The sequence below is a fragment of the Haloglomus halophilum genome, assembly GCF_024298885.1.
Lineage (GTDB): Archaea > Halobacteriota > Halobacteria > Halobacteriales > Haloarculaceae > Haloglomus > Haloglomus halophilum.
In genome coordinates this window covers 2586097-2643322 of the sequence record NZ_CP101166.1, presented here as the reverse complement: position 1 = coordinate 2643322, position 57226 = coordinate 2586097, and the positions used below count along the sequence as shown (strand labels likewise).

Below are 57226 nucleotides of genomic sequence, written 5' to 3'. Positions count from 1 at the left end.
GTCAGTATGTTCTCGATGAGGTCCGATGATACGCCATCAGCTCCCGTACTTCGCCACGCCGGCGCCGACGAGCAGGAGCGCCGCGCCGCCGAGAAGCGGGACCCGGACGCCGTCGCGGCCGGGGTCACCGCACGAGGACTCCTCGCTGACCGCGACCACGTAGTCGGTGCCCTCGTAGGGGACGACGAGCGCCTCGGTGAACACGCCACGCTGGACGAGCGCCTGGCGGGCGCCCCGGACCTGGTCGAAGACCCGCTGCTGGTCGTCCGTGAGGTTCGCGTACGCGACCCGGGTGAGGTTCGTGGGCGGGTCCTCGACGGGCGTCACCGAGAGGCCGGCGACCGTCCGGCAGTTCTGGGCGTCGACGTAGGTGGCCGCGCCGGCGCTCATCGCGACGAGGCCGACGATGAGCACCGCCACACCCAGATACGAGGTCCGCATCCACCCGAACTAGCGGGGACGCCGCTATGGGTCTTGCGTCGCGTCGGTCCGGCTACACGCGCTCGGCGACCCCGGCCAGCAGCAGCGTGCCGCCGGCGAGGAGCGACCCGACGATGAGTCCGTACGGCGGCGGCGGGTCGACGACGACCGGAACCACCTCGTAGGTCGTGTTCCGGTAGCGGACGAACATGGCGTCGGGACCGGATCTGTGGCACCCGGTCCGGGCCCGGTTGAACGCCCGCTGGTCGGCCTCGCTGAGGTTCCGGTAGTCGGTCACCGTCGCGAACTCCCCGGGGTCAGCCTCCAGAACGTCGACGTGGTCCACGTTCCGACAGCCCGTCTCCTGGACGTACGTGGTCGTGCCGGCGAGGAGCAGGAGGCCCCCGAGCGCGATGGCGACGAGCGCGAGGTCGCGCACGACGGCAGTCATCGGACGTCCGACATAATCTTTCTCCCGGACCTTCCGGCACCGCTACCGTTTTGCCCGAGCCCTCCGTCGCCCGGCCTATGAAGGCAGTCTATTACGAGGAGCACGGCGACACCGACGTCATCCAGTACGACGAGCTGCCGGACCCCGAGGTCGGCCGCGACGAGTGTCTGGTCGAGATGAAGGCGGGGGGCCTGAACCACCTCGACGTCTGGACCCGGCGCGGGATGCCGAGCCCCGGCGAGTTCCCACACATCCCCGGGAGCGACGGCGCGGGCGTCGTCCAGGAGGTTGGCGAGGACGTGACCCGGTTCGAGGCGGGCGACCGTGTGGCCGTCGCGCCCGCCACCTCCTGTGGCACGTGCGAGTTCTGTCGGGACGGCGACCGCTCGCTGTGTGAGAACTTCATGCTCATCGGCGAGCACACGACCGGCGTCCACTCCGAGTACAGCGCGCTCGCCGAGGACAACCTCGTCCCCATCCCGGACGACGTGAGCTTCGTCCGGGCGGCGGCCGCGCCGCTCGTCTTCCAGACCGCGTGGCGGATGCTCACCACGCGCGCCGAGGTCACGCAGGGCGAGAACGTCCTCGTCCACGGTGCCTCCGGTGGTGTGGGCCACGCCGCCGTCCAGATCGCCGCCAACGCCGGCGCCGAGGTGTGGGCCACCGCGTCCAGCGACGCGAAACTGGAGCTGGCCGCCGAGTGTGGCGCCGACCACCTCATCAACTACGACGAGGAGGATTTCGTCCACGCCATCAAGAGCGACACTGACGGCCGCGGTGCGGACGTGGTCGTCGACCACATCGGCGCGGCGACGTGGCAGGACTCCATCAAGGCCTGCACACAGGGCGCACGCCTCGTCACCTGCGGCGCGACGACCGGCCCGAACCCGGAGACGGACATCACGCAGATATTCTGGAAGCAACTGGACATCATGGGCTCCACGATGGGGACGCCCGGCGAGATGGACGATGTCCTCTCGCTGGTGTGGGACGGCACGCTCACACCGTACGTCCGCGACGTGCTGCCGATGAGCGAGACCGACCGTGCCCACGAGATGCTGCAGGACCGCGAGGGCTTCGGCAGCGTGGTCGTGGTGCCCGACGACGAGTACGAGGCGGGCGCGTACGAGGACGTGACCGGGAACGTCTGAGCGGTCGTCGGTCGACGTGTGGGTCGTCCGGCGGGAGGAGCGTACGGGGCTACCAGTTCCGCGTCGGAAGCAGGTCGATCGCGGTGACCGTCCGCAGTTCCTCGTCGTGGGGGACGACGACCGCTACGTCTCGACCGTAGTCGGCGATGAGCTCCCGACACGCACCACAGGGCGGAACGACCTCGAACTCACGGGATTCCTGGGGGAGCGGGTGGCGCACGGCAGCGATCGCGTCGAAGTCGCACACACCGGCCCCGATCGCGCTCCCCAGCGCGACCGGCTCCGCACACATACTGGTTCGCCCGACGTTCGACGGCATACTGACCCCGGTGAAGGTCCGGCCGTCGGCGGCCCGGACGGCGGCACCCACCATGTGCGCTCCGTCCCACCGGTCCGGGTCGAAGGCGGTCTTCGTGGCCGCCTCGGCCCGTTCGATCAACCGTCGGTCGTCATCGGATAACTCGGCGGTCGTGGGAGATATCATACGAGGCATGCCCGAGAGACGCTGAAATGTCTTCTGCCTCGTCCAGCCCCGTCACAGCCCGACCGCGACCGCAACCCTCCTTGCGCCACCTCCCGAACCGACGGCCATGCGACGACGGGCAGCGCTCCGGGCGCTCGGCGCGGCGGCACTCGGCACGACGACAGCCCTGAGCGGGTGCCTCAGCACGCTCGGCGTCACGCAGACGGGCCTGGTCCGCGCGAAGTACGTCATCGTCGAGACCGAGAACGGCCGCGGCCGCATCGCCTACGACGCCATCGGCGAGGCCCGGACCATCGCCCGTGGCCACCAGAACGACTTCCAGCAGGACGGGCCGCTCATCGTCTCCCAGCCGCTCGGCGAGGCGCTGAACAGCCAGTACGCGGCCGTCGACTACCTCGTCCAGCACGACTGCGCACCCGATGCCGAGGGGGCGGGCGGCTGCGGGGAGGCGAACCTCACCCGTGGGGACTTCAACAGCGTCCGGCTCGGCGACACCGCCGAACTGTTCTACCGGAAGGGGAACATCGCACGCGTCCTGAGCGTCTCCCGCGGCGACCGGACCCCGACCGACGTGCGGACGGCGAGTCCGACCGCCCGGAGCAACGCGACGAGCAACTGACGCCGGCTGGCTCAGCGCTCCTCCAGCGGCGGATGCTCGTCGAGCGCGGTAGCCAGCAGGTCCCGGGCCTCGCGTGCCGCGGCGAGGTCGCGCTCGACCGCGCCGCTCCGCAGGCGCTCGCGCTCGCGTTCGCCCAGTTCCGCGCGCGCGACGGCGGTCGTCTGCAGGCGGTCGTACTCGGCATCGTGGGTCAGCTCCCGGACCACCCGGAGCGCCGCGACCACGTCCTCCGGGGCGAACCGGCGGACGACCGATTCGGCGGCGTCGGCCCACCATCGGAGGTCGGTCGCCGCCGGCGGGGGCCAACCCACCGTCAGCGGCTCGGCGTCGAGCCGGTCGAGGTAGGTCTCGTTGGCGGCTACACACCGCTGGAACGCCGCCGGGTCGTCGACGTAGTGGCCCAGTTTCGAGTTCGAGTAGCCCGCGTACTCCAGCAGTTTCGTCACCGACTCCTCGCCCACCTCGTGGTCGTGGACGTACTCCAGCAGTCGAGTCGGCGGCCGGCGCGCGTCGAGCAGCGGTTCGGCGGCGGCCGCCGCGAGGACATCGAGCGTCTCGCGTGCCGGCGCGTCCCGCCGGAGGTCGGTGAACGCCTCGCGGACGGCGTCGTCGTACGTCTCGATGGGGTCACGGAGCCGCTCGACCGGCGCGCTCAGGTCCGCCTCGCCCCACTCGAGCGTCTGTTCGAGGTCCGCGATGCGCGTCTCGACGGTCTCCAGCCGCTGTGCGACCGCGTACCGGGCGTCGCTGTAGCGCTGGCGGGCCTCCTGCCAGTCCTCGTACAGTTGCGCCAGGTCGCGGGCGGGCTGGAGGTCCTCTCGCGCCTGCGCAAAGTGCTTCTCCTTCAGGCGAGAGCGCTGGAACGTCTCGTCGGCGGCCTCGAACGCGTCGCGGGCGGGCAGGTCCTCGGGCAGGTCCGCGACGAACTCGACGAAGGTGTCCTGGAACTCCACGTACCCCTTGAAGTCGTCGTAGTCGGTGGCGCGGTCCTCGTAGCGCTCGAACAGCCGGTCGACCTGCTCGCAGGCCCCCGTGACGCGGTCGAGCGCGTCGACGCCGTACTCGTCGACGCGCTCGCGGAGGCGCACGAACTCCGTGTCGGCCGCGTCGAGTTCCGCGATGAGGGACTCGACACGCTCGTCACCGTCCGCGGCCGTGGTTCCCGACGTGGTGTCGGACATCAGTCCTCGTCGTCCCCGTCGCCATCGCTCTCGTCGTACACGCTGTCCGGGTCGAAGACGCGCTCGCCGACCTGTTCGCCGTCGAGGGTCCGGTAGAAACAGCTCTCGAAGCCGGTGTGGCAGGCGCCACCCTCCTGCTCGACGCGGTAGAGGAGCGCGTCACCGTCACAGTCCACCCGGACCTCCCGGACGCGCTGGACGTGGCCGCTGGAGCCGCCCTTCTTCCAGAGCTCGTCGCGCGACCGGGAGTGGTAGTGGGCGTAGCCCGTCTCACGGGTGGCAGCCAGTGCCTCCTCGTCGACGTAGGCCAGCATCAGCACTGCGCCGCTCTCGGCGTCCTGGGCGACGGCGGGAACCAGCCCGTCGTCGCCGAACTCGAGGTCGACGGCGAGGTCGGTCGCCACGGACTCGGTCTCGCTCATGCCCGGAGCGAGGCCCGTCCCGAGGATAGGTCTTTTCGTGGGCGCGGGGTGGGGCCGACCGGAGGCGAACGCTTCGGCTCACCCCAGCCCGAGCAGCAGGAACAGCACGTCCCCGACGATCAGCGAGACGACCAGCCCGGCGAACATCGGGACGACGAACGGGATGCCCGGCGACACCCACACCCGCTCGCATTCGGCGTCGGCGAGGAGGTCCAGCGCCTCGCGGATGTCGGCCGCCGTCGCGCCGTAGGCGTAGCCCACGTCGTCGAGGAACGTCGCCGCGCCCCACTCGTCCACGCGGCGGACGGCCGGTTTCGTGGGCTCGTCCGTCGTCGGGACGCGGGGCACGGGCGGGACCTCGGTCGGCTGGTCCCCGTCGGCCGGCTGGCCCCCATCGGTCACCGGCTCACCCTCCGCGACGGAGCCGCTGGTCGGGTCGCCACGCGCCTCGGGGGCCGGAACCGAGTCCGGCGTGCGGAACGCCGCCGGCTCCGCCCGGACCGCCGACAGCGTCGTCCCGCGCCAGCGGAGGTACATCCGGAGCGTATCGAGGTCCAGCCCCCCGCGGTCGAACCCGTCGGGCGTCTCCAGCAGCCGGCCGTACGTCTCCCCGAGCGCACCCACGCGGACCGGCCGGCCGATGAACATCGGGAGCGCGAACCGGCCCTGTACGGCGTTCCCGGCCGCCAGCACGAGCGGGTAGGCCAGCCCCGCCAGCACCGTATTCGTGAGGATGGTGAGCGAGAACACGCCCAGCGTCGCGCGATGGTCGGGCACGGTCCCAAGCCCGAGCGGGAGCGCGTAGTCTGGATACGCCGGGAAACACAGCGAGAGCGACATGATGGCCTTCGCATCCGCGCCGCCGAACGCGCCCAGCCGCCAGAACAGGTAGCCCAGCGCCCCCACCAGCCCCAGCGAGATGCCCGTCCGGAACAGCAGCCGCTCGCCGGAGAACGAGGTCAGCCCGACCCGCGAGAAGTCGAGCAACAGCGCCACGACCCCGATGACGACCAGCGGCGCCCACAGGCGCCCGTCGACCCGCCGGGTCCGGATGTCGCGGTAGGCGGCGAACCCGAACGCCGGCACGAGCAGCAGCCGCAGCAGGTCCGCCACGGTCCCGTAGTCGGTCCGCGGCGGCACCAGCTGGAGGAGTTCGGACCCGAACACTGGCCGACGGTGGCCCCGGCACCGGATTAAGTATGGCGCCTCGTTCGTGACGTGAGTCGGGCGAGGCGAGGGCCCAGACTGCGACGGTGATGGCAACCACGATGAATCCAGCCGGAATGCCTTCCCGTTCAGTTGGTACGTGCTTGCCCGTCAGTCGGACGGGCGCGCGCTGGCGGCTGTGCCGGCGGCCAGCCGCCTCTACACGTGCGAGGGCCGAGGAGCACAGCGACCGGAGCGAAGCGGAGGGAGCGAGCACCGCAGGCGGATGGGGAGGTGTGAGGCCCACGGAGCAGACTGACGAACGAGAGACCTGGCGGAATCGAAGGGCGAGGGCTTCGCAGCTGGTTCCATCGCCGCCGTCACCGGCAAACGGGAGAGTACGATGGCTTCGGAGACCCGAATTGAAATCCAAACCAGGAAACAAGCACATAATAGAGTATCCTGGTTCCCAAATTTTTACATATTCGACAAAGCCGACCATTACCAAGTGTATCGTCATCACCCAAACGGCTAACCCGGCCGCAGAACACCCACCCTCCATGTACCGCGTCATCGGGGAACGCCCCCTCGCGGACACCTCGCTCGACGAGAGCGACGTCCGCGCCCTCCTCCGCGACGTGATCCGCGCCCGCGTCTTCGACGAGCGCGCCCTCTCGCTCCAGCGCCGGGGCTGGATGTCCGGCTACCCACCCTACCGGGGGCAGGAGGGCTCGCAGGTGGCAGCCGCCCACGCCATGCGCGAGGTCGACTGGCTGTTCCCGACCTACCGGACGAACGCGATGGCGCTCGCCCGCGGGGTCCCCATGAGCGACGTGCTCCTGTTCCGGCGCGGCTATCCGGAGTTCGTCTCCGACCACGAGGTGCGGCTCTTCCCGCAGGCCGTCCCCATCGCCACGCAACTGCCCCACGCCGTCGGCTTCGGGATGGCCATCGACTACCGGAACGCCGTGGCCCCCGACCCGCCGCCGGACATCCCGGGGGACACGAGCGAGCGCGACGGCGCGGTCGCCGCCGGGCTCGTGGATCCCACCGACGGCCCGACCGACGAGGCCGTCGTCGCGTACCTGGGCGACGGGGCGACCTCCGAGGGCGACACCCACGAGGCGATGAACTTCGCCGGCGTGTTCGGCACCCCGGTGCTGTTCCTCTGCGAGAACAACGGCTGGGCCATCTCGACGCCGCGCGAGCGACAGACCGCGGCCGACAGCATCGCGGAACGGGCCGAGGCGTACGGCTTCGAGGGCCGACAGGTCGACGGGACGGACCCGCTGGCGGTCCACGAGGTCGTGACGGAGGCGCTCGCGAGCGTGCGGGACGGCGAGCCGATGCTGGTCGAGTCGCTCGTCCACCGACACGGTCCCCACACGACGAGCGACGACCCCTCGCGGTACGAGGACCGCGCCGAGGTGGCCGCGTGGCGCAAGCGCGACCCCCTCGACCGGCTCGCCGCGTTCGCCCGCGAACAGGACATCGCGGACGAGGCGTTCGTCGAGTCGGAGCACGACCGGGCCGAACGCGAGGCCGACGAGGCCGTGGCGACCGCCGAGGCGACCGCACCGCCCGCGGTCGCGGACCTGTTCGACCACTCGTACGCCGACCTCCCGCCTCGGGTCCGAGAACAGCGCGCGTGGCTCCGCGAGCGTGCCGACGAAGTCGAGCCCGGCGGGCCGGCGTGGGAGTGAGCCACCCGTGTCACGGCACACCGTCCCACCGACAGTTACACTTCGGGGCCCGCCGTATCGGAGGTGAATGGGAGTGCCGAACGACCGTATCACGGCGCTGCTTGATGGTGAGACCGTCGAGCGACGCCGGGAGGCGGCGTCCCAGCTGGTGGCGACAGCGACGGAGACCCCCGGCATCATGGCCCCGGCCATCGACCGGATCGTCGGTGCGCTGACCGACCGCGACGACCGGGTCCGAACGGCGGCCGCACGTATCTGTTTCGAGGTCGGCACCCACGACCCGACCGTTGTCGAGCCGCTGCTGGACGACCTGCTGCAGGGGCTGACCGACCCCGTGGCCAGTGTCCGCGCGAACGTCGCCCGGCCCGTCGCGGCGGTCATCGTCCGGGACCCGGCGGCCCACCACTCGACGGCGGCCACGCTCCGGGACCGGCTCGACGACGAGTCCGAGAGCGTCCGCCACAGCGTCGCGTGGGCGCTGGAGTGGCTCGCGACCCGCCACCCGGCGGTCGTTCCGGCGGCCCGGTTGACCGACCTCCTCACGGACGAGCACCCACCGGTCCGCAAGCACGCCGCGCGGCTCTGTGCCCTCCTCCCGCAGGCGGACGGGACGCGACACGAGCGACTGGTCGGCCTGCTGAGCGACGAGTCAATCCCCGTCCGCCGGGCCGCCTGCCTCGCCCTCGGCGCGGCCGGGCGACTCGACACGGGGGCGGGCTCGCGGTCGGTGCTTGCACAGGTCTCCCGGACGGACCTGAACGATGGGGTCCGGCGGGCGGCCCGCCGCGCGGTCCGGGAGTCCGTCTACGAGTCGACCACAGCGGTGGCGGACCCCGCATCCGACGCGAGCGCGCTGGCGGCCGTGCTGGTCACCGGCGAGCGCGCGCTCGGGCGCTGGGTCCGCGTCGACGACCCGAACGTCACCGTCCGGGGCGGCCGGTTCCGTGGGACCGTAGAGGCCGTCGACTCGCTGAAAGGCGTCATCACCCTCCGGAACGAGCCAGTCGGTTACACGCTGGAACTCCGTCGCAGCAGCGACGGCTGGACCGGGACCTACGAGGGTGCCGAACGGACCGGGAGGCTGGACCTCCGCCCGACCACCGCCCGGAAGCTGGACACCGCCCGGACGCCGCTGCGCTACGCGGTCGAAGGGGACCGCCTCGGGTTCGAGGTTGAGGGGACACCTCACTCCATCGAGGTGACCGACCGCGACACCGAGACCGGACGGCTCCGGGGCGAGAACTGGATGCAGGGCTACACCGTCGAGTTCCGCCCGGAGACGACCGGCCCGGTGCGGGCGCTGTTCGAGCGTGGCCGGGCCTTCGAGGCGACGGACATCGCGCTGCTGACGGAGGACGGGAGCGACCTCAAGGAGTAGGAACGGAACCGGAGGTCAGTCGGAGGCCATCGCCTCGCCGGCGGCCGGGCTCTCGGCACGGCGCTCGTCCGGCTCCAGCATCGTCCGCGCAGCGGCGGTCAGCTTGTTCATCACGGCGCGTCCGTCGCGTTCGCGGACCACGACCTCGTCCTCCTCCAGCCGCTGGACGTGGTGCGTGACCGTGCTCGGGTCCTTCCCGAGTTCGTCGGCGAGGTCGCTGACCGAGGCGGCACCGAGGCGTGCGAGCGCATCGATGACCGCCGCCGTCGAGTCGTCGTTCATCGCGGCCGCCAGTTCGACACCCTCCGTGTGCGCGGGGTAGAACCGGCGCTTGCCGCGGACCTTCGCCCCGCTGACCAGGTCCTCGCGCTCCAGCACGCGGATGTGGTGCCGGGCCGTCGACAGCGGGATGTCGGCCCGCTCTGCGATCTCCGAGAGGTACGTCCCCGGCGAGTCCTCGACGACCTCGAACATCGCCTCGCGGGCGTCGTGTTCGAGCGGGTCCGAATCGTCGTACCGGGAGTAGCGGAACGGCGCCAGCATCCGGACGAGACGGTCCAGATAGCTGGAGCCAGGCATCGCCGCCGCGGTGGTCCGGGCGGTCGTCTCGAGGCTCCCCGTCATGCCCGAGAGCGCACCCGACTGGCGGGCGGCCACGGCCGCGGCGGCCCCGAGAAGCCCGACCATCGCGCCCGCTCCGCCCGGGCCGCCGGGGATGTCCTCCGGCGAGATGGGGGCGTCGAACCCGACAGCGTTCCGCCGCGTCGCGCCCGTGTCACCGCCCCCGTCCGTGTCGGCATCGGCGGCTCGTGGCTCGATTGCCGCCGTGTCGTCGTCGACCGGGGCGACCGGGTCACGGGGCTCGGTCGACTCCACCCGCGCGGCCTCGGCCGTCGCGTCGGTGGTCCCGCTCGTCCCCACGGTGAACCGGTCGCCGGTGTCGCTCAGGGCGTCGGAGACCGTCGTGAGGGTCGTCGCAACTCCGTCCGTCGTCCCGCCGGTGGCAGTCAGCCGGAGGATCGGGTCGTCGCTGGCGGTCAGCTCGATGAGCTCGACCTCGTAGGTGGTTCCGCTCGTGGAGGAGGTCGCATCCACGTCCACGAGGTCGGTCTCGCTGACCGTCCCACTGTCGAGGGATGCCGTCGTCGAGTCGGACACCAGCGTCGGCAGCGACTGCCGGAGCAACGTGTCGTCGCCCTCGCTGGGGAGTATCTCCTCGTCGGAATCGTCCTCGGAGCCGAACGAGTCCGACGAGTCGGATTCCTCGGACTCATCGTCCGACCCCAACGAATCCGATGAGCCCGAATCGGACGAGGACGTGTCCGAGGAGGAGTCGCCGCCACTGGTCGTCGTGTCACCGCTCGTGTCGGTGCCGGAGCCCGACCCCGAATCCGAGTCCGAGTCGGAGCCCGAATCCGACCCCGAGTCGGAGTCAGAAAGCAAGCTATCCCCGGATTCCGAGTCGGAATCCGACGACAGGCCATCGGAGCCGTTGGTATCGCTATCGGACGAACCGGAGAGCCCATCGCCGAAACCGTCCCCACTCGAGCCGTCGTCGTGGGGACCGACGGCTACGGCAGCCGGCGCCACGAGCGACAGCCCGAGCAGGAGGGTGACGAGGACCACCAGTCCACGTCGTGTACGTGCGTAGTTCATTGCACCACCGGGGGACCGCTGGCAGTTGTCACCGATACCCGACAGAACAGGATAGGTGTTTGGGTGCGCATGTACGGGTGTTTATGTTATTTATACGCATCTCGGCGGAACCGGCGTCGAGCCGGGCCGGAACCGGACACCTGTCGGCGATGGGACCGCCCGAATAGCAAGTCGGGGGAGCGGGAGCGAGATATCGGACAGGACCGTCGTGCCGGTCGTTTCCAGCCAGCATGTTTCGGCGAGGCTCGCCGGTTCCGAGTGGACCGTCCGGTCAGAGCGGCGACCCGGTCCCCACGGCGGCGACGTACTCCGTGCTGGAGGTCCCGGAGACCGGGACGAAGCCGGTGGTGTCGGTCCGGCCCGAGGACTCCTTGACCTCCGTCGGCCCGAGGGAGTACTGGTTGCTCGCAGCCGGGTCGCTCGGCGCCTCGACGAAGAAGGAGAACTCCGCCGTCTTCCCCTTCGTGGTCGCCCCGTTCACCATCCCCGTGTCGAAGGAGACCTCCGTCTCGCTCTCCTTCGTCACGCCCTCGTTCGTGCCGACGACCGTCCAGCCGTCGGGCAGTTGCTCGCGGGCGGCGTCCACGTTGTGACTGAGCGTCTCGATGGTGACGGTGACCTGGTTCGTCCCGCCGGCCGTGAACACCTGCCCGTCGTCCTGGCGGGACCCGGTCGCCGAGAGCGTGACCGGCTCGTCACCGAGCGGCGCGAGATTGATTTGCTCGTACGTCGGGACGTTGCCCGGTTCGGCGAACGTCTCGATGGTCCGGACAGCATCGACCAGTCCCGCACCGGCGTTGTACGGCGTGTACGCCGGCTCGGCGTTCGGGTTGGCGCCCCCCTCGATGAGCCGGATGACCTCCTCGGGGTCGGGGTACTCGCCGCCGTTGTTCCGGTAGTAGGCCTCGATGACCTGTGCGGTCACCCCGGCGGTGACCGGACACGACATCGACGTGCCCGAGAGCGCCGAGTAGAAGACGCCGGTGTCGGCGGGCGTCGCGCCGTAGCTGGCCTCCAGCGCCTTCAGCGCGGAGGCACCCATCGTCGAGACGACGGCGCTGCCGGGCGCGATGACGCTCGGCCGGTAGACACCGTACGGACCGGTCGGCGGGTCCGCGGACTGCTTGCGCTCGACGATGTCGATGGTCCCGGTCGCCTGCACGGCGGCGTACGGGATGATCTCGAAGAAGTACGTCGCATCGGGGTCGACCTGCGCGGACAGCACCTCGGGGTTGTTGAGCGAGGCCGCGGAGCTCTCGACCGGGCCGTCCTCGCTGCCCTTCCGGAGGTTGATGTCGAGGTCCTGGCCCGGCGGGTTCCAGGAGATGGTCGCCTCGATGGAGCCGACGCCGTCGTTCTTCGGCGTGTACTCCACGTACGTCGGCGAGCCGACCTTCGCGCCGTCGGCGGCGACACTCGCGTCGGCCCCGGGACCGGCCGTGAACGAGAGCGAGTCGGGCTGCTTCTCGTCGGCGAACGCCTCGGCGGAGCTGCTCTCGCGGTTGAACTCGTTGACGTTGGCCAGCGCGTCCCGTCGGTCCTCACCGGTGAAGCCGCCCTCGCCGTTCGGGAACTGGTTCCAGCGGGCGCCCTCGCTCTCGGGGTTCTGCTGGCCGTAGTTCGCCGTCCGACCGCGCGAGGAGAAGCTCGTCGGCTTCGTCGTCGCGTCGATGCCCTCGCCCTGGCCGTCGTGGCTGGCGGCGATACAGAGGATGTGGGGCGCGGTCTTCGCGCCACCCAGCGTGTTCGTGCCCGGGCCGCTGTTGCCGGCCGAGGAGACGACCGTGATGCCGGCGTCGAACGCCCGCCACGTCGCGCGCTCCTGGCCGCCGGCGGGGTTGAAGTCGTTCCCGCCGGAGGAGCCGTAGGAGTTCGACGTGATGTGGAGCTCCTCGCCGAGGCCGCCCTCCTCGACGGGCGCCGTGAGCGTGCCGAGGATGTGGTTGTACGCGGCGACCGCGTTGAGGATGAACAGCCCTGCACCCGTGGAGTAGACCGTCAGGTCGGCGTCGGGGGCCATCCCCTCGTGTTCGGGGTTCCGGTTCCCCTCGCCGACGACCGACCCGGAGCAGTGGGTGCCGTGGCCGATGTCGTCCGTGTCGGCAGGGCCGACGTCCGTCCAGGCCGTGTCCGCGCTCAGCGGGTCCTGGAACTGGTAGTTGTGTCGCAGGCGGTCCTGGAGGTCGGGGTGGTAGGCGTCGACCCCGCTGTCGATGACGGCGACATGGACCCCGTCGCCCGTGTAGCCCAGGTCGAAGCGCTCCTGGGCCTCGCCGGCCGTCGTGGCGACCTGTGCGTCACCGTTGTGGTAGTCGATACGGCGGTTGGCCTCGACGTACTGGACCCGGTCGAGACTGGCGATGGCTCGAAGCGCCGTCCCCGTCGCCCGCGTGTAGACGATATCGAGGGCCTCCATCTCGTAGGTCCCGTCGGGGAGGTCGAACCGGTCGAGGGCGTCGTAACTGGCACCGGGCTCGAACACGACCAGTGCCCCCTGCAGGTCGTCGCTCTCCGCGTCGATACCGTCACCGAGAGCGGCGTGCACGGTGTCGGCGGCCGCTCCCGTCGTCGAGAACAGGGCACCACCCGCAGCGGCACCCGCACCCTTCAGCACAGTCCGCCGGTTTGCGTCCATACCCCATCACTACGGAGGCGACCCTAAACGGATTGAGACAAACCCGTCCAAAGGTAACTCTGTAACTCCCCCGAACGACAGATTCCAGCAGATATTGGCACACAATAGCACGCCCATTCGCGAGGAACCACCGATATCTTTGGAACAGCCGGTCAGGCAGGAACGGAGTGGTCGGTCAGGCCCAGTCGCCGTCGGCCGCCCGCCCGACCGCCGCGTCGGCATCGACGAAGCCCGCGCCGGTCTGGTGCGGTTCGTGGCCGGCGTCGGCGGCGGTCGCCTCGATGGTCCGGATGACATCGAGCGGGTCGGCGTCACCGCCCGCCGCATCGAGCATCAGCGCCGCGATGCCGGAGACGGCCGGGCAGGCCATCGACGTGCCGGAGATGGCGGCGTAGAAGGCGTCGGCGTCGGGCGCCGTCGCCTGAAGCGCGTCACCCGGCGACATCGTGCTGTTGACCAGATTGCCCGGGGCGGCGATCCCCGGCCGGTAGAGGCCCGTCCCGTTCGCGAGCGCGGTCGAGCGGTCGTGGGCGCCGTCCGGGCGGCCCCGCGAGGAGAAATCCGTCACGTTCCGGTCGTCGTCGGTGGCGGCCACGCCGAGGACCCACGGTGCCTTCGCGTAGTCGTTGAGCGTGTTCACCGACGGACCGTCGTTACCCGCGGCGAACACGGTGAGCAGGCCGTGGTCGTAGGTGGCGGTCTCGGTCGCCACGTTGAGCGGCGTCGTCGGGTCGAAGTCCTCGCCCGAGGCCGCGCCGTAGGAGTTCGACACCACGTCCACCGACCCGGCGTGCGTCGCGAGGAGGTGGTCGTACGCGGCGGTGGACTTGAGGACGGTGACGGCCGCGCCCGTCGAGTAGCCCGTCAGCGTCACGCCGGGGGCCATCCCGCCGTCCACGTCGCCCTGGCCGGCGACGGTGCCCGAGCAGTGGGTCCCGTGGCCGAGTTCGTCCGTGTCGAGGTCGTGTGCGGGCGCCCACAGCGTCGGCGACCCGAGCGGGTTGCCCGACCACTGGTAGTTGCGCTCGACGACGAGGTCCGGGTGGGTGGCGGCGACGCCGCTGTCGATGACCGCGACGTGCACGCCGGACCCGTCGACGGCCTCGTTCGAGCGGGCGGCGTTCGTGCCGGTCACCTGGGCCACGTCCTCGTTGAAGTACTCGAGGGTCCGGTTCGCGGCGACGTAGCGGACGCCGTCCAGCGTCGCCACCTCGCGTAGCACCGGCCCCGGCGCGGTGAGATACACCAGCGGGAGGACGTCGTAGGCCCGCGTCTCGGCGTCGGCGTCGAGGCCGGCGATGCGGTCGGCCACGGCTGCGACCCCGGCCGCGGGGTCGACGACCGCGATGGCCTCCTCGCTGGCCGCCGCGAGGTCCAGTTCGTCGTCGAGCGGGAGCGACTCGGTCGCGGTCGCGGCGCCTGCACCCAGTGCCACGGCGCCGGCCGCACCCGCGCCCTTCAGGAAGGTCCGCCTGCCGGTATCTGCCATTGCCCGACCGTGGGGGGAACATGGCGTAGCCGTGTTGCAGTCGATTACCGGTCGTTTATCCAGTGGACCCGGTCGACGACACCCGATTCTGCCGTTGAACGCCCGTTCAGACGTTCTCGCCCTGATAGTCGCCGTCGTACGCGCCGGTGTGTTCGGCCTCGGCGAGCACGAGCTGGGCGACCCGGGCGCCCGTCTCGATGTCGATATCGTGGCCGACCTGCAGGAGGCCCTCGCCCTTCCCCTCGTACCCGGCGTCCCAGACCGCCGTGTTCAGCATACAGGAGTTGCGCAGGAGCGACGAGCGCGGGTAGAGGAAGCCGACGTGGCCCTCGGGGATCTCGATGATCTCGGCGTACCGGACGACGTAGTTGCCGGGCGTGAGCCGGTACCCCTCGCGGTCGGGCTCGTCCTGGTCCTCGTGTTCGTAGCCCGCCTCGCCCGCGAGCGGCTCGCCGATGGGTTCGTTCACCTGCTCGTAGCGCGCGCCGACGGACTTCCCGTCGGTGGTGATGCGCCCGGGCTCGCGCTGGCGGAACACCGCCTCCAGCGTGAGGTCCACGCCGTTGGGCTGTACCTGCTCCTCGCTGGTCGGGGTGATGTGCTCGGCGACGAAGGCACCGCTGCGGAACATGGCGGGGAGCGCTCGTCGTGTGGGCTTAGGGATTCGGGTTCTGGCGGATGGGTGGTAGTAGGGTGGCTTCACGACGGGACCGACAGCCACGATGAGAACCAGCTGAAAGCCCCCGCCCGCTCGACCGGCCGCGACTCGCTGCGGTCCTCGGCCTCACTTCGTTCGGCCTGTGGTCCTTGCGTCGTCGGGGCCGAGTCGAGGCGGGTCCCCGGCGAAGTAAGCACCGCAGGGCGTCGCAGGCGCCCGAGGAGCACAACGAGTCGCGGACCCCCGAGCGAGCGGGGGCTTTCGATGGAATCGACCAGAGCACGGAGAGGATATCTATAAACACCAACATATAGACGTAATCCGAAGCGTAGATTCCAGAATACGCCCACAATACCAGAAGATGCGATTCTTCGGGCGGGAACGATGCGACCCACGAACGGAGCCCCTTTGTCCCCGCCTCCACTCTCTCCGGCAAATGGACGTCTCGGAGGGGACAATCACGGTCGAGGTGCCCGAACAGCCCGAGCAGGGCGCGGGCGACGCCGTCTTCTACAACCCGGAGCAGGAGCTGAACCGGGACCTGACGGTGGCGGTGCTGCGGGCCTACCGCGAGCGCGCCGAGGCGGAAGGCGTCGACGGGCCGCCGCCACGCTCGTATCTGGACGCGACCGCCGCCTCGGGCATCCGGGGGGTCCGTGCGGCCGCAGCAGGGTTCGAGGCGACGTGCTGTGACGTGGACCCCGAGGCCGTCGACCTGGCCCGCGAGAACTTCGCGCGCAACGACCTCGACGGCGAGGCGGTCCACCGGGACGCGAACGCGCTGATGCACGAGGAGCGCTTCGACGTGGTCGACCTGGACCCGTTCGGGACGCCCATCCCGTTCGCCGACGCCGCCTTCCGGTCGGCCCGCACGCTCTGCTGTGTGACGGCCACCGATACGGCGCCGCTCTGTGGTGCCCACTTCCAGTCGGGCGTCCGGTCGTACGGTGCCGTCCCGCGGAACACGGATTTCCACGCCGAGATGGGACTGCGGATCCTGCTGTCGGCCCTCGTGCGGACGGCCGCGCGCTACGACGTGGCGGCCGAGCCCGTCCTCTCGCACTCGGCGCCCCACTACGCCCGGACGTATCTCGAACTCACCTCGGGCGCGCAGGCAGCGGACAGCCTGCTGGAGGAACTGGGCCACGTGGACTGGTGCCCGGACTGCTTCTGGAGGACCGCACGGCGTGGGCTCATCCACGACCCCGTCACGGAGTGTCCGGACTGCGAGCGCCCGACCAAACCGGCCGGACCGCTCTGGCTGGGGCGAACCCACGAACCCGACTTCCTCGCTCGTGTCCGCACGCACGTCGACGAGAACGAGATGGGCGCGTCCCGCGCCGTCGGGCGGACGCTGGACCACCTCGACAGCGAGCTCGACGAGCCGACCCACTACGACCAGCACCGGCTGTTCGGGAACTGGAGCGCCCCGGCCATCGGGATGGACGAGTTCATCGAGGAGCTCCACGAGGCCGGCTTCGAGGCCTCGCGGACCCACTACGGCGGGACGACGTTCAAGACGGACGCCGACGTGGCGGAGATGGCCGCCCTGTTCGCCTGAGCGGGCGGGCACCCGGCTGTGACGGGCCGGAGGCCACGGAACCTTTGTACGGCAGGGCCGAACCCGGGCGCAGTGGCAACCACCGACCTCTCGACCGCTGCCCGTGAGCACGTCAGCGAGGCCGTCGACGTCACCCGGAAGGTGGTCGAGCGGGCGCGCAACGAGCGCGTCACCTTCCTGGCGGCAGCCGTCGCCTACTTCGTGGCCGTCTCGCTGCTCCCGCTCGCGGTGGTGGTGGTCATCACCGCCTCGCTTCTCGGCGGGACGGACCTCGCACTGGTCATCATCGGGCAGGTGACCGCCCTGTTCGGCCCCCGGGTCGACGAGCTGCTCTACCGGGTGCTCACCGAGGAGGCCACGGGCGTCCAGGTGACGCTCGTGGGGCTTCCCGTCGTCCTGTGGGGGGCGCTCCGGACGTTCCGGGGGCTCGACGCCGCATTCGAGGAGGTGTACGGCGCCGAGGAGCGCGACTCGCTGCCCGAGGCACTGGTCGATGCTGCCGTCGTCTTCACGACCGTCACCCTCGGCGCCGGGCTGATGGTCCTCGTCGGGTTCGTCGTGAGCGCGACGACGCCCATCGGCACCATCCTCGAACCGCTGGCGCTGTTCGCGGGCCTCGTAGTCGTCTTCTTCCCGATGTACTACCTGTTCCCCAACGTCGACCCGGAGCCGGCGGAGGTCCTGCCGGGGACGCTGTTCACCGCGGCGACGTGGACGCTGTTCCAGGTCGGCTTCCAGTCGGTGCTGGCCGACATCAGCGGGGCATCGAACGTGGGCGTCTCCAGCGCGGGGGCATTCGGCGCCGTCTTGCTCATCCTGACGTGGCTCTACGGCGGGAGCCTCCTGCTGCTGGTCGGGGCGACACTCAACGCCGTCATGGCCGAGCGAGTCGCGGTCGAGGTCGAGGACGACCTGTTCCCCGAGTACGGCTGACCGACCGTGACAGGGCCACAACTCCCGGTGACCGCCCGACGGAACCCGTCCCGACACCAGCCGCCGGTTCCACCCGTTTTATGTGACCGTCTGCCGAACGCCGGGCCATGAACCAGCGGGCGTCGCGACTGGCAGACGTGACCCGGACGACCGTCCGGGCGGTCCGGTCGGACCAGGTCACGTTCATCGCGGCCAGTCTCTCCTACTACGCGTTCATCTCGCTGATTCCGCTGTTGTTGCTGGCCACCGTCGCGGCGAGCGTGTTCGGTGGCGAGCAGCTCGCCGCCGACCTCGCAGACCAGGCCGCCACCGCGTTCGGCGACCAGGCCGGGGACGCCGTCCGGGGCGCGCTCACCTCCGCCGCCGGCCAGGGCGGCGCCACCCTCGTCGGCCTGGCGGTGCTACTGTGGTCCGGACTGAAGCTGTTCCGGGGCATGGATGTCGCCTTCTCGACGGTGTACGGGGCACCGCTCCCGGCGGGTATCATCGAGCAGCTCCGCGATGCGGTCATCACGCTCGTCGCGGTCGGCCTCGGTATCGCCGGGACGGTGGTTCTGGGGTTCCTCATCGCGCAGGTCGACATCCCCGCGCTGGGCATCGACCTCGCGAACGTCATCGGCACGCTCCTGCTCGTCGTGGGGCTGGCGGCGGCCTTCTTCCCGCTCTACTACTTCCTCCCGGCGGGGAACGTCACCCCACGCGAGGCACTCCCGGGGGCCGTGTTCGCCGCCATCGGCTGGACCGCCCTCCAGACGGGGTTCCGGGTCTACGCCGCGGGCGCCGGCACCAGCGCCTACGGCGTCCTCGGGGCCGCACTCCTCCTCGTGACGTTCCTCTACTTCGGCGCCCTCATCCTCCTCGTCGGCGTGGTCCTGAACGCGGCCAACGCGGGGCGGCTGGCGGAGGACGACATCGAGACCGAGATGGAGAGCATCGACAGCGAGAAGCGGGACTCAGACATGACCGAACGAGACACCGAGCTGGACCTGGACATCGACACCGAGGAACTGGACGACGAGGAACTCCGACGAGCGGTCGAGGGGCTCCGCGAGGACCTCGCGGACTTCGAGGAGCGCATCGACGACCGGACCGTCCACCGCGAGGAGATCACGGACGAACTCAAGCGGTACGTCCGCGGGCAGGTCCGCAAGGGGAAAGCCCGTGGCTGGGGCCCCTACCTCGTCCTGCTGTACGGGACCGCGATGACGCTGGGCGCGTTCTACTTCCTCGGCGACATCGCCGCCGTCCTCGCCATGTTCGTCATCTGGCTCTCCACGCTGGGGCTCTACACCCTGATGCTGCTGGTCGGCGCCGGCGTCGGCGCCGCCCGGGCACCGGGGCGCATGAAGGACCGCATCGACGAGTTCCGCTCCTGACCGGATGGTTCCCGGTCGTGACGCGCTCCGTCGGGTCGCCGCCGTGCTCGCGACCCGCGGTGTCGGCCTCGAATCGCTGTTCACCGGCCTCCCCCTCGCGCTGCTGGTCGGCTTCGCCGCCCTGACCCAACTCGGCGACGTGTGGTTCTACTTCCTCACGCTCGCGAGTGCCTACTGGGTCGGTGACACCGTCGCCGGCAGCGACCGCCGGCACGCCGCCTTCCTGCTCGGCTGTGCGCTGACCGCGCTGGCGCTCTCGACGACGCTCAAGGGCTACTTCGTGCTCCCGCGCCCGCCAGGCGCGGGCGTGGCCGTCGGTGCCGACCGGCTCCCCGGCATCCTGCGGGCGTTCTACGTCGATGCCGCGACGGCCGACGGGACCGGGTTCCCCTCCGGGCACGCGCTCGGCGCGGCCCTCGTCTGGGGCGGCGCCGCGCTCACACTGGAGACCGACCGCCGGACGCGGCTCGCGGTCGGGTCGGCAGTCGTGCTGCTGGTGGGCCTCTCGCGCGTCGCGCTCGGCGTCCACTACCTCGTGGACGTGTTCGCGGGCTGGGCTATCGGTGGCGCCGCGCTCGCCGTCCTGCTCCGCGTCGGCGGTGACCGGAACCCGGGACGCGTCTTCTCGCTGGCCGCGCTGGTCGCGCTCGCCGGCGCCATCACCAACTTCGACGCCACGCACCTGACCGCGCTCGGGGCCACGCTCGGGGCGCGCGTCTCGTGGGGGGCGGCCGGCCAGGACGCACTCCGGGTCACCACGAGTCGCCGGACGGGGCTCATCCTCACGGCCGTCGGACTCCCGGTGCTCGGGGGTCCCTTCTTCTACCTCTACGCGGTCGAGCCCGGCCCCACCATCGCGTTCGCCGCCAGCGCGGTCATCATCGCCGGCGTGCTGGTGTTGCCGCTGGTGGGGGACGTGGTCGAGGAACGCGTATAATCTGGACGGAGCAGAAACAAGTGCAGAATCCCACCATTACCACTCAGATACTCGGTAGAACTCTAGAACAGATTCAGAACGAGGAGTGCTGCCGCTGACAATCAGGGCAGTGCGTACGCGCGCCGGAGGCGCGCGTTTTGGTTCGAGAGACGCCTCGGCGTCTCTCGTCATCAGGGGAGAACTTCGCTCTCCCGCAGCCCGTCAGAGATCGAAGAGTTCCGAGGACGGCGAAGCCGCCGAACTCGAGCAGGAAAACGCTCTACTCGAAGTCCAGGTCGAACTGCTCGTGCTCGATGACCGTGTTGAGCACGACGCTGGTGTTGGACTCCTTGATGTCCGGGTCGATGAGCAGCTCCTTGATGCCCTCGTTCATGTGGTCCGTATCGGTGAACTTCCCGATGGCGACGATGTCGTGGTCACCCGTGACCTCGTACACCGAGACCATCTGCCGGTGGTCCTGCAGGCGGTCGGTGATGTCGGGGAGGGCGTCCCCCTCGACCTTGAGCTGGATGATGGCGGTGACGTCGTAGCCGAGTTCGCCGTAGTCGACGACGGGTGTGTAGCCGCGGATGATGCCCTGTTCCTCGAGATCCGAGAGGTGGTTCGAGACGGTCGTGACGGAGACATCGAGGTCCTCGGCGAGGCTGCGGAGCGATGCGCGCCCGTCGTTGAGCAGGGCGTTGATGAGGCGGCGGTCCAGGTTCTCGTAGGTCATACGTTCCCTATCGGGAGAGGGGATTTAGAACTTTATGAACACCCACTTTTTCGCGGAAACGCCTGACGCTCACCTCGAACGACGGGAGCGACCCGGGCGTTGAACTTCGGACAGTTATCCGAGCTGTATCGGACCAAATCTATTCATTCATCCAATAATAGCAGGTATTGCCTCTAGTTCGACGGAGAGAAACTCGCCCAGAGCGCCAGTATTTTATCCAAGGGAGTGTTGGAACCCGGTGACGACGAAAATGACGAACGATAACCTCTCTGCGGAGGCGGAACAGGTGATCGAGGAGATCGAGGAGAAGAACGTCGACTTCCTCCGGCTCCAGTTCACGGACATCCTGGGGACGGTCAAGAACGTCTCCGTCCCGGCCGACCAGGCCGAGAAGGCGTTCACCGAAGGAATCTACTTCGACGGCTCCTCCATCGAGGGGTTCGTGCGCATCCAGGAGTCGGACATGCGGCTCAAGCCCGACCCGGAGACGTTCGCCGTCCTCCCGTGGCGGAACACCGACGAGCACGCCTCCGCGCGGCTCATCTGTGACGTCATCAACACCTCGACGGGCGAACCGTTCGAGGGGGACCCGCGCTACGTGCTGAAGCAGGCCCTCGAGCGGGCCGACGAGCTCGGCTACACGGTCAATGCCGCGCCCGAGCCGGAGTTCTTCCTCTTCGAGGAGGACGAGGACGGCCGCGCGACGACGAAGACCAACGACGCCGGCGGCTACTTCGACCTCGCACCGAAGGACCTCGCCTCGGATGTCCGCCGTGACATCATCTACGGCCTGGAGGACATGGGCTTCGACATCGAGGCCTCCCACCACGAGGTCGCCCAGGGCCAGCACGAGATCAACTTCGAGTACGACGACGCGCTCACCACGGCCGACAACGTCGGCACCTTCCGGACGGTCGTCCGCGCCATCGCGGCCCAGCACGACCTCCACGCGACGTTCATGCCCAAGCCCATCCCGCGCATCAACGGCTCCGGCATGCACACCCACTTCTCGCTGTTCCAGGACGGCGAGAACGCGTTCCACGACGAGGACGACGAGTTCAACCTGAGCGAGACGGCAAAGCAGTTCACCGCCGGTATCCTCGAGCACGCGCCCGCGCTCGCGGCCGTGACGAATCCGACGGTGAACAGCTACAAGCGACTCGTCCCCGGCTACGAGGCACCCGTCTACGTGGCGTGGTCCGATCGGAACCGCTCGGCACTCATCCGCAAGCCCGCCGCGCGCGTCCCGGCAGCCAGCCGCATCGAGGCCCGCTTCCCCGACCCGTCGTGTAACCCCTACCTCGCGTTCGCCGTCCTCATCCACGCCGGTCTCGACGGCATCGAGCGCGGCCTGGAGTGCGACGACCCCGTCCGCGAGAACATCTACGACTTCGACGAGGCAAAGCGCGAGGAGTACGGCATCGAGACGCTGCCGACCAACCTCGGCGAGGCCATCGAGGCGCTCGAAGACGACGAGGAGATCCTCTCCGCGCTCGGCCCACACATCGGCGAGAAGTTCGTCGAGGCCAAGAACGAGGAGTTCCAGGACTACCTGGTCGACGTCTCACAGTGGGAGCTCGACCGGTACCTCGAGACCTTCTGAACGAGCTTTTTTCCGACTCGGGTACCGCTCGTCGCAAAAAACGTTCAGAAAAAAGGCCGCTGGCTCCCTGCGGTCGCCAGCGGAGAAACCGCGCTCCCTGCGGTCGCGCGGTATGCAGTAACTGTCTCTGGAGAGGCCTGCGTCGCTACGCCGCTTCCTCCTCGCTGCCCGCGTTGATGAGCTGCTGGAGCTGCTCCATCCGCCGGTTCAGGTCGACCGCCGGGTCCGTCGAGCCCTGGGTCTGGAGCCGGTCGACGGTCAGGATCGGGTCGACGCCAGCGTCGATGACGACATCCAGCAGTTCCTCGATATCCCGGCGGTTCAGGGCCAGCGAGTCCAGCAGGCCGATGGCGATGGCCATCGGCACGGCCACGTCGGGGTCCTGCGGGAACTCCTCGCCGAGCTGCTCGAAGTCGCCACCACCCTCGTCGGCGGGGTGGAGCCGGAGACAGCGCGAGCAGAGGCCGGCGTGTTCGGTCTCGGCCGGGAGATGGCCACGGTACTCCTCGGACACGTCGAACGTCACGACGGCCGCGTTACAGACGGGGCAGCGCATACCCACCCTTCACGGGCAGGGGTAAAAACCAGTGTGGGTAGCCGGACGTCCAGGGGGCGGTCAGTCGTCGGCGGCGAGCGGCTCCTCGGCCTCGGATTCGGCCTCCTCCTCGGCGCGTTCGGCGGCTTCCTCCTCCTCCTTCTTCGCCTTGATCTTCTTCATCCGGAAGATCTCCTCGCGCTCCTGCTCCTCGAGCTTCTGCTCGATGTACTCCTGGTTCTCGTAGAGCTGGGGGAGGAGCGTGAACTCCAGGGCGTTGACACGGCGCTTGGTGGTCTCGATCTCGGTGAGCATCTTCTTCATCGCCGTCTCCACCTCGGCCGCGAGGATGATGGTCTCCAGCAGCTCCTCGTAGGCCTCGGCGGCCTCGTCGATGCGCGCGGAGGTGCCGACGACGCCGTAGCCACGTTCATCGAGGGACTTCTTCACCTTCGAGGACTCGATCTGCGGGACGACCACGCCCATGATGTTCTTCGACTGGGTCGTGATCTCCGGGTGCTCCTTGAGCGCGGCCGCGGCACCGCGCACGGAGACATCTCCCTCCATCGCGCGCGCCATGTTGATGGCGCGCTGGGCCCGCTCGTAGCGGTCGTCCATCTGATCGCGGACGTCCTGGGCCTGGTCGAGGATGTCCATGAACTCCATGATGAGGCCGTCGCGCTTCTTCTCGAGGGTGTCGTGGCCCCGCTCGGAGAGCTCGATGCGCTCCTCGATAGCCATGAGGTTCTTCCGAGTCGGCTTGACGTCCTTGGCCATTACCGGGTCGTTCCGGGCGGAGCGGCTTAACGCTTTACGAAGGGTGGCGCGCCCCTCAGCCGTCGTCGCCGCCGTCTGCATCCCCGTCGTCGGGGCCGACACCGGTGGACGTGCGGACCTCGACGGCACCGTCACCGAGTTCGACGACGGCGTCGAAGAGGCCCGTCAGCGCCGCGAGGTCCTGGTCCTCCAGCGCGACCGGGTCGACGTGGAAGTGCCCCACGACGCCAGCCGCGTGGAGCCGCTCGACGAGCGGGTGGAGCAGCCGGTAGGCCTCCTCGACCTCCGCGTACTGCAACAGCGCCGTCAGCGAGTCGAAACAGAGTGTCGACGGGCCGTCCGGAAGCGCCGCGATGGCCTCCCCGACGGTGATCTCCAGCCCCGTGAGGTCGTCCGGGTTCTCGACCCGCCGGACGACCGTTCCTGACGCCTCGGTCGCCTCGGTCGTGCCGAGGGCGTCACCGACGGTCACCACCGTCACCAACCGAGGGGAGTTACGGTGGCCTCGGAGCCGGTCGAGCCACTCGGCAGCCGTTCCCCGGTAGGTGACCGCGACGACGCCCGTCGGGCCACCGGCCAGCGAGAGCGTCGTGCAGGCGTTCTCCCGGTCGTCGTGGAGACCCGGGGCACGGACCAGCACTGCCGACGCCCCGGAGACGGCTGACGGAACGCCGGCGAGGTCGGAGAGCTCACGCATTCGAGACTACTAACGATACCGTTCCGGAGAGCATCAAGCCTGCGGTGGGGGTGACGCTACGTTCAGTCGGCCGCCGGAACCGGGTCGATACCGACCTGCTCGGCGATGGCCTCGAACTCGTCGGTGAAGGCCTCGGTCAACTCCGTCGGGTCGTCGATGAGTCCGGCGTCCGAGGCGATACCGACCCGGACATCGCCGTCGTAGCTGTAGATACTGATGCCGAGTCCGACACCCTGCGAGGTCGGCACCCAGAACATCATGTCGCTCACCTCGGCCCCGGCGAAGTGGAACGTGTCGGTCGGCCCCGGCACGTTCGTGATGACCGACGATGCCCGGTTCTGGAACCGCCACATCGCCAGGTCCTGGAACGGCATCGGCAGGTTCCCGACCGTCCGCAGCAGTGTCAGCATCAGCCACGCCTGCGTTCCCTGCCGGAGCGCCCCCGTCCGCTCGCCGATGGCGTCGATACGGCCCTGCACGCTGTCGATGCCGACCGGGAGCTGGAGGAAGCCCAGCCCGAAGGCGTTGCCGAGCTGCTCGTCGCGCCGGTCGAGCGGCTTCAGGTTGACCGGGATGGCCGTCCGGTGCTCGGCGTCCGGGTCGACGTGCCCGTCGTGTGCCTCCATGTAGCGCCGAAGCGCCCCGGTCGTCGTCGCGAGCAGGACATCGTTGATAGTACCGTCGAACGCCCGGCCCACGCGTTTGGCCCGGTCGACATCGATGGGCGCGGTCCAGGCGGCCCGTTTCTTCAGCCCCAGGTCGCCGCTGACCGCGGTCTCGGGCTCCTCCGGGAGGAACATCGACTCCGTACCGATCTTCGCAGCGCGCGCGCCCCGAACGAGGAGGCTCGGCGCCTTCGAGAGCGACGCCAGCACCCCCGGCCCGTCGTCCGCGTCGGCGTCCGGGGCCGAGGTCGAAGCCGACGGGCTGCCCGGCGACGTGGCGTCCTCGTCGGCGGCGTGGTCCGGGGGGGACGGGACCCCCCCGACGGGGAGCTCGATCTCGCTCGGGTCATCCGCCAGCCCGAGCAGGACGTACATCATGGCGAAGCCGTCACCCAGCGCGTGGTGGATACGCATCACCAGCGCGTTGCCGTCGCCCGCCCCCTCGATGAGGTACCCCTGCCACAGCGGCTTGTCGTGGTCGACCGGCTGGCTCAGCAGGTCACCCACGAACGACTGGAACTCGGCCTTGTCCTGTGGCTCCGGGAGCGCGACGTGGTGGAGGTGGCAGTCGATATCGAACTGCTCGTCGACCACCCACGTCGGGCGACGGAACGGCGTGTCCTCGTTGACGACCCGCTGACGGAATCGCCTGAACGGGAGCAGCCGCTCCTTCAGCTGCTGTCGTACCGCCCCGTACGAGACGGGGTCGTCGAAGTGGAGCATCCCCGTGATCGTCATCAGGTTCGTCCGGTCGCCCATCCGGAGCCAGCTGTTGTCCGCCCCCGAGAGCACCTCCCGGTCCGGCGGCTCCTCCGTCACGCCGACCACCCACTGCCGTACGCACGCACCGTCGTCGCCGGTCCCGTCGCTGTCATGTGGTCACGAACAGGATGCCCTGGTAAATGAAACCCGTCGCTGGTGTCGCGGCTGGGCACACCCGCGAGCACAGCTCACAGTCCAGCGCGAGCGGAGAAGGTGATGGAGAACCGGGAGCCGAGCGGTGTCGTCAGTCGGCGGCGACTTCCTCTTCCTCGCCGGCCTCGGTCTCCACGTCCTCGTGGTAGTACTGCTCGATGAGCTCCTCGTCGATGCGGTTGAGCTCGGGCTTCGGGAACATCGAGAGCAGTTCCCAGCCCAGGTCGAGCGTCTCATCGATGTCGCGGTCGGTGCGGAAGCCCTGCTGGACGAACTCCTGCTCGAAGCGGTCCGCGAAGTCCAGATAGAGGTTGTCCCGCTCGGAGAGGGCCTCGCGGCCGACGATGTTCACGAGGTCGCGCAGGTCCTCACCCTCGGCGTACGCGGCGTACATCTGGTCGGAGACGTCGGCGTGGTCCTCGCGGGTGAGGCCCTCGCCGATACCGTCGTCCATCAGCCGCGAGAGGCTGGGCAGCACGTCGATGGGCGGCTTGATGCCCTGACTGTTGAGGTCGCGGTCGACGTAGATCTGCCCCTCCGTGATGTAGCCGGTCAGGTCCGGGATCGGGTGCGTGTCGTCGTCGCCGGGCATCGTGAGGATGGGAATCTGGGTGACAGAGCCCTCGACACCCTCGAGGCGGCCGGCGCGCTCGTACAGCGTCGCGAGGTCGGTGTACATGTAGCCGGGGTAGCCACGGCGACCGGGCACCTCCTCGCGGGCGGCTCCGATCTCACGGAGCGCCTCGCAGTAGTTGGTCATGTCCGTCAGGATGACGAGCACGTGATACCCCTTCTCGAAGGCGAGGTACTCGGCCGTCGTCAGCGCCAGCCGCGGCGTGACCGTCCGCTCGACGGCAGGGTCGTCCGCGAGGTTCATGAAGACGACCGACCGCTCCAGCGCACCGGTGCGCTCGAAGTCGTCCATGAACTCGTTGGCCTCCTCCTGGGTGATACCCATCGCGCCGAAGATGACGGCGAACTCCGAGTCGTCACCCTCCTCGACGTCCTCCGGGACGGTCGCCTGGCGGGCGACCTGCAGGGCCAGTTCGTTGTGGGGGAGCCCCGAGGCCGAGAAGATGGGGAGCTTCTGCCCCCGGACGAGGGTGTTCATGCCGTCGATGGCGGAGACGCCGGTCTGGATGAACTCCTCGGGGTACTCCCGGGCAGTCGGGTTGATCGCCGCGCCGACGATCTCCCGGCGCTCCTCGGGCTCGATGGCCGGCCCGTCGTCGATGGGCTCACCGGAGCCGCTCAGCACACGGCCGAGCAGGTCCTCCGTGAGCGGCATCTTCAGCGTCTCACCCAGGAACCGCACCGAGGAGTTCTTGTCGATACCTGAGGTCCCCTCGAACACCTGGATGGCGACGAACTCGCTCGTCGACTCCAGCACCTGTCCCCGCCGGACCTCGCCGTTCGGTGTCTCGATCTCGACGATCTCGTCGTACCCGACGGGCTCGTCGACCTCGGCGAACACCAGCGGACCGCTGATCTCCGTGATGGTCTTGTACTCTTTCTGCATCGTCAGTACTTCTCCTGCAGTTCGGTCTCGATCTGTTCCTCGACCTCGTCGATGAAGTCGTGGTAGTCCTCGGCGACGCCCATCCGGTTGAGGCGGGGGGCGGCGTCGATGTCGATGATCTCCTCGATGGGGACGCCCGCGTCGAGCGCCTTGAACGCCTCGTCGTTGAACGTCTTGATGGCGCCCAGCATCCGGAACGTCTTCTCCGGTTCGCAGTAGGTGTCGACGTCGTGGAAGGCGTTCTGCTGGAGGTAGGCCTCACGCAGGTAGCGTGCGACCTCCAGCGTGAGCTGCTGGTCCTCCGGCAGCGCGTCCTTCCCGACGAGCTGGACGATCTCCTGCAGCTCGTCCTCCTCGTCGAGGGTGTCGACGGCCCACTGTCGCCGGTCGGGCCAGTCCTCGTCGACGTTGTCCTTGAACCACGGGTCGAGCTGGTCCTGGTACAGCGAGTAGGACTCGTTCCAGTTGATGGAGGGGAAGTGCCGACGCTCCGCGAGGTCGGCGTCCAGCGCCCAGAACGTCTTCACGATACGCAGCGTGTTCTGGGTGACCGGCTCCGAGAAGTCGCCACCGGGCGGGCTGACCGCGCCGATGACCGAGATGGAGCCCTCCGTCTCGTTGAGGTTCTGGAACTTGCCGGCGCGCTCGTAGAACTCGCTGAGGCGCGCGGCCAGGTACGCCGGGTAGCCCTCCTCACCGGGCATCTCCTCCAGCCGGGAGGAGATCTCGCGCATGGCCTCGGCCCACCGGGAGGTGGAGTCGGCCATCAGCGCCACGTCGTACCCCATGTCGCGGTAGTACTCCGCGATGGTGATGCCGGTGTAGACGCAGGATTCCCGCGCCGCGACCGGCATGTTCGACGTGTTCGCGATGAGGCAGGTCCGGGACATGAGCGGGTTGCCCGTGATGGGGTCCTCCAGCTCGGGGAAGTCCTCGATGACCTCCGTCATCTCGTTGCCGCGCTCGCCACAGCCGACGTAGACGACGATGTCCGCGTCGGCCCACTTCGCGAGCTGGTGCTGGGTGACGGTCTTCCCGGAACCGAACGGGCCCGGGATGGCCGCCGTCCCACCCTTCGCGATGGGGAACAGGCCGTCGAGGATGCGCTGCCCCGAAACGAGGGGCGTCGTCGGCGTCTCCTTCTTCGCGGAGGGGCGGGGCTCCCGGACGGGCCACTCCTGGTGCATCGAGATCTCGGCGCCGGTGTCGAGCTCGACGACCGTGTCCTCGACGGTGTGCTCGCCGCCGTTGACCTCGACGACCTCACCGGAGTTGTCCTCGTCACCGCGCTCGGGCGGGACCAGGACCTTGTGCTCGATCTGGACCGTCTCCTGGACGGTGCCCAGGATGTCGCCGGGGGTCACCTCGTCGCCGACCTCGACGGTCGGCTCGAAGGTCCATTCGGCCTCCAGATCGATACCGGGCGCGTCGACGCCACGGTCGAGGAAGGCACCCATCTGCTCCTCGAGGACGTCGAGCGGGCGCTGGACACCGTCGTAGATGGAGTCCAGCATCCCCGGTCCGAGGTCCACGGTGAGGGGCTCGCCGGTGTTCTCGACCGGCTCGCCGGGGGCCACGGCGGACGTCTCCTCGTACACCTGGATGGTGGTCCGGTTGCCCTCGATCTCGATGACCTCACCCATCAGGCCCTCGTCGCCGACGTAGACGACGTCGTTCATCCGCGCGTCCAGGTCCGTCGCCACGACGACCGGGCCACTTACGCTGTCGATGACCCCGTCCGTATCCGGGGTCGTGTCTGTCGCTTGGCTCATGTGTTAGTCCTCCATCAGGTCGATGCCGATCGCGCGCTTGATCTGCTCGCGGAGCGCTCCGCCGCTGGAGTCCCCGCCGAGCGTCACGAGCACGGGCTCGACACTCGTTTCGACGTTGCGTCGGACGGTCCGCGAGAGGTGGTCGAGGTCGTCGTCGTGCATCACGACGATGCCGACGTCGTCGTCCTCGAACAGCTCCGTGACCGCCTCGTCGAGTCGGTCCGCCTTCTCCTCGTCCGGCACGTTCGCGAAGCGCCGGACGCCCGCGAGCCGGAAGCCCGTCGTGAAGTCGGGACTCCCGACCACGCCGATCTCCTGGCTCATAGTACCACCAGTTCCTCGTTGATCTCCTCCTCGCTCAGTCCGGCCTCCCGACCGCGCGCGATGGCGCGGATGTTGTCGATCTCGCGCTCCTTCGCGAGCACGTAGCCGAGCACCGGGCAGACCGAGAGCGGGTAGCGGCTCGATAGCTGCTTCGAGTACTCCAGCAGCGCCGCGTCGAGCGCGTTCTCGAACCCGATGAGGCTCTCGGCCCGCTCGAGGGCGTCGAGGGCCTCGTCGAGGTCGTCGCCGTACGGCGACTCTCGAACACGGGCCGCGAGTTCGTCGGGGTTCTTCGCCAGCTGGCGGAGGTCGCCCTCGCCGAACAGGCGGCCGCCGTCGATGAAGTAGTCCGCCGGGTCGATGTCCGCGCCGGAGTAGGCCAGCCGGAACGCGTTCCGCAGGTTCCGGAAGTCGATCTCCGCGCGCAGGAACTCGATGTACAGCTCCGTCGCACGCCCCGGCTCCTCCGGGAGGTCGTCGAGCAGGTGGCCGTAGAACGCGCGGTCAATGGCGTTCTCCAGTGGCACCAGCTCGCCGCTCTCCTCGTACACCTCGAGCGCCAGCTCGAGCGGCCCGTGGAACATCGTCCCACGGGTCGCCTCGACGGCCTCCTCCATCGAGCCGGCGTCGAGCAGGCGGGTCAGCCGCTCCTCGCCGAACTCGCCGGCCCGGATGAAGTCGTCCTCGACCGACGACCGGTCGGCATCCGAGTAGATGCCACGCAGCGTGGTCTTGACGTTCCAGGCGTCGAACTTCCGGAGGTAGCGGGCGACGTAATCGTACAGCTTCCCGTCCGCCCACCGGAGCAGGTCGTCGAAGTTGTTCGCCAGGTTCCGGTTGAGGGCGTACTCGATGAGGTCGACTCCGCTGTGGCGCGACCCCAGCGCGTTCATCTCCGTCTCGTACTCGGACTCCTCCATGAAGCGGGCGATCTCGCCCGTCCCCATCCGCGTCAGCTTGCGGTAGTCGTCCTCGTCGAACAGCCGAGCACGGCGGGACCGCACCCGCGCGGTGACGTACTCGTAGTTCGAGCCGCCCTGGGTTCGCGTACTCATCGCTCCTCGAACAGGCGCTCGGAGATGGCCCGGAGGTTGTCCTCCCAGACCTCGTCGAGCACCGAATCGAACGTATTGTTCACACGGACGCGGGAGCCCTCGCTCTCGACCACGACGCCGCCGAGGCAGTCGACCGGGTCGCCGACCTCGAAGCCGTCGTAGTCGTCGCAGATCGTCTCCAGCAGGTCGGCGTCGTCCTCACGACCCCGGACGCGGACGGTGTCGGCGTCCTCGAACTCGGGTGCGGCGGCCTCCAGCAGGGTCCGGGTGAGCCCCTCGCGGCGCTCGCCCTCCAGCCCGGCGACCTCCTCCTCGACGTCCTCGCGGACGTCCTGGAGCAGTTCGCGGCGGGCCTCGAGTCGCTCCTGCTTGGCCTCCAGCTTCGCGCTGGAGAGGGCCTGCTCGCGCTCCTGTTCGATGGTCCGCTCGACCTCCTGCTCGGCGTCGGCCTCGATCTGCTCGGCGTCGGCCTCCGCCTCGTCGACGATCTGCTCGGCTCGCTCCTCGCCCTCCGCGCGGATCTCCTCCGCGCGCGTGCGCGCTTCGTCTCGAATGTCCTCTACGACCGTATCAAGGCTCATGAATCGAAAAGTGGGGGGAGCGTTTAGACGACGAAGATGACGACCAGCGCGAGGATCACGAGCGTCTCCGGCAGCACTGTGAGGATGAGCCCGCGACCGAACATGTCGTCGTCCTCGGCGATAGCGCCGACGGCGGCGGCACCGATACCGCGCTCCGCGTAGCCCGCACCGAAGGCGGCGAGCCCGACTGCGAGGGCGGCCGCGGCGGTCGGCGGGATGGCCGGGGCAGGGTTGGTCTGCAGTACGAACGTGACAAGCGCCGTGATGAGTTCCAGCATTGTTTGAGGTTCCTCCGTGGGTAGTCGCTTCCGAACAGGCGGCTATCGGGACAGCCAGCCAATAAAACTTCTCAAACCCACCCGCGGTCTTGCGCACGGTAGCGTGCCTCACGGGCGTGAATCCTCCCGTCGCCGCGGGAACCGGTCGACGGCGGCGCTATCGGTCGATTTCTGTGATTAGGCCCGACACATCCACGGAATATCGAACTCCGGAGTCGTAGCTGCCGGGTTCGGCGCGGAGTCTCAGGGTTCGAAGAATGTCCGCCGGAGAACCGTGGAAGTCGAGACCGGGTCGTCAGTCGTCGCCCGCGAACCGGGTCTCGTAGCCGAACGGCTCGTACTCGTCGCCACCGCCCTCGTAGAACTTCCCGAAGAACTCGACGTACTCGAGACGCACGGCCTGCAGGCCGGCGCTCGTCACGCCGAGCGCGAGCACCAGCAGGTGCCCGAGGACGAGGATGACGATGCCGCCCAGCGCGGCGCCGATACCGCCGTGGACGAGCCCGCCGAACATGACCTCCGTGACCTCGTGGCCGTGGTAGGTCCCCTGTTCGAGGTAGTACTGCGGCGAGTGGTCGATGCCGAAGTGCCACGCCGGCCCACTCTCGGTCTCGGTGACCCACACGCCGAAGAACAGGAGGTTGACGACGAACGCCATCCCCGCCTTCGCGAGCAGGACCGCCGCGAGCCGCGTGTACGAGAGGACGTTGACGAGCACGTTGAGGAACTCGACGCCCTCGATGGGCTCACCCGCGACGAGCAGGACGAGTCCCACGCCGAACACCACCAGTCCCGCGAGGCCGATCTCCGGCGAGAAGCCGGCGAAGCCGAGCGGGAACGGGTGGCCGTTGAAGACGCTGTCGGCGCCGTAGATGAGGTCCGGCGCGGAGCCGCTCGCGCCGGCGAAGATCCACGTCCACAGGCCGAACATCATCATGAGCCAGGAGCCGGACTCCAGCATGGCGTCCTTGAACCCGTGCGAGAGGTTCTCGTAGAAGTCGAAGATCCACCCGATAGTCAGGTGGAGGATGCCGGCCAGCAGGCTCAGGACGAGCCAGCCGAGCGCGTAGTCGCTGTACTCGGGGATGAGCCCCTTGTGGATGGGCGGGCTACCGCCCCAGACGATCTCTCCGAGCTGGTGCAGCCCGAAGAACTCGCCGTACAGCACGCCGAATATCGCGGTGAAGAAGCCAGCCAGCACGCCGACACCGCCCAGCGACCGGATGATGTCCGAGTCGAACTGGGTCATCAGCGCACCGCCGAGCAGCATGTACAGGATACCGTACCCGAGGTCACCGATCATGAACCCGTAGAAGACGGGGAACGTCAGGAACAGGATGACCGACGGGTCGAGCTCGCTGTACTTCGGCCGGTTGATGACCTCGACCAGCGCCTCGAACGGCTTCACCGGGCCGGGGTTGTCCTGGATGACCGGCGGGGTGGAGTGGCTCATCGCCACGTCCGGGCCCGCGCCGTCGGTCGCCACGTCCGCCTCCGCAATGCGGCCCAGGTCGCGGCCACCGTCGGATGCGACCTCACCGCCATCGGCGGCCGCCGGCTCGCCGACACCACCGGCGGCGCCGCCGGCCACGTTCTCGGAGTCGGTCGGGTGGCCCTCGTCGTTGTAGTCGGCGACCTCCAGCAGGTCCACGTCGACGTGGTCCCCGACGGCGTCTTGCAGGCCCTCCGCGAGTTCGACGTACTCGTCGTACGGGAGCCAGCCCTCGGCGACGAAGGCGTTCTCCGTCGTCGCGAACGAGAGCGGCGCCTCGGCCTTCTGGACCTGCACCGCGAGCTTCTCCTCGGCCGCCAGCAGGAACCCGCCGACCTCCACGCGGAGGTCGTCGAGCTGGTCCTCGACGGTCTCGAGCTTCGATTCGAGTTCGCGGTAGCGCTGCTCGAGCTGCTGGACGTACTGCTCGGGGCTGACGCTCTCGCCGTCGTCACCGAGGTCCGGAACCTCGTACGCGGTGAACTGTGCGCCCACCAGCGCGTCGGAGATATCGACGGCGGGGTAGGCGAACACCGCGAGCACGTCGCTCTCCTCGCTCGTGAACGTCTCGTGCTTGTCGACGCCAGCCTGGTCGACCATCGCCGACCTGACGGCCGCCTCGTCACCCTCCCCGACCGCGACGGAGAGGTTGTCGTAGCCATCCAGCAGGTCCAGGTCGATACCGAGCTGGACGAAGGGACGCACGGCGTCGAGTTCCTCCTCGACGCTCCGGAGCTCCTCCTCCAGTTCGTCGCGGCGGTCGTCCAGCTCGTTGACCTGCTCGCGGACCTCCTCGATCTCGGCGTAGAGGTCGTCGGGCAGGACGGGCTGACCCTCGGCGTCCGTCTCGTCGACCTCGAGGATGGACTCCAGCGAGCGGACCGTCACCAGCGCGTCGGATGCGCGGTCGGCGCCCTCGCTCGGGTTCCCCGGCTCGAAGCCCTCCCAGCCACCGTCGTACTCGGTGAGGTGGAGCAGGTTGAGGTCGTGGGCCGTCTCGACCACGTCGTCGAGAACTGCTTTGGATCCCGTTACCGAGACCCGGCCCATCTTCTCAGGTCTGAGCATCGACCGCCTCCTCGAACAGGTCCACCACGTGTTCGACCGCCTCCTCCTTCCGGTCACGAGCGCGAGCCTGCAGTTTCTCGCGGTCGGCCTCGCCCTCCGCGATGATGGCCTCGCGCTCCTCCTCGATCTCCCCGCGGGCGTCCGCGAGGCGTTCATCCTTCATATCCTGTGCCGCCTCGCGAGCCTCCTCGCGGATCTCCTCGGCCCGCGCCCGGGCCTCGTCGATCTGCTCCTCGCGGTCGGCCTCCGCCTCTTCGACGATCTCGTCGGCCTCACGCTCGGCCTCCTTGACTCGGTCGAGAACTTCCGGCCTGGCCATGTCTATCGGTGGGGACTTCGGAAAGGGCGTATTTGGTAGTTGCGAAACCGCGAGTCCGGGATGGACGGGGACGGCCCTGGATTCCTCGTGCGCTCTCACGACATCGACGATGGCAGAACCACCTACGAAGCCCTCGCACTCTGGACTCGTGCGCCTCGCTGCGCGCCTCGGTCGCTCACTGCGTTCGCTCCCTGCGGTGCTTGCGTCGGCGTGCTTCGTCCAGAGCGCTCGCCCTTCGAGTCCGCCAGGAGCGTGGAACGCATCGCGGGCGCGACGGCCCCGCCCTTCCCCAGGTCGCGCGGGTTCGCGGGCAAGCCGCGAACCACGCGCTCCCGGCCCGTGGATTGTGGCAGGTCGCGCATCCCCGTCAGTCAACCTGGCGCGCGCTGGCGGCTGTGCCGCAGGCCAGCCGTCGGCACCGTGCGAGGGCTGAAGCGCGCAGCGACCGCAGGGAGCGAGCACTGCAAGCGGTTGGGGAGGCGTGAGGTCCACGGCCCGACTGACCCACGCGCGGTCCTGGCGGGTTCGAAGGCCGAGAGCGCGAGGGCTTCGGAGGGGTATACGAACCGGATAAACGAATAATCTCAGCCACTCGGACTTTTTGAATCAATCAGTACCACAAACGAATAGATAAGAAAGTTACTCACAGCTCCCGGTCCCAGTCGATCCACTCCTGCTCCCAGCCCTTCCGCCGTTCGGCCGCGCGCTGGGCGTGTTCGCGGTCCTCGCGGACGGTCCGATTGCGCTCGACCGTCGTGGCCTGCTCGCCCTCGACCAGCATCGGCGCGAACGCCGTCGTCCCGAGGCGCTCGACCACCTCGCCGCCCGGGCCGTCCGGCGTCACCACGGAGAGGGTCTGCTCGCCGCCGCCCAGCGGAAGCACCAGCCGGCCGTCCGCGGCGAGTTGCCGAACCAGCCGGCGCGGCGGTTCGATGGCCGCCGCCTCCACCAGAACGCGGTCGTAGGGGGCGTACTCGGGGAGGCCGTCGGCACCGTCACGGCAGTCGACCAGCACCTCGCCGTAGCCCGCATCCGCGAGGTTCGAGCGCGCCTCGTACACCAGCCGCCGGTCGATATCGACGGCGTGGACGTGGCGCGCACCGGCGAGTTCCGCACAGACCGCGGCCGTGTAGCCGACGCCGGCACCGACGACGAGCACCTCGTCGCCCGACTCGAGCGCGAGTGCCTCCACCAGTCGGGCAGCCGTCGAGGGCGCCAGCACCCGGGTCCCATGGCGCTCGAACGAGCGGTCGGCGTACGCGGCGCGCTCGTCGTCCAGAAACGCCTCGCGCGGCACCTCGCGCATCGCGACACTCACGGCCTCCGAACGGACGCACCGCTTGGCCTCGTGTTCGAGGCTGTCGACCATGTCGTCCCGGAGCACCGCGGGGTCCATACCCCGGGATTGGCGTGGGGAGTATTGAATCCCGCGGCCACCGCGCCCCGGCGGCGTCGTGCGGTTTCAGCGGTCGAGACGGTCGCTCGACGCCCGACGGACGCGCTCGCCGGCCAGTCGCGCCTCGACGACCGCACGGTCTCGGGGCGTGTTGACGTTGCCGCGCCACCCCTGCAGCCGGACCGTCTCAACGCGCCCCTCGCGCGCGAGCCGCGCGATGGCGTCCGACAGTTCCACCTCGCCCGTGTCGGCCGGCTCGATTGCGCGACACGCCTCGAATATCGCGGGCGTGAACACGAAACAGCCGGTCTGCACCAGCCGAGAGGGCGGCGAATCCGGTTTCTCCACCACGTCGCGCACCCGCCCCGCGTCGTCGGTCGTCACGACACCGACCCGGCGCGCGGCCGCACGGGAGACACGCTCGACAAGAAGTACGGCGTCGGCGTCCGTCTCGCGCCGGCGCGCGACCAGCCGGCGGACGTTCGCCGCGCCACCCGGGTCGGCGCCGAAGACGTTGTCGGCGTTCAGGTGGACGAACGGCCCGTCGACGGCTGATTCGGCACACGCCAGGGCGTCGGCCAGCCCACGCTGCTCGGGTTGCTCGGCGTAGGTCAGCGGGAGTCCCTCGAAGGTATCGCCGAACCGTTCACGGATGCGTTCGCCGCGGTAGCCGACCACGACGACGGCCTCGCTCACGGCTTCGCCGTTCGCCCGGGGCGTCGGAGACGCCCCGCGGTCGACCACGGGCCGGACCGCGTCGAGTGCGTGCGCGAGGAGCGGGCGGCTGGCGACCGGGACGAGGGGTTTCGGACGCCGTTCCGTGAGTGGCCCCATCCGCGTCCCGCGGCCGGCAGCGGGGATGACAGCCTGCACGGCCGGCGTGACGGCGGCCCGGGGCAAGCCAGTTTTGGGGCCGTACTCCGAACCCCGGACGTGACCGACACGGACGGGGACACCGAGGCGCGCACCCGCCGCGCGTTCCGGGTGGCCTACGACGGAACGACCTATCGGGGCTTCCAGCGCCAGCCGCACGGTGACACCGTCGAGGACACGCTCCTGGACGCGTGCTGTCGGCTCGGCGTCCTCGACGGCGACCCGCGTCCGGCCGGCGACAGTCGCGAGACCCCGACGGGGTGGGCCGCCGCCGGCCGCACCGACCGCGGCGTCTCGGCCGTCGCCCAGACCGTCGCGTTCGACGCGCCCGACTGGCTGACACCGCGCGCGTTCTGTGGCGAACTGCCCGACGACATCCGCGCGTGGGCGAGCGCCGACGCGCCCGCGGACTTCCACGCGACCCACGACGCACGCGAGCGCGAGTACGAGTACCACCTCCACGCTCCCGAGGCCGACGACGACGCGGTCGACCGTGCGTGCGAGCGCCTCTCCGGCGAGGTCGACCTGCACAACCTGAGCGCCGACCCGCGGGGCGACGGGACGCGCCGGGACCTCTCGCTGTCGGCCACCCGGGACGGCGCGTACCTCCGGCTCCGGGCGCGGGCGGATGGCTTCCCTCGCGAGTGCGTCCGCCGGATTGCCGGCCTCCTCGCGGCCGTGGGCGCGGGCGAGCGCGACCTCGCGTTCGTCGACCGCGCCCTCGACGACGAACCACTGGCCGGGCCCGAGGGCATCGCGGCCGCGCCGCCGGAGCCGCTGGTCCTCGTCGCGGTCAACTACCCGGACCTGGAGTTCGCCGTCGACCAGCAGGCCGCGGCGACCGCATGGACGGTGTTCGAGCGCCGGCGGGTCGAGCGGACGACGGGGGCGCGGGTCGCCGCGCAGTTGCGCCGCGGTGCCTCGCGGGACCCCTGACGGGTGGCGCCGCGACGGCGACGGCCTCGACCCGCGTAGTGGGCGCGGCCACGAGCAAGTTCCTTCCCCCGGTCAGTCCCAGCGTGCAGGCCAGATGCCGGCCGCGCGCATCCCCGGCTCGGCACCGGCATCCCGTAGCTCGACCGCGACCTCGGCCGGGTCCCGGCGCGGCAGATCCCGGCGCGTCAGCGAACGTACGAGCAGCGCGGTCAGGACCGCGTGGCTCCGGAGGTCCCGGGCATCGACCTTGTCCCGCGTGTCGGCGCGCGTGTGGGTGTAGCCACGGCCGCGGACGCCACCACCAGGCCCCTCACCGCCCGTCGGTGGCCGGCTGTGCAACTGGAGAGCGGGCACCCCCGCCCGGAGGAACGGCCAGTGGTCGCTGTACGGATGCGGCGTCGATTCGACGTGGAGCGGCGCCCCGGCGGCGTCGGTCACGTCACGCGCGAGCGACTCGACCGCTCCGGACCCGTGCGTGAACGCCCGCAGGTCGCGGGCGCGCCCGGCCCCGTCGACGTTGCAGACCGCGTGGACGTGCTCGACGTCGAGTCGGTCTGCCAGCGCCTCGCTCCCGAGCAGGCCCGTCTCCTCGCACCCGACCGCCGCGACGGTGACTCCCCGTTCGAGACCGGGATCGGGAGCGTCCGGGTCGTCGGCGACCGCCGCGAGCAGGCGCGCGGCCGTCACGGCCACGGTGAGTCCGGCGCCGTTGTCGAGTGCCCCCTCCGCGATGTCGTGTGCGTCGAGATGGGCGACCATGACCACGCGCTCGTCGGTGTCGGGGCCGAGGTGCGCCACGACGTTGCGGCTCTCGGCCCGCTCGGTGGTGGCCTCGACGGCAAGCCGGGCGGTGGCCGACGGCGAGTCACCGTCGCCGTCCGCGTAGTCCGTCAGCCAGGCGCCCGTCTCCCAGGAGACGCCGACGCCCGGAACCGCGCCCGACCCCCCGAACCGGAGCGACCCGGTCGGCGGCAACTGCCCGGGGACGTGGTTGACGAACAGGAACGCGACGGCTCCCGCGTCGACGGCGTGGCCGTACGTCTCCATCCGGTGGACGAACCGGCCGTCGTCGGGGCTGTCCGTGCGTGCGACCGCGATGGCCCCGTCGAGGGGCGCGTCCGCGATCTCGGCCTCCGTCCCGTACCCCACGTCGACGAGCGGGGCCTCGACCGTCCCGGCGGGCGAGTACGGGAGCGCGACGGCTTCGAACGAGCGCTCGACGGTGCCATCCGGACGGTCGACGGCCACAGTCAGGTCGGTCCGGCCCCGCGCCCAGCGCTCGATGGGGAACGACTGGAGCGTGGGCTCGCCGGGGAGCGCCTCGCGGGCGAGGTCGGCCGCACGGCGCTCCCCGGCCGAGCCGCCGAGTCGGTCCGGAATCTCGGCGACGCGTGTGAGGAACCGCCACGGGAACGGGTCGGCGAACGCCCGCCCCGCCAGCGCCCGGACGAGCGGGTCGGAATCGGCGTGCTGGTCGAACATGGTGGTGGCGACGATGGGATGGGCCATAGGTCCGGGGTCCGAACGGCCGGGTGTTCGTGGGCGGATGGATCATGAGGAAACAGCTAGAGCACGACCTGAACCTCCGAGATTTCAACCGAAAGAAGCCACTGACGAGCGGGTGAAGAAAAGGATCGCAATAGACCGCGGATTACGACGGAATCAGTCGTCGTCGTTCGAGGTCAGCGGGTCCGACTCCTCCTCGGTGAAGCCGGCGGACTCCTCCATCCGCTGCTTGGCCTCGGGGTCGAACTGCGCCTCGATGTCCTGGAACCGCGAGACGAACGAGAGCTCGTGGTGGCTCTCGGTCTCGTGGCCGAGGTAGCGGTCCTCGAGGTCCCACTGCGCTTCCTCGTCGTTCTCCGAGATGTTCTTCATGTCCTCGTAGACCGCGTGCGCACCGCTGTGCAGGGCGTAGAGGGTGATGAAGATGTACTGGTAACCGAGGTCACCCAGCTCCTGGAACGTGAGCGGGTCCTCCTCCTCGGACCACGCGAACGAGCTGGAGTAGTTGAACGCCAGCTGCAGGTCCGGGTGGGTCTCGTGGATGGTCTCGGCGTACTCGACGGCGTCATCGCGGGACGGGTCCGGCATCTCGGGCCAGACCAGGTCGACGCCGGCGTCGGCGTACATCCGGCCGCGCTCGAGGTGCTCCTCCCAGTCACCGTTGGCGGAGCCGTACGCGTCGGTGCGGGCGATGATGATGGTGTCCTCGTCCTGCTTCGCGTCGACGGCGGCCTCGAACCGGGCCTTCGCCTCGTCACGCGGGACGATCTTCTTGCCGGCGATGTGGCCACAGCGCTTCGGGGTCGTCTGGTCCTCGATGTGGACGGCGGCGACGCCGGCCTTCTCGTACTCGCGGACCGCTCGGCGGACGTTGTGGATGCCACCGTAGCCGGTGTCACAGTCGGCGACGACCGGCAGGTTCGTGGCCTCGACGATGCGCTTTGCGTTCTCGACCATCTCGGTCATCGTGACCATCTCGAGGTCCGGGAAGCCGAACTGGCCCAGGACCGTCGAGTAGCCCGACATGTACGCAGCGTCGAGCCCGGCCATCTCGGCCAGGCGCGCGTCGAGCGCGTGGTAGAGACCGGGCGCGAACGTGAAGTCCTGCTCCTCGAACTTCTGTCGCAGCTCGCGCGCAGCCTTGTTGTCGACCTCTCGAACGATAGATTCCGTGTTCTGGACGCGGCTCGCAACCTCGTCCTTGCCGTCGTTGTCGTGTGCCATTGGTTGTCTGAGCGGGCGCGAAGGCCCGTACTCTGTCCGACCCTGACGCGAGGGCGGATAAAACCCTTATGAATTATAATGGTAATATCGTCTAAGGAGTTGGGCCGCACTAGGTTCGACTAACGAATATAAGGGAGTGACATCCTCTAGCAAATCTGGATTTAGGGGGCGTATAACCCCTGAGCCCGACCGTTTCAGGCCACAAACGTTTTCCACGCGTTCCACCTCACCGCCGGTAGTGAGTAGCCAGTCGACCGGCGCGACAGCTGGCGCCGACGGCACCGAGCGACCATCGGTCGACATCGCGGACCTGACCATCGCGGTGGCCCACTGGCGCGTCCGGGGTATCGGCGGCGCCGTCCGGGTCGCCGGCGCCATCGCGGAGACGCTCGGTGCGGACTGCATCTACACGGTCGCCCCCCCGACCGAGACCGCCGGGCCGTCGGATATCCCGTTCCACGACGTGCTGGAGGACCTCTCGTTGACCCCGCTCCGGCGCGCCCAGGCGAGCCTCGACCGCGTCTTCGAGTACGGCATCTGGGAGGACGTCGACTGGCGCGACTACGGCGACATCGACGTGCTCGTGACCTCCGGGGCGACCCCCCGGGCCGTCGTGACGCCCGACGACACCCTCCACATCAACTACTGTCATTCCCCGCCCCGCTGGTTCTACGACCTCTACCACGAGCGCAAGGGGTCGGCCCTCGGACTGCTCGGCCGCCCGCTCCTGCGCTACCTCCGGACCCGCGATGCGGCGGTCGACCGCCGCGTCGACCACTACCTCGCCAACAGCCCGGTCATCGCGCGCCGCCTCTGGAAGTACTACGACCGCGAATCCGAGGTGCTCTACCCACCGGTGCCGCTGGAACGGTACCGGACGGACGGCGGGGCGCCGGTGGCACGGGAGCGCGGTAGCCCCCCCGACGACACCCACCCCTCGGCCGGGACGGACGGCAGCTACTACCTCCACCTCGGCCGGCTGGACGACGAGAAGGGCGTCGAGGCCGTCGTCGAAGCGTTCGCCGGCACCGACCGCCGGCTCCTGCTCGCGGGGCCGGAGGGTGACGTGGCCGCGCGCGTCCGCGAGCGGGTCAGTTCGCTCCCGAACGTCGACTACCGGGGCTTCGTCAGCGAGGACGAGAAGCGCGCGCTCCTCTCGAACTGTCGCGCGGTCGTGTTCAACGGCCATCGGGAGGATTTCGGCATCGTTCCGGTCGAGGCGAACGCCTCGGACAAGGCGTGTCTCGTCAACGAGACGGGCTTCCCCGGGATGCACGTCGACGAGGGCGAGAACGGCTACACCCACGACGGTACGCCAGCGGGCATCCGGACCGCCCTCGCGCGCTTCGAGCGCGACGGCCTCGCCGACGGCGACGCACGCGCGGCAGTCGAGGAGTTCTCCCGCGAGACGTTCGAGACACGGCTCCGCGAACTGGTCGCCGGGCATTACGCCGACTTCCAGGCCCGCTTCTGATGCCCAGTCTTCCCCGGGGCGGTCGCTGATGCACGTCGGCGTCCTCCAGGCGTACTTCGCGCGGCCAGAACCAGGCGGCGGCGAGCGCCACACGGAGCACCTCGCTCGCGCGCTCGGTGCGCGCGGTCACGACGTGACCGTCTTCACCGACGAGCCACGCGAGTGCCGCGACGGTATCGGCGACATCGACGTGCGGACCTACCCCTCACCACGCGACGTGAAGGCCAACCCCGTCACGGAACTCGGGCTCGCGCGCGCCGCCCGCGCCGACGCCGAGGCCTGCGACGCCCTCCTCCTGACCGACGAGAGTGCCACCCTCGGGGCCGCGTTCGACGTGCCGACGGCGATGGTCTTCCACCTCGTCTGGCACGGCTGGCTCGCCCGCGCCGGCGCGCGCGGTATCGTCGGCAAGCCCCAGGCGCTGGCCTACGCCGCGCTGGAGCGCCGCATCGCCCGCCACGCCGACCGCGTGGTCGCCATCTCCGACAACGTCCGCGAGGACATCGCGCGCGTCGGCCGGCTCGGGGGACCGGACCCGGCCGCGGACGGCCGGCTCGTCGACATCCCGAACGGCGTGGATACCGAGCGGTTCCACCCCGGCGCGGGCGGCGCCGGGGGCGACGACGAGAGGCCCGTCCACATCCACTTCCAGGGTCGCCTCGTCGAGCAGAAGCGACCGGGGCGGCTGGTGGACGCCGTCAAGCGGTCGGACGGCGACTGGCGGCTCACGGTCGGCGGCGATGGACCGCTGCGCGGGGAACTGGAGCGGCGCGTCCGGCGCGCCGGCGTCGGCGACCGCGTGACGTTCCTCGGCTACGTCCCCGACGCCGCCCTCCCCGCGCGCTACGCCCGGAGCGACGTGTTCGTCCTGCCCTCCGCGTACGAGGGGATGCCGCTGACGGTGCTGGAGGCGCTCGCGTCGGGGACGCCCGTGGTGGCCTCGCCGCGCGCGGCGACGGACGTGGTCGACGACGCCGTGGGACAGGTGGTCGAGCCCACGCCCGAACGACTGGCGCTGACACTCGACGGCCTCGCGCGGGACCGCGACGCGGTCGACGCGATGGGCGAGCGGGCACGGGAGCGGGCGCTGGACTACGACTGGTCACGGGTCGCGGGAGAGTACGAGTCGCTGTTCGGCGAATTATCCAGCAGATAACCTCATAATCCCAGATTCATTCCCACAATTTCGGCAACTGAACACAAACCTCCGAGTTACGCGAAATCGTCGTACGTCGGCCGCTCCATATCGCCGGGGAAGCTCTCGAACGGGGCGGTGGTCTCGTCGCCGCTGGCCATGTCCTTGACCGTCACGTTGCCGTCCTCCAGGTCGCGCTCGCCGACGACGACGACCGTCTCGGCGTTGATGGAGTCGGCATAGGAGAGCTGCGAGCCGAAGCCGCGGTCGTTGAGGTCCGTCTCGACGACGTGGCCGCGCTCGCGGAGGTCACGGGCCACGCGCAGGGCCTCGGGACGGGTCTCGCCCACCGACAGCACATAGTAGTCGGTCGAGACGGCCTCGTCGGGGTAGACGCCGGCGCGCTGGCAGAGCAGGTGGAGCGTGGCGTGGCCGGGGGCGACGCCGACGGCAGGGGTGGGCTGGCCGCCGAACGACTCGATGAGGTCGTCGTAGCGGCCGCCGCCGAAGACGGAGCGCGAGACCTCGCCGGTCGAGTCGAAGCACTCGAAGACGACGCCGGTGTAGTAGTCCAGCCCGCGCGCGGTCGCGAGTGACACGTCGCAGAACTCGCGGACGCCGAAGTCCTCGGCGGCGTCGAGGACGGCACGCAGGTTGTCGACGGCGGCGTTGACGTCCTCGTTGCCGGCCTCGGCCACGGCCTCGAGGTCGTCGCCCGCCACGAGGTCGTCGAACGACTCGGCGTCGGCCCGCTCCATCCCCGCCGCCGCGAGCAGGTCGAGGTACTCGTCGTAGTCGACCTTCGCGCGCTTGTCGACCGCGCGGATGGCCGCGCGCGTGTCGACATCGGGCTCGAACGACTCCAGCAGGTTCCCGAGGATGTCGCGGTGCGAGACCCGGAACTCGAAGTCCTCGCCGGTCAGCCCGAGTTCGGTGAGCGAGTCGGCCGCGAACGCCAGCACCTCGGCGTCGGCCGTCGGCTCGTCGGTCCCGAAGATGTCGACGTTGGTCTGGTGGAACTCGCGGAAGCGACCCTGCTGGACCGCCTCGTACCGCCAGAACGGGCGGGTCGAGACCCACTTGATGGGCTTGCTCAGCTCCTGTCCCTTGTCGACGACCATGCGCGCGACCGTCGGCGTGAGCTCGGGCGTGAGCGTGACGTGGCGCCCGCCCTTGTCCTCGAAGGCGTACAGCTCGTCGACGATGTCGTCGCCGGATTTGTCGGCCCACATCTCGGCGGATTCGAGGCGGGGCGTGTCGATCTCGCGGAAGCCGTAGCGACGCGCGACGTCCTCGACGGTGTCGACGACGGCGCGCCGGGCGGCCATCTCCGCGGGGAAGAAGTCGCGAAAGCCCTTCAGACGCTCGTACATGGCGCGCGGTTCGCCGGGCGCGGGTTGAAAGGTTACGGTCGGCGGGTGCCCATCCGGGCCCCCCAGGCCGACCCATCAGTACGACCGTTCGGCCACGACCGACCCCGAGTCGTCCCGGACGGTCACGGTGTCGCCGCCGTTGTTCCAGACCGCCCCGTCGCGGCCCCAGTAGACGTCGCTCGCGGTGTCGGAGCCGCTCCCGGTGTGGAGCGTCACTGTCTCGCCGGGCGCCAGCGTCACGTCGCCGAAGGTGTACGTCTTCCCGGCCTCGTCGCTGACGGTCCAGCCCGACAGCGAGAGGTCCGAGTCACCCGTGTTCTCCAGAGTCACGTACTCGTCGTTGAGGTTCTCGTTGTCGTTGCCCTCGGCGTCGGCGTGGATGGTAGTGACGGCGAGGCGGCCGTCCGTGGAGCCGCCATCGGCTGTCACGGTCGCCGTTCCGGTCAGTGGCGACTCGGTAGCGCACTCCCAGAGCCCCGTGCCCTCGTTCTGCGCGGTCGATTCGGCGTCGTAGAACGCCTCGCGCGCGGTGAACTGCGAGTCGTACACCCGGGCGTAGCCGCCCGAGACGAGGCCGTAGTTGACGTTCGAGCCGTCGTGGACGACGTACGAGAGGAGGCGGTCGTAGTAGCCACGGCGACCCTCGTTCGCGTCGAAATAGAGCGTGACCTCCTCGCCGGCGAGGGTCTCCTTCACGTAGCTGCTGGCCTGCTCGCCCCAGCGCCCGAGACAGGAGCGCCCGGCCTCCGTCTCGGGGACGCCCTCGAACTCGTCGGGCGAGTTGTCGGTGTGGACCTCGGGCGTGTCGACCCCGAGCAGCCGGACGGTGTCGGCGGTCCCGTTGTCGTACTCCACCTTCAGGGTGTCACCGTCGACGACCCGCGTGACGGTGACCGTGACGCTGCCGGTCGTGTCGGCGCCGTGGAGCGACGCGGCACCGGACTGCCCGTCGTCCACGCCGCCGTCGCCCGGCGGGGCCGCGGGCTGTGAGGCCGTACATCCCGCCGTCAGCAGTAGCGTCGCGAGCAGGACCGCCACGAGCCGGGACCGTTCCATACCGGGCCCACGCGAGCACACGGCAAAGCGGTGGCGGCCGCGGCGGGACCCCGTGACCGGAGGGTCACCACCGACCCGCCCGCCCGTGGTTCCACCCTCAGCGGGAGCCGCGGCCACCCCGGAGATTATGTGCGTGCCACACATACGCACGACCGATGAGCGACGAGACAGAAGTGCGGGATATCCTGCTGTCCCATTCCGACCAGCAGCCGGTCCGCAACGTCTTCCAGGCGGTCACGGATGGCGGTGGCGACGCCGACCTCTCGGACCACATCGAGACGATGCGCGCGACCGACGGCGAGCTGGCACTCGTCGCCCAGGACGGTGCCGCCGATGTCTACGCTCGGTGGTCCGGGAGCCGGTTCGAACTGCTGACGGTCTGGCCCCCGTGGACCGTCACCGGCTACGACACGACCGACCGCGCCGGACTGGAGGACCGACTGGACGGACTGGTCGCTCTGCGGCCGATGGCCCACGACGGGACCCCCTTCGCCTCCCCCGGGACGCTGAACAGCCTGCGCGGGTTGACGTGGCCCTGAACGGTCGAACCGGCACGACCGGGACCGTACATCAGGGGTCGATTGTTCCACGATACCGCGACACACGCGTTCGGGAAGCCTTTTGTCGGGGCGACTGTTACCTGTTCTCGTATGCCAGCCGACCGGGCCCTCCTCGACCGTGCCATCGAGCACGGTGAGGAGGAGGGCGGCAGCGTCGAGTTCAAAGAACGGCTCACCCGGGCCGTCCACCTGACGGACGGCCGGCTCGAATCCCTCGCCGCGCAACTGCGCCACCGCGTCCTGAGCGGCGACGGCGAGGCCACCTACGTCGTCGGCGTCACGGACGACGGCGGCATCGCGGGCATCTCCTCCGACGCCTTCTCCGAGTCGATGGACGTGCTGAGCCTGCTGGCCGAGGAGGCCGGCGCGCACATCGACGACGTACAGACGTGGGGCGTCGGCGAGGATGGCGTCGACCCCTCAGCGAGCCGCGGCATCGTCGGCGTCGCCACCATCCGCGAGGGCGCCGTCCTCGACACGGACGACGAGCACATCGTCGTCGGGACGGCGGGCCACGTCGACCACGGGAAGTCGACGCTCGTCGGCTCGTTGGTCACGGGCGAACCGGACGATGGCGAGGGCGGCACCCGGGCCTTCCTCGACGTCCAGCCCCACGAGATGGAGCGTGGGCTCTCCGCGGACCTCTCGTACGGCGTCTACGGCTTCGACGACGAGGACGGCCCCGTCCGGATGGACAACCCCCACCGGAAGTCCGACCGCGCCGGCGTCGTCGAGGAGGCCGACCGGCTCGTGAGCTTCGTCGACACGGTGGGCCACGAGCCGTGGCTCCGCACCACCATCCGCGGCCTCGTCGGGCAGAAGCTCGACTACGGCCTGCTGGTCGTCGCGGCCGACGACGGCCCGACGAAGACCACCCGCGAGCACCTCGGCATCCTCCTGGCGACGGAGTTACCGACCATCGTCGCCATCACGAAGGCGGACATGGTGACCGACGACCGGCTGGCCGAGGTCGAGCGCGAGGTCGAGCGGCTCCTCCGGGGCGCCGACCGGACACCCCTCTCGGTCGCCCGGCACGGCGTCGAGGCCGCCATCGAGGAGATCTCCGAGACGGTCGTCCCCGTCGTCACGACGAGCGCCGTGACGATGGAGGGGCTGCAGGTGCTCGACGAGCTGTTCCACCGGCTCCCGAAGACCGAGAGCGGCGCCGCCGCCGAGCCGTTCCAGATGTACATCGACCGGAGCTACAACGTGAAAGGTGTCGGCGCGGTCGCCTCCGGCACCATCCGTTCGGGGACGGTCTCGGCGGGCGACGAGCTGCTGCTCGGCCCCATGCAGGACGGCTCCTTCCGGGAGGTGGAGGTCCGCTCCATCGAGATGCACTACCACCGCGTCGACGAGGCCACCGCGGGCCGCATCGTCGGCATCGCGCTCAAGAACGTCCGCGAGGCCGACATCGAGCGCGGGATGGTCCTCCTGCCGCGCTCGGCCGACCCGGAGCCGGTTCGCGAGTTCGAGGCCGAGGTGATGGTGCTCAACCACCCCACACGCATCGACGAGGGGTACGAGCCCGTCGTCCACCTGGAGACGGTGAGCGAGGCCGCCGCCATCTACCCCGAGGGCGGCCAGTTGCTCCCCGGGGACACGGGCCGCGCACGCCTCCGGTTCAAGTTCCACCCCTACCTCGTCGAGGAGGGCCAGCGCTTCGTCTTCCGCGAGGGCCAGTCGAAGGGCGTCGGCACCGTCACCGACATCCATCCGGACGAGTAGCGCCCGCTCGGACGGGCGACGGACCGGCGCGCCCCACGGCAACCGTCTTGTCGCTCCCGCGCCTACCCGTGGGCGTGTCTCGTCGCGGTCCCCGCCCCCCGTCGGAGGACACCCCGGCCGTACGGCGCTCGTCGGCCCCGTTCGATCCGGGGCCCGGCCTCCGGCTCCTGATGGCCGTCGTCGGCGTCGTCGTGCTGGTACTCTACGCCGCCGCGGCGTTCGTCGTCTACCGGGGGCTGCTCTACCTCTGGGCGCGACGTCCGGACCCCGTGACGACGGTCGCGGTCGTTCTCGGCCTCGCGCTCGCGTTCGGCTACGCCAGCTACCGGGGCGGCCTGGTGTCGCTCCGGCGTGAGCTCGAACCCACGGAGATTCCGCGGCCCCGTGCCCCGGAGCTCTACGACCGCGTCGGCGCGATGGCCGAGGAGATGGGTATCGCCCCGCCCACGCTGGCCGTCGGGCAGCTGGGGACGCCGAACGCGCTGGCACTCGGTGGGCCCCGCGACGGCCTCCTCGTCATCGACCCGTCGCTGTTCCGGCTGCTCGATGGCCCCCAGCTGGAGACCATCCTCGCACACGAACTGGCACACCTCGAGAACCGGGACGGGCTGGTGAAGACGCTCGGGAGCAGCGTCGTCCGCACCGTGACCGGGCTCGTGACGCTGGCGCTGCTCCCGGTCATCATCCTCACGGTCGGCGTCGCCCGCGCGGTCGCCTATCTCCGCGGTGACTCCCCCCGCGAGATCACCGAGGCCACCACGGCGGCGCACGCGTACGCGACCGCGGGCGTGGTGGTCGTCCTGTTCGTGTTCACGCTCGCGCTCCGAGCCTACTCCCGACGGCGGGAGCTCGCGGCCGACGACCGCGCCGTCGAGGTGACCGGCCGGCCCATGGCACTCGCCGGCGCGCTCGCCCGCATCGACCGCGCGGCGCGCCCACCCAGCGGCCTCCTCTCGGACCTCGTGGTCCACGGTGACGAGGAGGGAACGCTCACGCGCCTGCTGGCGACCCACCCGAAGATGGAGGAGCGCATCGAGCGACTCGTCGGCCGGCAGGAACGCGAGGCGACCGTCTCGGGCGAGGCCCGCGCTCGCGGGGGGCAGGGCGTTCGTATCGACGTGAAGTAACGCTCCGGCGAGGATGGTGCCCCCGGTTCGGTGGGGAGAGGGAACGTAGTTGGAGGGAGGTGTAGTCAATATCTCCCTGGAAGAAACCACCTCGGAAGCCCCTGACCGCTCGACCGGCCGGGCCTCGCTGCGCTCCTCACGTCGCTCCCTTCGGTCGCTCGTTGCGGTGCTTGCGTCGGCCGGGCCGGGTCGAGGCGGCCAGCCCCTTCCATTCCCACCCGAGATTGTCCGTTCCACGGAGCGCACACACCGAGCTAGCATGGTGTGGACGCGACCTCGGACAGCCACAGGGCGGGACTGAAAGGGGCCGCGGGCTCGGCGGGGCCCGGACGACGCAAGCACCGCAGGCCGACCGCAGGGAGGCCGAGGAGCGCAGCGAGGCCCGGCCTCCCGAGCCCGCGGGGGCTTTCAACAGCTCCCCGTCTCAACAGCTCCCTATCGGTGCTGTCAGCAGCAAACTCACCAAGCCAATCCAGTACCTACGCACGACCAGCCTACCGACAGGCAACCGGCACCCGGGCTTTATCGCCCCGGCCGCCCGACCGCCGACCATGCCGAAGGACATCGTCCACACCGACGAGGCCCCCGAAGCGGTGGGCGCCTACAGCCAGGCGACGACGAACGGCGACCTCGTGTTCACAGCCGGGCAGATCCCGCTCACGCCCGACGGGGAACTGCTCGGCGACGCGCCGGTCAGCGAGCAGACCGAGCAGGCACTGGACAACCTCGTGGCCGTGCTCGACGAGGCCGGCGCCGGGGTCTCGGACGTGCTGAAGACGACCGTCTTCCTCGCGGACATCGACGACTTCGAGGCGATGAACGAGACGTACGCCACCTACTTCCGCGAGGAGCCGCCGGCGCGGTCGGCCGTGCAGGCCGGCGCGCTCCCGAAGGGCGTCGCCGTCGAGATCGAGGCCGTCGCGGTCGTCGAATGAGGCCCCGGCGGAAGTCGGCGCTCCTGTGGGGCGCCGTCGGCGCGCTCGCCTTCCTCGCGGGCGTACAGGCGCTCCAGCTGCTGACGAGCGCGACGGTCACGCTGCCCGTCGCACTGGGGATCGCAGCGCTCGTCGGCGTCGGCGCCGGCGGTACGGCCTACTGGCTGGAACGACGGGTCGGACCCGCGTTCGAGGTCCCGGAAACCGACGGAACGGAGTCGACCGGGAAGAAGGAACAACCTTAAGCGGCGCAACGGGTTAGCGTCGTTCGAGCCGGGATGGCCGAGTGGTAAGGCGCACGCCTGGAAAGCGTGTTCCCTCTGGGATCCAGGGTTCAAATCCCTGTCCCGGCGCTTCTCAGATTACCACCTCCTCTAGACAGATATACAGGATACTATTCTTTTCTGAGCAGGTATCTGCGATAGCTCGTACGTCCGGGTAGCGCCGCACCTATACAGTCACCCGTCGACGGGGCGTGTATGACACGGCGGGCAAACTACGCGCTGGTGAACTTCATGGAACTGCTCGGCGAGGACGCGGACGACCTCGACACGCCGTGGGCGGAGTTCGTCGGCGACCGGACCGAGGCACACGCGTTCGAGATTCCCGCGGACGACCCGACGGAGGGGTTCGTCCAGCTCCAGGCGTACGACGTGAGCGAGTTCGGCCACGAGATCGTCGTGAACGGCGAACCGCTCTCCGGGTTCGACATCCCCCCGGCGCCGGGCTGGCAGTGCTGGATGGACTCCATCACCGGCACCGACCTCGTCGGCGGGGAGAACACGCTCCGGGTCCGGCGCGACGCGGCCACCGACGACGCGTTCGTCATCGGGACCGCGACGGTCCACTGGAAGGAGCCGGTCGAGTAGCCGACGGGCGCGACCCGCATCGTCGACACATATAAACCCCGGCAACAAGTTCCGTCTCTCGACGCGTATCGTTGGGAGCCGTTCACACGGTATTCGCCGCCGCTCGGCTGTCATCGCATGGTTTGCGGTCGAGAATGTCGCCAGGGTCAGCGACGCCCTCGGGGCCCGCGAACGCCACTTTTATATAGAACTGCTCGCAATCTTTCGCTGACTATGAGCCAACAGCGAATGCAGGGCCAGCCGATGATCATCCTGGGGGAGGACTCCCAGCGGATGAAGGACAAGGACGCCCAGAGCCACAACATCGAGGCGGCTCGTGCGGTCGCGGAGTCCGTACGGACCACCCTCGGCCCGAAGGGGATGGACAAGATGCTCGTCTCCTCGATGGGTGACGTCACCATCACGAACGACGGTGTCACCATCCTGCAGGAGATGGACATCGACAACCCCACCGCGTCGATGATCGTCGAGGTCGCGGAGACACAGGAGGACGAGGCCGGCGACGGCACCACCACCGCCGTCGCGACCGCTGGCGAACTCCTCAAGAACGCCGAGGACCTCCTCGAGCAGGACATCCACCCGTCGGCCATCATCCGTGGCTTCCACCTCGCCAGCGAGGAGGCCCGGAGTCTGGTCGACGACATCGCCACCGAGGTCGAACCCGACGACATCGACCTCCTGAAGAAGCTCGCCGAGACGTCGATGACGGGCAAGGGCGCCGAGCAGAACAAGGACCTGCTCGCCCAGCTCATCGTCGACGCCGTGCAGGCCGTCTCCGTCGAGACGGACGACGGCGGCACCGTCGTCGACCTCGAGTTCGTCAACATCGAGACCCAGACCGGCCGCTCGGTCGGCGAGTCCGAGCTGCTCCACGGCGCCGCCATCGACAAGGACCCGGCCCACCCGGACATGCCGAGCGAGGTCGACGACGCCGATGTCCTCCTCGTCAACGAGCCCATCGAGGTCGAGGAGCCCGACGGCGACGCGCAGGTCAACCTCTCCAGCCCGGACCAGCTCCAGGACTTCCTCGACCAGGAGGAGGAGCGCCTCAAGCAGAAGGTCCAGCAGATCGCCGACTCCGGCGCGGACGTCGTCTTCTGTCAGAAGGGTATCGACGACCTCGCCCAGCACTACCTCGCGAAGGAGGGCATCCTCGCGGCCCGCCGTGTGAAGAAGTCCGACCTGAAGTTCCTGAAGGAGGTCACGGGCGCCAACGTCGTCTCCGACCTCGACGACTTCGACGCGAGCGACCTCGGCCGTGCCGATGTCTCCCGTGACGACGCCGACGACATGTTCCTCGTCGAGGGCGACGAGGACGCCCACGGCGTCACGCTCATCATCCGGGGCTCCACCGACCACGTCGTCGACGAGACCGAGCGCGGCATCGGTGACGCGCTCGACGTCGTCGCGACCACCGTGGCGGACGGCCGCGTCCTCGCCGGCGGCGGTGCCGCCGAGGTCGAGATCGCTAGCCGCCTGCGTGACTTCGCCGACTCCGTCGAGGGCCGCGAGCAGATGGCCGTCGAGGCGTTCGCCGACGCGCTCGAACTCGTTCCCCGCGTCCTCGCGGAGAACGCCGGCCTCGACTCCATCGACACGCTGGTCGACCTGCGTGCCGCGCACGCCGACGGTGACGCCCACGCCGGGCTCAACGTCTTCAGCGGTGACGTGGTCAACACCTACGACGCCGGCGTCGTCGAGCCGGCCCACGCCAAGGAGCAGGCGCTCTCCAGCGCCACGGAGGCCGCCACGCTCGTGCTGAAGATCGACGACATCATCGCTGCCGGTGACCTGTCCACCGAGGGCGAGGAAGAGGCGGGCGGCCCCGGTGGCGGCATGGGCGGCGGCATGGGCGGTATGGGCGGTGGCATGGGCGGCATGATGTAGAGCTTTTTTCGGCTGCGGGTGACCTCGCCGGCCGGCCTGCGGCCGGCCGTCTTCGGTCACCGCTTGCCGAAAAAACGTTCAGAAAAAAGCTCGTCCTCGGCATCGGGTTCGCCGGCCTTCGGCCGGCTCACCGCTCGCCTCGGACGAGTGAACCGCGCGCCTTCGGCGCGCGGATGCAGTCCACCGACCGCTCCCTGAACCGCCAACGGCAGCCCATATTTATTCTAATCGCCATTTTCAACCTATGCTCATAGACCAGTCATAAGAACAGCACCATCATCCCCTATTTCCAGATTTATCACACCTTATCCCAGATACGGCCGTCATATTGATACGGTCACCACGACTACCCCCACGCATGAGTACCGTCACCGACGCGATTCCGTGGGGCTATCTGGCGGCCGCCGCCGTCGTCCTGCTGCTGGGCGTCGGCGTCGGCCTGGTCGGACTGTGGCAGGTCGTGGTGACGCTGACCGGCGGAACCACGTTGCTGGCGCTGCTGGAGACCGCACTGCCGTATCTCGTCGCGCTGGTGGTCCTCGCACTGCTCGAGGTCGGCATCGTCGTGGCGGCACTGGTGAAGGTGGCCCGGGAGGTGTCGCTGGACGACATCGACAGCGACCAGCTCCGGTCGCTGGTCGGCCGGGCCCGACGGCGGTTCTCGGTGTAGTCGCAGGCCGGGGCTCGCGGACTCCTGCCGAGTCCGACACCCTGAAGCGCCCCGCAGGGCGACTCGGGGTATGGACTACCACGAGGCGGCGAACTTCCTGTTCGACCTCCGCCGGTACTCGCCCCGGACCGGCGTGGCGTCCACGGAGCGCCTCCTCGAACACCTGGGCGACCCCCACGAGGACCTCGTCCCCGTGCAGGTGGCCGGCTCGAACGGGAAGGGCTCGACCGCGCGGATGGTCGAGTGCTCGCTCCGCGAGGCCGGCCTCGACGTGGGGCTGTACACCTCCCCGCATCTGGACGACCTCCGCGAGCGGATCCTCGTGAACGACCGCCAGGTCACGAAGGGTGCCGTCTGCGAGTTCGTCGACGCCGCCGAGGACCACATCGTCGAGCGGGCGGGCGCGGGCGAGTCGCCGACGTTCTTCGAGACGGTCACCGCGATGGCGCTGTGGGCGTTCGACCGCGCCGACGTCGATGTCGCCGTCCTCGAGGTCGGCATCGGGGGCAAGCACGACGCCACGAGCGTCGTCGACCCGGTGGCGAGCGCCGTGACGAGCGTCACGCTCGAACACGCCGACGTGCTGGGCGACACGGTCCCCGAGATCGCCCGGGACAAGGCCCACGTCGCGCCGGCCGACCGACCGCTCGTCACGGGGGCGACAGGCGGCGGACTGGCGGCCGTCCGCGAGGTCGCCGACGAGCGCGGGGGCGTGCTGACGGTCGGGACGGCGGACGCCGCCGACGCCGCGGACGACCGTGACGAGGCGCCGGACGTGACCGTCGACTACCACGGGCGCGAGGGCATCGAGGGCGCCGCCACCCTGGCGGGCCCGGACTGGTCACTGGACGCGCGGCTCGCACTCCCCGGCGCCCATCAGGCCCGGAACGCGGGCGTGGCCGCCGCGCTCGTCCGGCAGACCCTCCACGCGCTCGACGACCGGACGACGGCCGACCCCGACAGCGCGCTGCGGACGGGCCTTCGCAACGCCCACTGGCCCGGTCGATTCGAGGTGCTCTCGCGGGACCCGCTGATCGTGCTCGACGGGGCACACAACCCCGGCGGCTGCGAGTCCGTCGCCGGGACGCTCGCCGAGTTCGGCGACGAGTTCGCGGACTGCCACCTCGTCGTCGGCGCGATGGCCGACAAGGACCACGCCGGGATGGCCGCCGCGCTCCCGCGGGGCGCGGTGTACACCTGCCGCCCGGACGTGAGTCGTGCGGAGTCGTCCGGGGCGCTCGCGGCCGCCTTCGAGGCGGCCGACGGGTACGACACCGTCGAGCGGACGGGCAACGTCCCCGGCGCGCTCGACGCGGCGCTCGACGCTGCCGACGAGGACGACGCCGTCCTCGTCACGGGCTCGCTGTACACGGTCGCCGAGGCCCGGACCCGCTGGACGCGCCTGCACGTGCCCAAACGGGTCGACGACCTCCCGACCGCCGAGGCGACGCTGCGGGACGCCAACGTCACCGACCCGGGCGTCTGGCGGATGCGCGGGAAGACGGTCCACCGGACGCTGCAGACCCGCGTCCAGGTGCGACAGGCCGAGTACCTCAAGCAGGAGATGCTGTCGCTCGGCGGGGAGTGTGCCACGTCGGGGCTCTCCCGGCAGGACGAGGAGCCCGTCGACGTCGTCCTCTCGGGGACGCTCGCGCAGTTCAACTCGCTGCTCGAGAAACTCGACGGGCAGCCGTACGGTCTCTCGCAGCTCGGCGAACAGCTCCGGCACCGACTCGGCATCCGCACCGACCCCGACGCCGCCGCCCGCGAGCGGGGCTACCCCTGGGCCGACGGGACCGCCGTGATGGGTATCCTCAACGTCACCCCCGATTCGTTCCACGACGGCGGCGAGTACGACGCCGTCGAGGACGCCGTCGCCCGCGCGGAGGCGATGGTCGAGGCAGGCACCGACATCGTCGACGTGGGCGGGGAGTCCACGCGGCCCGGTGCCGACCCCGTGCCAGCCGAGGAGGAGCGACAGCGCGTCGTGCCCGTCATCGAGCGCATCGCCGACTGCGACGCGATGGTGAGCATCGACACGCGGAAGGCCGAGGTGGCCGAGGCCGCGCTGGACGCGGGCGCGGACCTGCTGAACGACGTCTCCGGGCTGGCCGACCCCGCGATGCGCCTGCTCGCGGCCGAGCGCGACGTGCCCGTCGTGGTGATGCACTCCGTGAACGCGCCGGTCGACCCCGACGCCGAGGTCGAGTACGACGATGTGGTCGAGGACACGCTGGCGGGGCTGGTCGAGCGCGTCCTGCTCGCGGAGAAGGCCGGGCTCGACCGCTCGCAGATACTCGTCGACCCCGGCCTGGGCTTTGGCAAGTCGCGTCACGAGAACTTCGAGCTCCTGGGCCGTATCGGCGAGTTCCGGGCGCTGGGCTGTCCCGTGCTGGTGGGCCACTCGCACAAGTCGATGTTCGAGCTGCTGGGTGCGGACGTGGACGAGCGGCTGGCACCCACGGTGGCGGCCACGGCACTCGCGGCCGACCGCGGCGCGGACGTGGTCCGGGTCCACGACGTGGCCGAGAACGTCGCGGCCGTCCGGACCGTCGAGGCCGCCGACCAGCCGGACGACATCTGAGCGCGGAGAGAATCCGACACGCGCCGTACGAACGGGCGCGACGGTTCCCATCCGTGGGAGCGTGACCCGACCCGGTCCCGGAAGCAGAAGCGATACAAGCCCCCGGCAGCGTACCTGGAACGATGGCAAACGCCCGGTACTCTATCGGTTCGCTGGCGGTTGCGGCTCTCTTCACGCTGCCGTGGGTCGGCGTCTGGGCGACCGGCTCCGTCGACACGCTCTCCACGGTGCTGCAGGTCCTCGTCGCGGGGTCGGCCGTCCTCGGCGCCTCCTTCCTGCTGGCGTGGGGCGCCGAGACCGCCGAGAAGGACGTTCCCCGGGCGTTCGCGCTCGCGGTCCTCGCGGTGCTGGCGGTGGCCCCCGAATACGCCGTCGACGCCCTCTACGCGTACCAGGCCGGCGCCAACCCCGGCTCCGGCGGGGGCGACCTCGCGGTCGCCAACATGACCGGCGCTAACCGCATCCTCATCGGCCTGGGCTGGTCCGGTATCGCCCTGTTCTCCATCTACAAGGCCCGCTCCTCGGGCGACACCGCGGTCGACCGGGGCGACGGGTTCCTCTCGAGCGCCGTCAAACTCGACGAGAGCATCGCCACCGAGATCCTCTTCCTCACCGCCGCCACCGTCTGGGCGTTCCTGGTACCGTTCGGGATGCTCGGCGGCGGGCGTGGCATCGACATCGTCGACATGCTGGTCCTCGTGGGGCTGTACGTCACGTACATCTTCGTCATCATCCGTGGCGACATCGAGGAGAGCGAGGCCCACGTCGGCGTCCCCGCCTACCTCCAGGGGTTCGGTCGACAGCTCCGCATCCCCATCGTCCTGGGGCTGTTCGTCTACTCGGGCTTCCTCATCTTCACCGCCGTCGAGCCGTTCGCACACGGGCTGGAGGCCATCGGCGTGAGCTACGGCATCCCCGAGTTCTTCATGGTCCAGTGGTTCGCGCCGCTGGCCAGCGAGTCGCCGGAGCTCATCGTCACGGCCTATCTCGTCAACAAGGCCCGGACGACGGCCTCGTTCAACGCGCTCATCTCATCGAAGCTGAACCAGTGGACGCTGCTCATCGGGACGCTGGTCGTCGTCTACTCCATCGCGCTCGGCCAGTACGGCGCGCTCCCGTTCGGCGAGAAGCAGGCCGCCGAGATATGGCTCACCGCCGCCCAGAGCTTCTTCGCGCTGTCCATCCTCATCAACTTCCGCATCTCCATGACGGAGGCGGTGGTGTTGCTCGTCCTGTTCCTCTCACAGGTCATCGGCGAGTTCGTCCTCATCCGGACGATGACCGAGGCGGCCGCCGAGAGCGCCAGTATCACCCTCCTGCTCGCCTTCACCACGCTCTACATGGTGCTGGGGCTGGGCCTGTTCGCGCGCCGGTTCGA

Annotated in this window: 51 protein-coding genes and 1 tRNA gene (1 of these 52 cut by a window edge); 23 read left to right on the top strand and 29 right to left on the bottom strand. The window is 69.8% G+C overall.

What is annotated here, in order from left to right; genetic code table 11:
- Window positions 1-36 precede the first annotated feature (36 nt).
- Together NL114_RS12795 and NL114_RS12790 are read right to left on the bottom strand one after the other, a co-directional pair.
- Window positions 37-441 carry a DUF7979 domain-containing protein gene (locus NL114_RS12795; RefSeq protein WP_254821308.1) on the bottom strand — a complete coding sequence of 135 codons (405 nt, stop codon included), beginning with the start codon at window positions 439-441 and terminating at the stop codon, window positions 37-39.
- Window positions 442-493: 52 nt separating this feature from the next.
- The gene (locus tag NL114_RS12790; protein ID WP_254821307.1) at window positions 494-871 is read right to left on the bottom strand and encodes a DUF7979 domain-containing protein; all 378 of its coding nucleotides are present in this window, start codon (window positions 869-871) and stop codon (window positions 494-496) included.
- Between the two features lie 77 nt (window positions 872-948).
- Here NL114_RS12790 and NL114_RS12785 point away from each other — a divergent pair, with 77 nt between their 5' ends.
- On the top strand, window positions 949-2022 hold the full coding sequence (locus tag NL114_RS12785) for a zinc-binding dehydrogenase (RefSeq protein ID WP_254821306.1): 1074 nt from the start codon (window positions 949-951) through the stop codon (window positions 2020-2022).
- Window positions 2023-2071: 49 nt separating this feature from the next.
- Here NL114_RS12785 and NL114_RS12780 read toward each other — a convergent pair whose 3' ends face one another.
- Window positions 2072-2506 (bottom strand): cytidine deaminase, encoded by a 435-nt coding sequence (locus NL114_RS12780; protein ID WP_254821305.1) that lies wholly within the window; start codon window positions 2504-2506, stop codon window positions 2072-2074.
- A 106-nt stretch (window positions 2507-2612) separates the two neighbouring features.
- On the opposite strand from NL114_RS12780, the gene NL114_RS12775 reads away from it, so the two are divergent.
- Window positions 2613-3125, top strand: coding sequence for a hypothetical protein (locus NL114_RS12775; protein WP_254821304.1), 513 nt, complete (start codon window positions 2613-2615; stop codon window positions 3123-3125).
- Between the two features lie 11 nt (window positions 3126-3136).
- Here the strand turns inward: NL114_RS12775 and NL114_RS12770 are convergent, their stop codons facing one another.
- The 3 genes from NL114_RS12770 to NL114_RS12760 all read right to left on the bottom strand — a co-directional run bounded on the left by NL114_RS12770 (window position 3137) and on the right by NL114_RS12760 (window position 5895).
- Window positions 3137-4306: a DUF7118 family protein gene (locus tag NL114_RS12770; RefSeq protein ID WP_254821303.1), complete on the bottom strand. Its 1170-nt coding sequence runs from the start codon at window positions 4304-4306 to the stop codon at window positions 3137-3139.
- Window positions 4306-4728 carry a phosphoribosyl-AMP cyclohydrolase gene (gene hisI / locus NL114_RS12765; protein ID WP_254821302.1) on the bottom strand — a complete coding sequence of 141 codons (423 nt, stop codon included), beginning with the start codon at window positions 4726-4728 and terminating at the stop codon, window positions 4306-4308. The genes NL114_RS12770 and hisI overlap by 1 nt, the downstream gene beginning before the upstream one ends.
- Before the next feature lie 78 nt (window positions 4729-4806).
- Window positions 4807-5895, bottom strand: coding sequence for an A24 family peptidase (locus NL114_RS12760; protein WP_254821301.1), 1089 nt, complete (start codon window positions 5893-5895; stop codon window positions 4807-4809).
- Between the two features lie 539 nt (window positions 5896-6434).
- Here NL114_RS12760 and NL114_RS12755 point away from each other — a divergent pair.
- Together NL114_RS12755 and NL114_RS12750 are read left to right on the top strand one after the other, a co-directional pair.
- Entirely contained in the window at window positions 6435-7577 is a 1143-nt protein-coding gene (locus tag NL114_RS12755) for a thiamine pyrophosphate-dependent enzyme (protein ID WP_254821300.1), read from the top strand.
- A 67-nt stretch (window positions 7578-7644) separates the two neighbouring features.
- Window positions 7645-8955, top strand: coding sequence for a HEAT repeat domain-containing protein (locus tag NL114_RS12750; RefSeq protein ID WP_254821299.1), 1311 nt, complete (start codon window positions 7645-7647; stop codon window positions 8953-8955).
- 15 nt (window positions 8956-8970) lie between these two features.
- Here NL114_RS12750 and NL114_RS12745 read toward each other — a convergent pair whose 3' ends face one another.
- The 4 genes from NL114_RS12745 to NL114_RS12730 form a co-directional block, all read right to left on the bottom strand.
- A complete protein-coding gene (locus NL114_RS12745) occupies window positions 8971-10611 on the bottom strand; it encodes a winged helix-turn-helix transcriptional regulator (RefSeq protein ID WP_254821298.1) in 1641 nt (546 codons plus the stop codon).
- A gap of 271 nt (window positions 10612-10882) precedes the next feature.
- Window positions 10883-13246 (bottom strand): S8 family serine peptidase, encoded by a 2364-nt coding sequence (locus NL114_RS12740; protein WP_254821297.1) that lies wholly within the window; start codon window positions 13244-13246, stop codon window positions 10883-10885.
- A 175-nt stretch (window positions 13247-13421) separates the two neighbouring features.
- The gene (locus tag NL114_RS12735; protein WP_254821296.1) at window positions 13422-14735 is read right to left on the bottom strand and encodes a S8 family serine peptidase; all 1314 of its coding nucleotides are present in this window, start codon (window positions 14733-14735) and stop codon (window positions 13422-13424) included.
- 106 nt (window positions 14736-14841) lie between these two features.
- Window positions 14842-15366: a deoxyuridine 5'-triphosphate nucleotidohydrolase gene (locus NL114_RS12730; RefSeq protein ID WP_254821295.1), complete on the bottom strand. Its 525-nt coding sequence runs from the start codon at window positions 15364-15366 to the stop codon at window positions 14842-14844.
- A 463-nt stretch (window positions 15367-15829) separates the two neighbouring features.
- Here NL114_RS12730 and NL114_RS12725 point away from each other — a divergent pair, with 463 nt between their 5' ends.
- The 4 genes from NL114_RS12725 (at window position 15830) to NL114_RS12710 (ending at window position 20200) form a co-directional block, all read left to right on the top strand.
- A complete protein-coding gene (locus NL114_RS12725; RefSeq protein ID WP_254821294.1) occupies window positions 15830-16954 on the top strand; it encodes a tRNA (guanine(26)-N(2))-dimethyltransferase in 1125 nt (374 codons plus the stop codon).
- A gap of 72 nt (window positions 16955-17026) precedes the next feature.
- Window positions 17027-17887 carry a YihY/virulence factor BrkB family protein gene (locus NL114_RS12720; protein ID WP_254821293.1) on the top strand — a complete coding sequence of 287 codons (861 nt, stop codon included), beginning with the start codon at window positions 17027-17029 and terminating at the stop codon, window positions 17885-17887.
- A 107-nt stretch (window positions 17888-17994) separates the two neighbouring features.
- On the top strand, window positions 17995-19263 hold the full coding sequence (locus NL114_RS12715) for a YihY/virulence factor BrkB family protein (RefSeq protein WP_254821292.1): 1269 nt from the start codon (window positions 17995-17997) through the stop codon (window positions 19261-19263).
- 4 nt (window positions 19264-19267) lie between these two features.
- Complete coding sequence (locus NL114_RS12710; protein ID WP_254821291.1) at window positions 19268-20200, top strand: phosphatase PAP2 family protein; 933 nt, start codon at window positions 19268-19270, stop codon at window positions 20198-20200.
- 259 nt (window positions 20201-20459) lie between these two features.
- Here NL114_RS12710 and lrp read toward each other — a convergent pair whose 3' ends face one another.
- A complete protein-coding gene (gene lrp / locus NL114_RS12705) occupies window positions 20460-20915 on the bottom strand; it encodes an HTH-type transcriptional regulator Lrp (RefSeq protein ID WP_254821290.1) in 456 nt (151 codons plus the stop codon).
- Between the two features lie 250 nt (window positions 20916-21165).
- On the opposite strand from lrp, the gene glnA reads away from it, so the two are divergent.
- Window positions 21166-22518 (top strand): type I glutamate--ammonia ligase, encoded by a 1353-nt coding sequence (gene glnA / locus NL114_RS12700; protein WP_254821289.1) that lies wholly within the window; start codon window positions 21166-21168, stop codon window positions 22516-22518.
- A 145-nt stretch (window positions 22519-22663) separates the two neighbouring features.
- On the opposite strand, the gene NL114_RS12695 is transcribed toward glnA, so the two are convergent.
- The 14 genes from NL114_RS12695 to NL114_RS12630 form a co-directional block, all read right to left on the bottom strand.
- Window positions 22664-23074 carry a DUF6276 family protein gene (locus NL114_RS12695; protein ID WP_254821288.1) on the bottom strand — a complete coding sequence of 137 codons (411 nt, stop codon included), beginning with the start codon at window positions 23072-23074 and terminating at the stop codon, window positions 22664-22666.
- A gap of 60 nt (window positions 23075-23134) precedes the next feature.
- Window positions 23135-23830: a V-type ATP synthase subunit D gene (locus NL114_RS12690; RefSeq protein ID WP_254821287.1), complete on the bottom strand. Its 696-nt coding sequence runs from the start codon at window positions 23828-23830 to the stop codon at window positions 23135-23137.
- Window positions 23831-23885: 55 nt separating this feature from the next.
- Complete coding sequence (locus NL114_RS12685; RefSeq protein WP_254821286.1) at window positions 23886-24527, bottom strand: DUF7504 family protein; 642 nt, start codon at window positions 24525-24527, stop codon at window positions 23886-23888.
- A gap of 62 nt (window positions 24528-24589) precedes the next feature.
- Complete coding sequence (locus NL114_RS12680) at window positions 24590-26011, bottom strand: wax ester/triacylglycerol synthase family O-acyltransferase (protein WP_254821285.1); 1422 nt, start codon at window positions 26009-26011, stop codon at window positions 24590-24592.
- A gap of 187 nt (window positions 26012-26198) precedes the next feature.
- Window positions 26199-27626 carry an ATP synthase subunit B gene (locus tag NL114_RS12675; protein ID WP_254821284.1) on the bottom strand — a complete coding sequence of 476 codons (1428 nt, stop codon included), beginning with the start codon at window positions 27624-27626 and terminating at the stop codon, window positions 26199-26201.
- A gap of 2 nt (window positions 27627-27628) precedes the next feature.
- Window positions 27629-29398, bottom strand: a complete 1770-nt coding sequence (locus NL114_RS12670) for an ATP synthase subunit A (RefSeq protein ID WP_254821283.1) — start codon at window positions 29396-29398, stop codon at window positions 27629-27631.
- A gap of 3 nt (window positions 29399-29401) precedes the next feature.
- Window positions 29402-29722 (bottom strand): V-type ATP synthase subunit F, encoded by a 321-nt coding sequence (locus NL114_RS12665; protein WP_254821282.1) that lies wholly within the window; start codon window positions 29720-29722, stop codon window positions 29402-29404.
- Window positions 29719-30777 (bottom strand): V-type ATP synthase subunit C, encoded by a 1059-nt coding sequence (locus tag NL114_RS12660; RefSeq protein WP_254821281.1) that lies wholly within the window; start codon window positions 30775-30777, stop codon window positions 29719-29721. The genes NL114_RS12665 and NL114_RS12660 overlap by 4 nt, the downstream gene beginning before the upstream one ends.
- Window positions 30774-31358 carry a V-type ATP synthase subunit E gene (locus NL114_RS12655; protein WP_254821280.1) on the bottom strand — a complete coding sequence of 195 codons (585 nt, stop codon included), beginning with the start codon at window positions 31356-31358 and terminating at the stop codon, window positions 30774-30776. The genes NL114_RS12660 and NL114_RS12655 overlap by 4 nt, the downstream gene beginning before the upstream one ends.
- Window positions 31359-31381: 23 nt before the next feature.
- Window positions 31382-31636 carry a F0F1 ATP synthase subunit C gene (locus NL114_RS12650; protein WP_254821279.1) on the bottom strand — a complete coding sequence of 85 codons (255 nt, stop codon included), beginning with the start codon at window positions 31634-31636 and terminating at the stop codon, window positions 31382-31384.
- Between the two features lie 295 nt (window positions 31637-31931).
- A complete protein-coding gene (locus NL114_RS12645) occupies window positions 31932-34196 on the bottom strand; it encodes a V-type ATP synthase subunit I (RefSeq protein WP_254821278.1) in 2265 nt (754 codons plus the stop codon).
- Window positions 34183-34515 carry an ATP synthase archaeal subunit H gene (gene ahaH, locus NL114_RS12640; protein WP_254821277.1) on the bottom strand — a complete coding sequence of 111 codons (333 nt, stop codon included), beginning with the start codon at window positions 34513-34515 and terminating at the stop codon, window positions 34183-34185. The genes NL114_RS12645 and ahaH overlap by 14 nt, the downstream gene beginning before the upstream one ends.
- Before the next feature lie 643 nt (window positions 34516-35158).
- On the bottom strand, window positions 35159-35911 hold the full coding sequence (locus NL114_RS12635) for a protein-L-isoaspartate O-methyltransferase family protein (protein ID WP_254821276.1): 753 nt from the start codon (window positions 35909-35911) through the stop codon (window positions 35159-35161).
- A gap of 66 nt (window positions 35912-35977) precedes the next feature.
- Window positions 35978-36784 carry a nucleotidyltransferase family protein gene (locus NL114_RS12630; RefSeq protein WP_254821275.1) on the bottom strand — a complete coding sequence of 269 codons (807 nt, stop codon included), beginning with the start codon at window positions 36782-36784 and terminating at the stop codon, window positions 35978-35980.
- Between the two features lie 60 nt (window positions 36785-36844).
- On the opposite strand from NL114_RS12630, the gene truA reads away from it, so the two are divergent.
- Complete coding sequence (truA, locus tag NL114_RS12625) at window positions 36845-37720, top strand: tRNA pseudouridine(38-40) synthase TruA (RefSeq protein ID WP_254821274.1); 876 nt, start codon at window positions 36845-36847, stop codon at window positions 37718-37720.
- Between the two features lie 72 nt (window positions 37721-37792).
- Here the strand turns inward: truA and NL114_RS12620 are convergent, their stop codons facing one another.
- Both NL114_RS12620 and aceA read right to left on the bottom strand, forming a co-directional pair.
- Window positions 37793-39202: a M28 family metallopeptidase gene (locus NL114_RS12620; protein WP_254821273.1), complete on the bottom strand. Its 1410-nt coding sequence runs from the start codon at window positions 39200-39202 to the stop codon at window positions 37793-37795.
- 180 nt (window positions 39203-39382) lie between these two features.
- Complete coding sequence (gene aceA / locus NL114_RS12615; protein ID WP_254821272.1) at window positions 39383-40450, bottom strand: isocitrate lyase; 1068 nt, start codon at window positions 40448-40450, stop codon at window positions 39383-39385.
- 238 nt (window positions 40451-40688) lie between these two features.
- Here aceA and NL114_RS12610 point away from each other — a divergent pair, with 238 nt between their 5' ends.
- Together NL114_RS12610 and NL114_RS12605 are read left to right on the top strand one after the other, a co-directional pair.
- Complete coding sequence (locus NL114_RS12610; RefSeq protein WP_254821271.1) at window positions 40689-41924, top strand: glycosyltransferase; 1236 nt, start codon at window positions 40689-40691, stop codon at window positions 41922-41924.
- Window positions 41925-41952: 28 nt separating this feature from the next.
- Window positions 41953-43080, top strand: a complete 1128-nt coding sequence (locus NL114_RS12605; RefSeq protein ID WP_254821270.1) for a glycosyltransferase family 4 protein — start codon at window positions 41953-41955, stop codon at window positions 43078-43080.
- A 56-nt stretch (window positions 43081-43136) separates the two neighbouring features.
- Here the strand turns inward: NL114_RS12605 and hisS are convergent, their stop codons facing one another.
- The gene (gene hisS / locus NL114_RS12600; protein WP_254821269.1) at window positions 43137-44432 is read right to left on the bottom strand and encodes a histidine--tRNA ligase; all 1296 of its coding nucleotides are present in this window, start codon (window positions 44430-44432) and stop codon (window positions 43137-43139) included.
- A 75-nt stretch (window positions 44433-44507) separates the two neighbouring features.
- The gene (locus tag NL114_RS12595) at window positions 44508-45488 is read right to left on the bottom strand and encodes a lamin tail domain-containing protein (protein WP_254821268.1); all 981 of its coding nucleotides are present in this window, start codon (window positions 45486-45488) and stop codon (window positions 44508-44510) included.
- Between the two features lie 155 nt (window positions 45489-45643).
- Between NL114_RS12595 and NL114_RS12590 the strand changes: the two genes are divergently transcribed.
- From NL114_RS12590 to NL114_RS12540, 11 genes are all read left to right on the top strand, one after another.
- Entirely contained in the window at window positions 45644-46027 is a 384-nt protein-coding gene (locus NL114_RS12590; RefSeq protein WP_254821267.1) for a hypothetical protein, read from the top strand.
- A gap of 111 nt (window positions 46028-46138) precedes the next feature.
- Window positions 46139-47776, top strand: a complete 1638-nt coding sequence (locus NL114_RS12585) for a GTPBP1 family GTP-binding protein (protein WP_254821266.1) — start codon at window positions 46139-46141, stop codon at window positions 47774-47776.
- 74 nt (window positions 47777-47850) lie between these two features.
- Complete coding sequence (locus NL114_RS12580; protein WP_254821265.1) at window positions 47851-48903, top strand: M48 family metallopeptidase; 1053 nt, start codon at window positions 47851-47853, stop codon at window positions 48901-48903.
- Between the two features lie 551 nt (window positions 48904-49454).
- Entirely contained in the window at window positions 49455-49838 is a 384-nt protein-coding gene (locus NL114_RS12575; RefSeq protein ID WP_254821264.1) for a Rid family detoxifying hydrolase, read from the top strand.
- Entirely contained in the window at window positions 49835-50083 is a 249-nt protein-coding gene (locus tag NL114_RS12570) for a DUF7981 family protein (protein ID WP_254821263.1), read from the top strand. The genes NL114_RS12575 and NL114_RS12570 overlap by 4 nt, the downstream gene beginning before the upstream one ends.
- A 27-nt stretch (window positions 50084-50110) precedes the next feature.
- A tRNA-Ser gene (locus tag NL114_RS12565) sits at window positions 50111-50191 on the top strand.
- A 126-nt stretch (window positions 50192-50317) separates the two neighbouring features.
- Window positions 50318-50707 (top strand): DUF7383 domain-containing protein, encoded by a 390-nt coding sequence (locus NL114_RS12560; RefSeq protein WP_254821262.1) that lies wholly within the window; start codon window positions 50318-50320, stop codon window positions 50705-50707.
- A gap of 213 nt (window positions 50708-50920) precedes the next feature.
- The gene (gene thsB, locus NL114_RS12555; protein WP_350355372.1) at window positions 50921-52594 is read left to right on the top strand and encodes a thermosome subunit beta; all 1674 of its coding nucleotides are present in this window, start codon (window positions 50921-50923) and stop codon (window positions 52592-52594) included.
- 358 nt (window positions 52595-52952) lie between these two features.
- Window positions 52953-53264, top strand: coding sequence for a hypothetical protein (locus NL114_RS12550; protein ID WP_254821261.1), 312 nt, complete (start codon window positions 52953-52955; stop codon window positions 53262-53264).
- 70 nt (window positions 53265-53334) lie between these two features.
- Complete coding sequence (gene folP, locus NL114_RS12545; protein ID WP_254821260.1) at window positions 53335-55848, top strand: dihydropteroate synthase; 2514 nt, start codon at window positions 53335-53337, stop codon at window positions 55846-55848.
- Between the two features lie 122 nt (window positions 55849-55970).
- Window positions 55971-57226: the 5' portion of a sodium/calcium exchanger protein gene (locus tag NL114_RS12540; protein WP_254821259.1), read on the top strand. The gene runs 82 nt beyond the window's last position; the window shows 1256 of its 1338 coding nt (coding positions 1-1256); the start codon lies at window positions 55971-55973; the stop codon falls past the right edge of the window.

Coding starts and splice junctions, on each gene's coding strand:
- NL114_RS12695 (WP_254821288.1), bottom strand. CDS start 23,074: ATGCGCTGCCCCGTCTGTAACGCGGCCGTCGTGACGTTCGACGTGTCC.
- NL114_RS12745 (WP_254821298.1), bottom strand. CDS start 10,611: ATGAACTACGCACGTACACGACGTGGACTGGTGGTCCTCGTCACCCTC.
- folP (WP_254821260.1), top strand. CDS start 53,335: ATGGACTACCACGAGGCGGCGAACTTCCTGTTCGACCTCCGCCGGTAC.
- NL114_RS12675 (WP_254821284.1), bottom strand. CDS start 27,626: ATGCAGAAAGAGTACAAGACCATCACGGAGATCAGCGGTCCGCTGGTG.
- NL114_RS12755 (WP_254821300.1), top strand. CDS start 6,435: ATGTACCGCGTCATCGGGGAACGCCCCCTCGCGGACACCTCGCTCGAC.
- hisI (WP_254821302.1), bottom strand. CDS start 4,728: ATGAGCGAGACCGAGTCCGTGGCGACCGACCTCGCCGTCGACCTCGAG.
- aceA (WP_254821272.1), bottom strand. CDS start 40,450: ATGGCACACGACAACGACGGCAAGGACGAGGTTGCGAGCCGCGTCCAG.
- NL114_RS12605 (WP_254821270.1), top strand. CDS start 41,953: ATGCACGTCGGCGTCCTCCAGGCGTACTTCGCGCGGCCAGAACCAGGC.
- NL114_RS12785 (WP_254821306.1), top strand. CDS start 949: ATGAAGGCAGTCTATTACGAGGAGCACGGCGACACCGACGTCATCCAG.
- NL114_RS12690 (WP_254821287.1), bottom strand. CDS start 23,830: ATGGCCAAGGACGTCAAGCCGACTCGGAAGAACCTCATGGCTATCGAG.
- NL114_RS12650 (WP_254821279.1), bottom strand. CDS start 31,636: ATGCTGGAACTCATCACGGCGCTTGTCACGTTCGTACTGCAGACCAAC.
- lrp (WP_254821290.1), bottom strand. CDS start 20,915: ATGACCTACGAGAACCTGGACCGCCGCCTCATCAACGCCCTGCTCAAC.
- NL114_RS12570 (WP_254821263.1), top strand. CDS start 49,835: ATGAGGCCCCGGCGGAAGTCGGCGCTCCTGTGGGGCGCCGTCGGCGCG.
- NL114_RS12550 (WP_254821261.1), top strand. CDS start 52,953: ATGAGTACCGTCACCGACGCGATTCCGTGGGGCTATCTGGCGGCCGCC.
- NL114_RS12620 (WP_254821273.1), bottom strand. CDS start 39,202: ATGTTCGACCAGCACGCCGATTCCGACCCGCTCGTCCGGGCGCTGGCG.
- NL114_RS12730 (WP_254821295.1), bottom strand. CDS start 15,366: ATGTTCCGCAGCGGTGCCTTCGTCGCCGAGCACATCACCCCGACCAGC.
- NL114_RS12780 (WP_254821305.1), bottom strand. CDS start 2,506: ATGATATCTCCCACGACCGCCGAGTTATCCGATGACGACCGACGGTTG.
- NL114_RS12670 (WP_254821283.1), bottom strand. CDS start 29,398: ATGAGCCAAGCGACAGACACGACCCCGGATACGGACGGGGTCATCGAC.
- NL114_RS12715 (WP_254821292.1), top strand. CDS start 17,995: ATGAACCAGCGGGCGTCGCGACTGGCAGACGTGACCCGGACGACCGTC.
- NL114_RS12575 (WP_254821264.1), top strand. CDS start 49,455: ATGCCGAAGGACATCGTCCACACCGACGAGGCCCCCGAAGCGGTGGGC.
- NL114_RS12790 (WP_254821307.1), bottom strand. CDS start 871: ATGACTGCCGTCGTGCGCGACCTCGCGCTCGTCGCCATCGCGCTCGGG.
- NL114_RS12635 (WP_254821276.1), bottom strand. CDS start 35,911: ATGGACCCCGCGGTGCTCCGGGACGACATGGTCGACAGCCTCGAACAC.
- NL114_RS12735 (WP_254821296.1), bottom strand. CDS start 14,735: ATGGCAGATACCGGCAGGCGGACCTTCCTGAAGGGCGCGGGTGCGGCC.
- NL114_RS12725 (WP_254821294.1), top strand. CDS start 15,830: ATGGACGTCTCGGAGGGGACAATCACGGTCGAGGTGCCCGAACAGCCC.
- NL114_RS12685 (WP_254821286.1), bottom strand. CDS start 24,527: ATGCGTGAGCTCTCCGACCTCGCCGGCGTTCCGTCAGCCGTCTCCGGG.
- NL114_RS12660 (WP_254821281.1), bottom strand. CDS start 30,777: ATGAGTACGCGAACCCAGGGCGGCTCGAACTACGAGTACGTCACCGCG.
- NL114_RS12665 (WP_254821282.1), bottom strand. CDS start 29,722: ATGAGCCAGGAGATCGGCGTGGTCGGGAGTCCCGACTTCACGACGGGC.
- NL114_RS12645 (WP_254821278.1), bottom strand. CDS start 34,196: ATGCTCAGACCTGAGAAGATGGGCCGGGTCTCGGTAACGGGATCCAAA.
- NL114_RS12655 (WP_254821280.1), bottom strand. CDS start 31,358: ATGAGCCTTGATACGGTCGTAGAGGACATTCGAGACGAAGCGCGCACG.
- NL114_RS12775 (WP_254821304.1), top strand. CDS start 2,613: ATGCGACGACGGGCAGCGCTCCGGGCGCTCGGCGCGGCGGCACTCGGC.
- NL114_RS12590 (WP_254821267.1), top strand. CDS start 45,644: ATGAGCGACGAGACAGAAGTGCGGGATATCCTGCTGTCCCATTCCGAC.
- NL114_RS12770 (WP_254821303.1), bottom strand. CDS start 4,306: ATGTCCGACACCACGTCGGGAACCACGGCCGCGGACGGTGACGAGCGT.
- ahaH (WP_254821277.1), bottom strand. CDS start 34,515: ATGGCCAGGCCGGAAGTTCTCGACCGAGTCAAGGAGGCCGAGCGTGAG.
- NL114_RS12795 (WP_254821308.1), bottom strand. CDS start 441: ATGCGGACCTCGTATCTGGGTGTGGCGGTGCTCATCGTCGGCCTCGTC.
- NL114_RS12740 (WP_254821297.1), bottom strand. CDS start 13,246: ATGGACGCAAACCGGCGGACTGTGCTGAAGGGTGCGGGTGCCGCTGCG.
- NL114_RS12595 (WP_254821268.1), bottom strand. CDS start 45,488: ATGGAACGGTCCCGGCTCGTGGCGGTCCTGCTCGCGACGCTACTGCTG.
- NL114_RS12710 (WP_254821291.1), top strand. CDS start 19,268: ATGGTTCCCGGTCGTGACGCGCTCCGTCGGGTCGCCGCCGTGCTCGCG.
- hisS (WP_254821269.1), bottom strand. CDS start 44,432: ATGTACGAGCGTCTGAAGGGCTTTCGCGACTTCTTCCCCGCGGAGATG.
- NL114_RS12750 (WP_254821299.1), top strand. CDS start 7,645: ATGGGAGTGCCGAACGACCGTATCACGGCGCTGCTTGATGGTGAGACC.
- NL114_RS12585 (WP_254821266.1), top strand. CDS start 46,139: ATGCCAGCCGACCGGGCCCTCCTCGACCGTGCCATCGAGCACGGTGAG.
- thsB (WP_350355372.1), top strand. CDS start 50,921: ATGAGCCAACAGCGAATGCAGGGCCAGCCGATGATCATCCTGGGGGAG.
- glnA (WP_254821289.1), top strand. CDS start 21,166: ATGACGAACGATAACCTCTCTGCGGAGGCGGAACAGGTGATCGAGGAG.
- NL114_RS12560 (WP_254821262.1), top strand. CDS start 50,318: ATGACACGGCGGGCAAACTACGCGCTGGTGAACTTCATGGAACTGCTC.